Genomic DNA, 53,522 nt, shown 5'->3' with positions numbered 1-53,522 from the left:
ACCGAAGCCGGGGTGCGCGGGCCGGGGCCGGGGCGGGGTGAGGTGACTTCGCGCCAAGCGATCAGGCGGAACCACAGCCCCGTCGCGGCGGAGCGACCGAAGCCGGGGTGCGCGGGCCGGGGCCGGGGCGGGGTGAGGTGACTTCGCGCCAAGCGATCAGGCGGAACCACAGCCCCGTCGCGGCGGAGCGGCAGGCCCAGGGTGCGCGCGGGCCGGGGTCGGGTGCGCATGGCCGGAGCCGGGATGCGCAGGGCCGGGGTGCGCGTGGCCAGGCCCGGGGTCCGCGAGCCGGAGCCGGGGGCCGGTGCGGGGTGAGTTCGCGCCGGCCGCTCGGGCTGGAAGCATTGGCCGGCCCCGGTTCCGCGGGTTCGGTGCGCGATTCGTTCGTGAGCGCGCGAGTTGCCGCCAAGCCGACCGAGGCGGAGGGCCGAACCAGCCCCAGGCCACTTCGCGCCGCGGCGGGGGGTGCCAGCCACGGCGCAGGGCCGCGTCCCTACTCGCGCTCGAAGCCGTAAGCGCGCTCCACCCGGGCCACCTCGATGTGGTACCCCGCGTACCACTGCTCCCGTCCCCGGCGCTGAGCCTCCAAATGCTCCGGGTGCTGCTTCCACGCCGCAATCGACTCGGCGTCGCGGTAGTACAGCACCGTCAGCTCGCGGCCTTCCGGGTCCGTGCGGGACTCGCGGCCGAGGTAGCCCGGGTGGGCTCGGCCCAGCTCGCCCATGCGGGCGTCCGTCTCCGGGTAACCGTCCAACTTGGCCGGGTCCAGCTCGCTCGTGATGATCACCGCGTAGTACGGCGGCTCGGGTCTGGTGAACGACACCGTCGGAGCCTAGGGTCGCGATCCCCGGCGCCCCAACCGGTTTTCTCAGCGCAGCGCGTCGCGCAACGTCCGGGCCACGCGGGCCATCAGGACCTCCGCCTCCGGCTGGAGGACCGCCGGCACCCTCGACTCCGTCAGGGCCACCACCGCGAACACCCCTCCGTCCGCGTGCTCGACAACGCCCATCTCGTGCCTCAGGTTCAGCAGCGTTCCCGTTTTCGACGACCAGCGGGCCGCGTCGGAGGCGAAGTCGGGGGTCAAGCGGTGGCGGATCATGTTGTTCGCCATCAGCTCGCGGACGCCCGCCGCCACCGAGGGGTCGATCTTCGACGGCCGCCACAGCGCCTCCAGCAACGAAACCAGCGCCCGGGCCGAGGCCGAATTCGCGCGGGTGACGTCGAGCTGCGGGAGGCGGTGGCCCTGGCCCGCCGTCGACGCGCCGATCGCCAGTGCGTGGGCCAGGTGTGCCTCGCCCTCTTCGAAGCGCTCGGCCGGCGTCTCCACCAGGTCGCGCATCACGTGGCGCACCGCGATCCCGGGCAGGCCCCACTCCCCCAGCATCCGCGTGACCTCCGCCGGCGGCGTCAGTCCGAACAGGACGTCCGCGGCCGTCCCGTCGCTCAGGGACGTGCTCAGGTACACCAGGTCACCGACCGCCACGCGGGCCGGGTGGCGGAAGCGGGTCAAGCCGATCGGGCCCGGGGTCGTGACGCCGCCGGGCGGGACCTCCAGCTGGGTGGCCGCGTCGAGCTCGCCGCGGCGGATGCGGTCGAGGGTGGCCGCCGCCAGCGGGACCTTGACCAGGGAGGCGATCGGGTACTCGCGGTCGGGGTCGAGGCCGATTTCGGCACCCGTGCGCAGGTCGCGGACCAGGAACGAGCCGCGCAGGCCGCCGTCGGCCAGGGCCGTGCGCAGGTCGCGGAGCAGGGCCGCGGTCACCGGGTCGCTCCGAGGCACTGGCCGACCGCCGCACGCAACGTCGTCCGGAGCCGGTCCGCGTCCTCGGACAGCGGTGCTGCGACGTCGAAGCCGCGCGCGAGGTCCAGCTCGCCGATCGGGCGCCAGGTCAGGCCCAGGTCCTCCGCTTGGGCCGGCGAGCACAACAGCAGGTCCTGCGACGCGAACACCTCCGCGGCCGCCGACGTCAGCGCCTCGGCCACCGCCACCTGAGCCGGGGACAGCCCCACCGCGTCCCGCACCCGCAGCACCCGGTCCCGGACGTGCGGGACGTCGTCCTCCGGCTGGATCCAGACGCGCCGCCGCACGCCCGCCGCCCGGCCCGGCCGCAGCGTCTCCAGGTGCACGACCCGGCTCGGCATCGCCCCGACCCCCGCCACGCCCAGCGGCACCGACCAGACGGCTTCCTCGGCCGGGACGGCGGTGAGCGCGGCCCGCACCTCGCTCGTCCGGACGAGCGCGGCCCGCTCCCCCGGCCCGGCCTCGCGGAACTCCAGGTGGATCTCCAGGGCCCTGGCTTCGGCGGCGAGAGCGGCGAGCTCCCGCACCCCGCACGTCGCCGGCACGGCCACCCGCACCGGCCGCAGCCGGGCGCGCTGCGCGTCGTGTTCCATCTCCTCGGCCAGCTGCACGAGCCGCCGCGCGGAGGGCAGCACGTCCCAGCCGAACGGCGTCAGCCGCGCCCGGCGGGTCGAGCGGTCGAAGAGCCGCTCCCCGAAATGCCGTTCGAGCGCGGCGATGCGCCGGCTCGCGACCGGCTGCGGGATCCGCGCGAGGGCCGCGCCCGCCGTGAAACTCCCCGTCTCGCTCACGCTCACGAACGCCCTGCAGCCGCCGACCAGGTCCACGACCACACCTTATGCCAGATCGGCATCGAACCGCGCACTTCCGTCTTGGACAGCATTGACGATCGTCGCGAGACTGCGAGGACGATCAAGAAACCGGAAGGATGTCTTCGTGCCGTTCCCCCGAGCCCGGCAGGCCGCGCTCGCCGCCCTGCTCCTCGTTCCGCTGACCGCCTGCACCGCGGAACCGCCGAAAACACCGAACGCGCCGGAAGCGACGCCGACCCAAGCCACGACACAGCCCGCGGCACCGCAACCGGACTTCGCCCCGCTCGAACGCAGCTTCGACGCCCGCCTCGGCGTGTACGCCCTCGACACCGGCTCCGGCCGCGAGATCGCCCACCGCGCCGACGAGCGCTTCGGCTACGCCTCGACGCACAAGGCGTTCTCCGCCGCCGCAGTGCTCCAGCGCACCAGCATGGCCGACCTCGCGAAGGTGCTGACCTACCGCCGGGCCGACCTGCAGGAGAACTCCCCGGTCACCGAAAAGCACGTCGACACCGGCATTCCGCTGCGCGACGCGATCGACGCGGCGTTGCGCTACAGCGACAACACCGCCGCCAACCTGCTGTTCCAGCAGCTCGGCGGGCCGCCGGGACTCGCCGCCGCGCTGCGCGCGATCGGCGACACGACGACCCACGTCGACCGGACCGAACCCGCGCTCAACGACCTCGCCCCGGGCGACGTCCGCGACACCAGCACCCCGCGCGCGATGGCCGGCAGCCTGCGCACCTTCGCCCTCGGCGACGCGCTGCCGCCGGAGAAGCGGGCCCTGTACACGGACATGATGCGCGCCAACCAGACCGGCGCGACGGTGATCCGGGCGGGCACGCCGGCCGGCTGGGCCGTCGCCGACAAGACCGGCACCGGCGAATACGCCACGCGCAACGACATCGCGGTCGTCTGGCCGCCGGGGCGGGCGCCGATCGTCCTGGCGATCATGTCCAGCCGCCAGGCCGAGGACGCCGACCACGACGACCGGTTCATCGCGCAGGCGGCGAAGCTGACGCTCGACGCCCTGAAGGCGAACTAACCGAAGAGCCGCAGCACTTCCGAGGAGACGTCGTCGAGCCACACCGCCCGCTGCGCGGCGTCGGCGTCGGCCACCACCCGCAGCACCAGCCGCCGCACCTCCGGCTCCCCGAGGTAGGGCGCGAGGCAGCGCCGCCAGATCGCGTCCAGGGGGTCGCCGAACAGCGTCCGCTCGCGCTCCTCCGGGGTGTCGGAGGTGTTGACCACCAGCAGCCGCCGCAGGGACAGCAGCGACTCGGGTGCACCGCCTGCGTCGTCGAGGCGGTAGGCCACGCCGGGGACGAGGATCCGGTCGAGCCAGCCGCCGAGGATCGCGGGCGGCTTGCCCCACCAGTTGGGGTGGATCGCGACGAGCCCGCCGGCCTCGGCGAGTTCCGAGCGGTGCCGCCGCACCAGCGGGTCCGGTTCGGCCGCGAGGAACTCCTCCGCCCGGGACCCGCTGGTGTAGGCCTCTTCCGCGGTCAGGACCGGGTCGAAGCCTTCGGCGTACAGGTCGTGGAACCACACCGGCACCCCGGCCCGCTCCAGCGCGTCGACCACTCGTGCGGCGAGTGCGTGGTTGAAGCTGCCCGGCCGGGGATGGGCCAGCAGGACCACCACCGGCTTCGCGTCGATCACCATGATCGCGCCATCCTGCCATGGCGCACCGCGGGTTCCGCGGAGAGTTCAGCCCGCGTTGGCCAGCAAGCCCGGCCCGGCCGGCGCGCTGCTCACCAGGCACCGGTGGCACGGCATCCCTCGCAGCCCGTCCAGCACCTCGGCTTCCCCGGGGAAGATCGACTCCCCGCACAACGCCGTCAGCTGCTCGGGCACCGGGCCGGACGGAACGGGGATCAGGTGACAGACGCGTCTGCTCTCGCCGACGACGCCTCGGCGTAGCCGCACCAGTGCGAGCATCCCACCGTTATCACCCATGTGAGCACGGTAAGCGACGAACGGCGCAACGGCTTCGTGCCGTCGGCCCAACGATCTTGGGCACCGGTGGTCCCGGACACCAAAGTCACGCCGGGGACAGCACCGCCGAGCCCAGGCGGCGGCACAGGGCCAGCGCCAGCTCGACGTCCAGCCGCGACTCGCCGAGGCCGCGGGGCAGCAGCTCCTGGGCCTTGCGGACGCGGTACTGCACCGAATTCTTGTGCATGGTCAGTTCCGCGGCCGCCGCCGTGTAGCTGCCGCCCGTGCTCAGGAACACCTGGAGCGTCTCGCGCAGGCGGCCGCAGTTCTCGTCGTCGGCGGCCAGCGGGCCGAGGCTGCTCGCGACCCACAGGCGGGCGGCGTTCAGGTCGCTCGTCATCAGCGCCACCGTGCCGACCTCGCGGAAGGTCAGCACGCGGTCGCAGTGCTCCCCCGCCGCCAGCGCCAGCGCGTGCACCCGGCGGGCCTGCTGGTGGGTGTCGCGGAAACCGGCGACCCCGGTGCCGGGATCGCCGACGGTCACCCGGACCCCGGCTTCGGCGAGCGCCGCGTCGAGGTGCTCGCGGCCGACCGTCGCGCCCGGGGCGAGCGGGAGCCACACCCAGGCGCTGGCCTCGTCCCGCGGGACGAACAGCGGACGGCCTTGCCCGCCGACGCGCTCGGACACCGCGCCCGCGACCGATTCCAGCAACGACAGCGCGTCGTCGACCAGGGCCGCCGACGCGTGCCAGACGATCATGCCCACGTGCGTGCCGCGCAGGCGGTAGCCGATCAGCGCCTCGGCCGCGTCGACGTCGGGCGGGCCGCCGTTGCCGTCGAGCAGGTCCGCCACCTTCGCGGCCCGCGCGGCACTGCGGTTGAGCAGCCAGCGGTCGCGTTCGTCCTGGTAGACGGCGACGAGGTGGCGGACGACCCGGGTGATGAACTCGTAGGCGACCCGCAGCAGCCGGCGCATCATGGCCCCGAGCAGGGCCGCGTCGTCGACGAGCCGGGTGCACTCCTGGAACCCGAAGTCGAGCATCGCGGCCTGCCCGAGGTCGTAGGCGCGGATCAGGTCGAACACCGGCGTGCCGCGCTGGGCCAGCCGCCGCGCGTACTCGATCGCCGCGGCCGGCGGCTCGACACCCGCCGGGTCGATGCCGTGCCGGAAGATCTGCAGCGCCGTTTCGATGTTCTGGTACACGCTCGACGACAGCAGGCTCACCATGCGCTCGTCGTCGTTGACCAGGTGCGGCAGGTCGGCGGCGTACAGCTGGACCAGCTCGCCGGTCAGTTCGCCCGCGCGGTCGGCGAGGGTGGCGGCGATCTGCCGGATGCGGTCCGAGACGACTTCTTCGTCCACCATGGAGCCACCTTAGGGGGTGGCGCTTCAAACTAGCCGAGGAACTCGTCGATCAAGTCGAACGTCCGGTCCGGAGCCTGCAGCGCCGGCTGGTGCCCGGCGCCCGCCACCACCTCGAACCGCGCGTCGGCGAACCCCGCCGCATACGCCTTGCCGAACGCCGGCGGGACGACGACGTCGTCTTCGCCCCAGATCAGCAGGGCCGGGACGCGGACCCGCGCGAGCCGGCGCAGCAGCTTCGGATCGGCGAGGCCCGGGCCGGCGTAGGCCCGCATCGCGGCCAGATCGGCCGGGTCCGGTCCGGGCGCGCCGGGCGGCGGCTGCGGCAGGCGCACCGGGTGCCCCTCGATCTCCGGGCCGATCGCGTCGAGCAGGACGAGCCGGCCGAGGCGCCGGCCACGGTCCCGCACGGCCAGTTCGGCCGCGACCCAGCCGCCGAACGAACTGCCCACCACGACGACGTCCTCGAGGCCTTCGTCGTCCAGGAGGTCGAGGTAGGCCAGGGCGAGGTCGTCGACGCCGGTGAACGCGTCCGGCCGCGGGGTGCCCGACCAGCCCGGGTGCGTGGGCGCCAGCACCCGGGCGCGCAGCGCGAAGTGCTCGACGATCGGGGTGACGCTGCGTGGTCCGGCGCCGCCGTGGAGGACGAGCACGGCACGGTCGCCGCCGCCGGTGTCGACGAGGTCGAATTCCATGGGTTTTCCTTCCGTCAGTGTTGTGCGGCGAAGCGCGTCATCTGCTCGACCATCGCGTCGGGCGCGCCGGCGGCGAAGCAGGCTTCGAGGTTGTCCGCCGAAGCCCGCGCGGCTTCTTCGGCGCGGGGGAACAGCGCGGCTTCGTAGGCCGAGAGAGCGCTTTCGACGTCGTCGTGACCGGCCAGCGCGAGGGCCAGCTCGGTGGCGTCCAGCATGGCGAGGTTCGCGCCCTCGCCGGCGAACGGCGACATGACGTGCGCGGCGTCGCCGAGCAGGGTCACGCCCGGCACCCGTGACCAGCGGTGGCCGACCGGCAGGGCGTGGATCGGCCGCGGGATCAGGGGTTCTTCGCTGTCCGCGACCAGGGCCCGCAGCTCCGGGGCGAAGTCGGCGAAGACGTCGAGGAGCCGGCTCCGGTCGGCGAACCCGGCGGCGTCCTCGGCCCGGACCGCGGCGTACACCCGGATGCGACCGCCGCCGGTGCGCTGGGCGATCAGCCCCTTCCCTTCGGCGAGCGCGAACATCGAGCCCGGCCCGACCAGCGCCGCCACGGCCGGGTGCCGATCGTCCACATCGGACAAGCGGGCTTCCACGAAGGACAGTCCGGAATGGTGGGGCACGGCATCCGAAAGCACCGGCCGAACCTTTGACCAGGCGCCGTCCGCGCCGACCACCAGGTCCGCTTCGACGACCTCGCCGGTGGCCAGGGTGAGCCGCCCCGGCGACACCGCGGCCACCTTGGCACCCCAGCGGACGACGCCGTCGGGCAGCGACCCGGCCAGGATCCGCTTGAGCTCGCCGCGATCGACCTCCGGCCGCGTCCCGTCGCCACCGGTTTCCTCGAACCGGACCGTGCCGTGCCGGTCGAGGATGCGCAGTGCCTCGCCCTCCTCGCGGACGACGGCGCGGAACTCCGCCGTCAGCCCGGCCTCGGCCAGCGCCCGCTGACCGGATTCCTCGTGCAGGTCGAGGGTGCCGCCCTGGTCGCGGGCGGCCGGTGCCGCTTCGAGTTCGTAGACGGCCGAAGGGATTTCTCGCATGTGCAGGATCCGGGCCAGCGTGAGGCCGCCGAGGCCGCCGCCGGCGATCGCGATCGACGGCGTCATCGGGCCTCCCCGGAGCCGGGGCGCGGGGTGGCGAGCGCGCCGTTCAGCAGCGCGTCGAACGCCCACCTCGCGCGGGCGGGGCCGGGGCCGGACACCAGGTCGGTGGCCAGCGCGGCGATGTGCGGGTGCGTCCCCGGCGAGACGCCGGCCAGGGACTCGGTCATCACCTCGTGTTCGCGGGCGGCGCCGGGCCGCTCCCGGCGGCTGCCGTGTTCGACGGCCGTCGCGGTGGCGGTGAGCAGCAGGACGTCGACCGCCCAGGCGGCCTGCCCCGGCGCCATGCCGCCCTCGTCGAGCAGGGCCAGCACCGCCTCGACGAGGGCCAGGTAGTGCGGGCCGCTCAGCCGGGTCACCAGCGCGACCCGGGCCAGGCTCGGGTGCGCGAACAGCACCGACCGGTAGGAGTCCAGCACCGCCCACAGGCGTTCGCGCCAGTCCCCTTCGCCGGCCAGGGCGACCTCGGCGAGCAGCTCGTCGAGCACCGCGGCGTGCAGCTCCTCGGTGTCCTTCACGTAGACGTAGAGCGAGGCGGCACCGGTGTCGAGCTCCTTGGCGAGCCGGCGCATGGTGACGCGCTCGACGCCTTCGGCGCGCATGACCGCGACGGCGGCCGCCACGATCCCCTCGCGCGTCAACGCGGGCTTCGCCGGACGCTCCCGGCGATTGTACGTGCTTCCCGGTGTCATGCCGCCACTGTAGCGAACATGTTCGTTGCGAGCACGTTCGCGACGAACATGTTCGTAGTGATCTACATCACGGCAATCAACACATCATTCGGGTGTGTGGAATGCGACATTCGGATCCACCATTTTGTTAAGTCGTCCGTTAAGTGCCACATCGAAAGACTCGAAAATAATCGCGAAAGCGGGAGCGCGATTATTTTCGCGGTCCAGACCACTGGGGAAAGATCACCCGTACGGCGGCTTCTCCTTGCGCCGCAACGATGCCGGACGAGCGACGCCAGCGGTGTACGGTTTTCGAAACTGCCTTACACGACATTTGGCGCTTGTGGCAACTCTCCACGACCGGTATATCTGGGTGACCTGAATTCGCACACGGCCGCCTCGCACAGCCGGCCGGTTCGATGCCGCCCTTCCCCACTCCCCGGAGGCACCACCATGCACCGCCTGGACCCGGCCCGCGATCATGTCATCGGGCTCTACCGCATCGTCATCGGCTTCCTGTTCGCCTGCCACGGCCTCAAGTCGCTCTTCGGCCTGTTCGGGGCGAAGTCCACCATCGCCGTCGGCACCTGGCCCGGCTGGTGGGCCGCGGTGATCCAGCTCGTGTGCGGCGTGCTCGTCTGCGTCGGCCTCGGCACGCGGGTCGCCGCCGTACTCGGTTCCGGCTCGATGGCTTACGCGTACTTCGTCGTCCACCTGCCGACCGGCCTGTTCCCGATCCAGAACGGCGGCGAAGCGGCCGCGCTGTTCTGCTGGTCGCTGCTGCTCGTCGCGTTCGTCGGCGCGGGCCGCTTCGCGCTGGACAACCTGACCGTCCGGCAGCGGTCTTCCGAGCCGGCCCGGGCCGGCGCCGCGGTCTAGGAGGAGCGCGAGATCCCGACGCCGCTGCGCGCGTCGGGACCGTACTTCGCCAGCTCCGCCGCGAGGTCGAGCCGCCCGATCGACGCGCCCTTCGCGCGGTCCTCTTCGGTCAGCAGCTCGCGCGGGATGATCCAGACGACCTCGAACTCCAGCCCGCTGGGATCCTTGGCGTACAGGGACTTCGTGGTTCCGTGGTCGGACGAGCCGACCAGCGCGCCCGCTTCGGCGAGCCGGGCGGCGAGCCGCTCGAGGTCGCCGAGCGTGTCGACCTCCCACGCCAGGTGGTACAGCCCGACCGAGGTCCGCCCGGCCCCGGAGTCCGCGGCGTCCGGGCCGATCTCGAAGAGCCCGAGGTCGTGGTCGTTGGCCGAGCCGGGCGCCCGCAGGAACGCCGCGCCCCGGTGCGCGTCCCCGCCGTCGATGTACCCGAAGCCGAGCACGTCCCGGTAGAACGCCACGCTCGCGGCCAGGTCGCGGACATAGAGCACGGCGTGGTTCAGGCGGAAGATCGACATCGGGGCTCCGTGCTGCGTGCAGATCGGTTGAAGTTTCAACTTAATGTTAAGCGCGTGTTCAGCACCGGTCAACCCGCCGGCGTGGACGCTGCCGGCTCACGCTCCCCTGGACCCACTCTCGGTAGGTCCGGCGACCGACCGGGCGACAAACCTTCGACACCGCATCGAGGCCCTGGTCAGGGCCACCGGCGGTTCGTAGGGTAGGTCCACCGCAGGACACCGTGTCAGCCGTCCCGCGGGCGGTGATGCCCCCGGATCCGACCTTTCCCCGAAGCCAAGTCCCGGGGCATCACCGTATCGATCCGACGTTCCGGCGCACCCCTTCGACGCCAGATACCTTAGTTCTAAGCTATGATTCTTAGCGCTAAGCAATCTCTCGAAGGAGTCTCATGCGCATCACCGTCTTCGGCGCCACCGGCGCCGTCGGCCGCCGGGTCGTCGCCGAAGCCCTCGCCCGCGGCCACGAGGTCACCGCCGTCGTGCGCGACCCGCGCCGCGCCGCGGATCTGCCACCGCAAGCCACCGTGCGCACCGGCGACGCCGCGAACCCGGACGACGTCGCCCCCCTCGCCCGCGGCCACGACCTCGTGATCACCGCCACCCGTCCGGCACCGGGCCGCGAACCCGAACTCGTCGAAACCACCCGGAGCCTGCTGAAGGGACTGACCGGAACCGGCGTGCGGCTCCTCGCCGTCGGCGGCGCGGCCAGCTTGCGCACCCCCGGCGGCACGACCGTGCTCGACGCGCCGGACTTCCCCGCCGAGCTGCGGCCGATCGCCTCGGCCCGTCAAGGCCAGCACGACGTCTACCGCGCCGACACCGGTGTCGACTGGACCTACCTCAGCCCGCCCCTGCTCCTGGAACCCGGCGAACGCACCGGCCACTACCGCCTCGGCCGGGACGACCTGCTCGTCGACGCCGAGGGCCGCTCGGCGATTTCGATGGAAGACTTCGCGATCGCCCTCCTGGACGAGGCGGAAAGCCCCCGCCACCAGCGGACCCGCTTCACCGTCGCCTCGTGACGCATTTACATACATACAACATGTATGTAACCATGGTCGCATGACGAAGCGCAGCGAAGCACTGGGTCAGGAGCACCGTGTCCGGCTGCCCGCCGGCGAGGTGCGGTACTTCGAGCGGGGTGCCGGCACCCCGGTGGTGTTCGTGCACGGGGTGCTGACGAACGCCGAGCTGTGGCGGAAGGTCGTGCCCGACGTCGCCGCGGCCGGGTTCCGGTGCCTGGCGCCGGATCTGCCGCTCGGCGCGCACGACCTGCCGATGCGTGCGGACGCCGACCTCTCCCCCGCCGGCAACGCCGACGTCATCGCCGACTTCCTCGACGCACTCGACCTGCGGGACGTCACGCTCGTCGCGAACGACACCGGTGGCGCGCTGACGCAGATCCTGCTCGGCCGGCGTCCCGAGCGGGTCGGCCGGGTCGTGCTCACGCCGTCGGACTGCTTCGAGTGCTTCTTCCCGCCGATCTTCAAGGCGCTGCCGCCGCTCGCCCGGATCCCCGGATCGATGGCGGTGCTCGGGCAGCTGTTGCGGTTCCGGGCGCTGCACCCGCTGCCGGTCCTCTTCGGCTGGGTCGTCAAGCGGCCGCTCCCGGACGCCGTCGCGCAGGCCTACCTCTCGCCGCTGCGCAAGTCCGCCGGGGTCCGGCGTGACCTGCGGAAACTGCTACGGGAGGTACATCCGCGGCACACCCTGGCCGCCGCGGAGAAGCTGCGGAGCTTCGACCGGCCCGTGCTGCTCGCGTGGGCACCGGAGGACAAGCTGTTCCCGATCCGGCTGGCCCACCGGCTCGCACAGCTGCTGCCGGACGCGAAACTCGTGGAGGTGCCGGACTCCTACACCTTCCTGTCCGAGGACCAGCCGGCGGTGCTGGCCCGCCACGTCGTCGAGTTCGCGGGCGCCATGGCAGATTAGGCGGGTGCGACGTACCCAGCAGGACCGTTCCGCCGGCACGAAGGCCGCCCTGGTCGCCGCCGCGCGCGAACTGTTCGCCGCCCGCGGCTACCAGGCCGTGCCGGCCGACGAGATCACCCGCGCCGCCGGGGTCACCCGCGGCGCGCTGTACCACCACTACGCCGACAAGCAGGGCCTGTTCCGGGCCGTCGTCGAGGACCTGGAACGCGAGCTGACCGAGGAGGTGCGGGCCGCGTTCGCCGCCGGCACCGACCCCCTTTCCGGCATGCTGCAGGGCCTCGGCGTGTTCCTCGACGCGTGCCTGCGCGAGGAGGTCCGCCGCATCTCGCTCACCGACGCCCCCGCCGTGCTCGGCTGGGACGTCTGGCGCGAGATCGAGGCGGAGTACGGTCTCGGCCTGATCGTCGCCGTGCTGGAGCAGGCCAGGGCGGACGGGCTGATCGTCGAACTGCCCGTCCGCGCCCTGGCCCAGCTGGTGCTCAGCGCGGTGATGGAAGCGGCGCGGATGATCGCCGCGGCCGACGACCCGGCCCGCACCCGCGCCGAGGTGCAGCAGGTCCTCGGCGGCTGGCTCGGCAGCCTGGTGCGGACCTAACGCGTCCGGTAGGTGCTGAGGATCGCCGGCCCGACCCGGGTGGTCGAGACCAGATCGAAGTCCACGGCGTCGGCGAAGAGCCGCCGGCCCGTTCCGGCGACGCTCGGGAAGACGAGCAGGCGGTACTCGTCGACGAGGCCGTGGCGGGCGAGCTCGTGGGCGATCCCGATCGAGCCGATGACGACGACGTCCCGTTCTTCCCGCGCGACCGCTTCGGTGAGCTCTCCTTGCAGGAGCACGGAGTTCTGCCACGCGGACACGTCGTGGAGGGTCCGCGAGGCGACCAGTTTGGCGGCGGCGTTGAGCCGGTCGGGGAACTCGCCCGAGCGGCCGGGCCAGAGCTTCGCGAACTGCTCCCACGTGGCTCGCCCGAACAGCAGGACGCCGGTGTCCAGCAGGGACCCGAGCCGGAACTTGTCCCCCGCCACGGCTTCCGGGCCGTGGCGGAACGCCCATCCGCCGGCGGGGGTGCCGCCGCTGCCGTCGGGGTCCTCGACGACGCCGTCCAGGGTGGTGAACTCGACGACGATCACGCTCATGACTGCTCCCGGTGTCTCCCTCGCCGCGCCCCGGTGGCGCGGCCGCACCGGTACCTACCGGCGGCGGCCGCCGGATTCATCGGCCGCCGCCGGGAAGTTTTCCTACGCCGTCACCAGCGACAGGCCGTAGGTCTGGAGGATCTCGTTGACCGGCTGGAACCAGGTCTCCCCACCGGAGCCGCAGTTGCCCCAGCCGCCGGAGGTGACGCCCTGGGCCTGGTCACCGGTGATGAACGAGCCACCGGAGTCGCCGGGCTCGGCGCAGACGTTGGTGCGCGTCATCTGGTAGACGGCGCCCTGGGCGTAGTTGACCGTCTCGTTCTGGCCCAGCACCGTGCCGCAGTGCCAGTGCGTGGTCGAGCCCGAGCGGCACACCGACGTGCCGACGGGCGCGACCCAGGACCCGCGGACGAGCGCGTCGCTCACCGTGCCCCAGCCGAGCACGACCGGCGCGGTCCACCAGCCGCCGCCGATCCGGATGAACGAATAGTCGTTGCCCGGGAAGGACGAGCCGGCGAAGGTGCCCATCCACGAGCCGTCCCAGCCGACGACCGAGCTGCCGGTGCCGCCGCAGTGCCCGGCGCTGACGAACCCGCCCTGCACGGAGAAGCCGATCGAGCAGCGGGTGTTGCCGTTGATGTAGTAGGGGTCGCCGCCGACGGTGCCGGCTGAGAAGGGCTGCGCGGCCGGCGCGGTCTGCACGGTGACCGGGCCGGCGGCGCGGGCCTTCGCGAGGAAGGCGTCGACGTCGGCGCCGTGCGCACCCGGCTGCAGGGTGACCACGACGCTGCCGGCGCGGGGATCGACCCGCCAGCCGCCGACGGCGGCCGGGGCGGGCTTCGCCTTGGCCGACGCGTCGATCGCGGCCTTGGCGGCGTCGAGTTTCGCCGCGCTGGTCGTGGCCGCGACGGGCTCGGCCCCGGCCTGCCGGACGGCGGCGGCCGCGGCCGGGTCGGTCACGCCGACCACCAGCTTGCCCCGCGCGGGGTCGAACCACGCCCCGCCGAACGCGGCGCCGGCGGCCTGCTGGGCACCGGGCAGCACCCGGGAGGCGGTCATTTCCTGGGTGAGCCGGGCCGACGCCTGGGCGGCGGTGAGCCCGAGATCCCGCTGCATGGCGGCGATCAGCCCGGGCGAGGCCTGGGCAACGGCGGGGGTGAGGGCGGTCAGGGACGCGGTGAGGACGGCGGCGGCGCTGCCGAGGGTCAGGGCGATTCTTCGACGCATGGGAACTCCTCCAAGGCCGGGGGAAAGAAACACACCGTCCGACGAGTGTGCGGGTGACGTCCGCGCCGGGTCCAGATTTGTCCGGTCTTCTGTCCGATTTCCCGGCTTCTCGTCCACTGTGGATAGTTCAAGTTGCTTGCCCGGCAGGGGTTTCTCCGCGCATGCCGGAGAGGCGGACCGGCTCTCGGGCCGCCCGCGTCGGTGTCACCACCCTTCTTCGCGGCGTTGCGGAGTGGTCTGAACCAAGTAGAACACGTTTCCACGACGGCGAGCCCGGACGGGAGTCTGCCGGGCACCGGACGTGCCCGGCCGTCCCCCCGGCCACCTACGGCCCCGAATCGGAGAACTCCGGGCACGACGCCGCCCAGCCACCGATTTTCCGGCGGCCGGGCGGTTCCGTGCCCGGAATCAGATTTCGTCGACCTGGTAGGCGATCACCCGGGCGGGCACGAGAAGCGCACCGGAGCACTCCGCGACCGCGGGACCGAATCCGTACGGCACCGGAAGACCGGCGACCAGCCAGAACGCGCTGCCGTTCGAGCAGTGCGCGAGGACGCGGTATCCGTAGCCCTCACCGGGAAAGCAGCTGACGGAGACACCCTGCCCGACCAGGGTCCCGTAACGCTCGCCGAAGCAGCCGGGTGGCGCGAAATCACCGGTCGCCGCGGCCGCCGGCACGACCGACAGACCGAGCAGGGAAAACACCGCGATCGCAAAAACCGCGCATTTCCTTAGCATGACCACTCCTCCAACGCCGAGAACCCGACGTGCCGAGCGTAGAAGTGCGCGAGAATTACCGGCAATTCATCGGGCCAGTGAATCGGCACGCAGCGGAAAGTCACAGCGCTGCTCCATCCGGGCTAGCCCGCGCCCCTGGACGGATGGCGGATTCCCCGCCGCGGCCCGCGGATCCGCTCGCAGCCCGGCACCACCCCGGGCGCAGCGTCCGAACAGGACGGTCAGTGCGCGAAGGCGTTCAGGAACCGGTCCCGGAAGGAGTCCATCTTCCAGATCGGTGCCTGCGCGCCCGGGTGCAGGCCGTCCTGCCAGCCCCAGCCGGCGATCCGGTCGAGCACCTTCGGGTCCTTCGCCACGATCGTGATCGGCACGTCGTGGACCGCGCCCTGCGGGGTGACCACCGGCGGCTGGTGGTCGCCGAGGAACACCAGCACCGTGTTCTCGTCGCCGTACTGCTTGACGAACGAGACGACCGTCTTCAGCGAGTAGTCCGTCGCGTCGCGGTAGGCCTCGCGGATCTTCTCCGGGTCCTTCCAGACCGATTCCGGCGCTTCGCCCGCCGCGGGCTGGGGATTGAAGATCGAGCCGTCGCCGACCTGGTTCCAGTCGACCAGCCAGGGCCGGGGCGACCAAGGTGCGTGGCTGGATACGAGGTCGACCTCCGCCATCACCGGCCGCTGCGGCGTCGCGTTCGCCAGCTCCTTGCGCTGCAGCATCGAGAGCGAGAACTGGTCCGGCATGGTCGCGTAGGCGAAGCCCGGGCCGTGGTACCCGATCGAACGGGCGTCGTAGTAGGCGTCCGGGTGGTAGAACTTCTGGCCTTCCGGCCAGTCCTTCGTGTGCGCGGGCACGTCCCAGACCGTCCGCCAGCCCGCCCGCTGGAACGCCCCGCCGAGGGTCAGCCGGTCGCTGGCGAGGAGGTCGTTGTACCGCTGCTGGTTGTCGATCCACATCCCCGACTGCACCGTCGAGTGCGCGAGCCAGCTGCCGCCGCCGAACGTCGAGGACGACAGGAACGCGCTCTTCGCGCCGATGCCGGCCGCGCGCAGCTCGGCCGTGCCCGCGTCGAGCGTCGGGCCGATCTTCGCGCCGATGACCGGGTCGTCGAGTGCGATCCGGCCGTAGCTCTCCACGAAGGTCAGCACGACGTTCTTGCCGCGCAGCCCGGTCAGCAGCTGCGGGCCCGGCGTGGAGCGGAACGCGTCTTCGGCGGCGACTTCCCCGAACGGCCGCTGGTCCCGCAGGTCGGCGCCCACCTGGCGCAGGTCGCCGTAGGCCAGCGCGGCGGCGCTCTGCGCGGCCACCGGCTGCCCCGGCGCGATCTCGACGCCGAACACCGACGAGACGATCCAGACCACGGACAGGACGGCCACGACCCGGGTGGCGCCGGTCCGCCGTCCGGCGGCGACGCGGCTCAGCCGCAGCATCGCCAGCACCATCAGCACCACGACGGCCACCGCGAGCAGGCCGGCGCCGATCAGCGCGGCGATCGTGGCCGCGTCCCCGATCTGGCCGGCCAGGAACTCGACGCCGGCGTGGAAGAAGCTCCAGTCGTAGACCGGGTCGAACGGCTTCTCCAGCGTCGCGTAGAAGCCGGTGTCGAGGGCCTTCATCAGGGTCAGCAGCCCGAGGCCCAGCCCGGCGAGCACGGCGGCGACGCGGCGCGCCCGCGGCGGCAGGACCAGCAGGACCGCCCCGATGACGAGCCCCTCGACGGGCACGCGCACCAGCGCGGCGGCGGAGAACGAGCTGAGGTCGTCCGGGGCGAGCAGCCCGAACAGCACGAGCAGCGCGGCCAGCACGGTGAGGGTCCGGCTCGCGACGACGTGCCGCCGCCGTCCGGGCCGGGGCAGCCCGAAGTCGGGCAGGGCCACCCCCGGGACCGGGGTGCGGCGGCGGACGCGCCGCACCAGCGGCAAACCGATGTTTCCAACCATGGCGAGCCTCACGTCGTGGTGCACGGTGATCGCCGGCCCGTGCGGCCGGGCGGCGATCGTCACCCCCGATATACGGGCCGCGGCGGCGCGCGGTTCACGCACCCCGGGTCCGCCCGCACCGCCGGCGGGTCGGAGTCCGCCATCGCGGGAGGATCCGGACGATCGGCCGCCGCTACCCGCCGCCGGCCTTCCCAAACCCCCGCGGACCGGCTTTCACCCGCACAAACACCCGAAATCCCCGGCACAGGGGAACGAGCGTTGCGAGCCCGCTCGGCCAGTGTTCTCCTCGGGAGGTCCGAAGATCCACTCCGAAGGAGGCCCACGATGAACCTGTTCGACAAGGCGAAGGAAGCGCTCGGGAAACACCCGGACCAGGCCGACCAGGGTGTCGACAAGGCCGCCGAGGCCGCCAAGGGGCGGTTCGGCCAGCACGCCGACAAGATCGACCAGGGCTCGGAGAAGGCGAAGGAGTTCCTGCACAAGCAGGGCGGCGGGCAGCAGGACGCACCGCCCCAGTGAGCCGCCGCGGGTGAATCCCAGCCGTCCGGGGGAAGCACGCTTCGCCGCCCCCGCGGCTGGGTACCACCGGCTCCGTGGTCGCCACCTACCTCGTCCCCGTCCGGACCGCCCTGCTCCTGTTCCCGCTCGTCGCGCTCGCCGTGATGCTGCCGGCCGCCTTCGTCAGCTACCGCCGCCGCGGCCGCGCCGGCGGGTGGCCGACGTTCGTCTTCTACACGTTCCTCTTCTACCTGCTGGCGATCGCCACGCAGACGGTGCTGCCGCTGCCCGCCGACCCGGCGTACTGCGCGGGCCACACCTACGCGAGTTCCCCGCAGCTGCGGCCCTTCTACTTCGTCGAGGTGGTCTCCCAGCGGGCCCGCGGCCACTGGAGCCCCGGCGCGCTGCTGCACAACCCGGCGGTCTGGACCACCGCGCTCAACGTCGTGATGCTGGCCCCGCTCGGCTTCTACGTCCGCTACGCCCAGCGGATGCGGCTGCTGCCGGCCACCCTGATCGGCTTCGGCGTGTCGCTGTTCTTCGAGCTGACGCAGCTGACCGGCCTCTGGTTCGTCTACCCGTGCCCGTACCGGCTCTTCAGCGTCGACGACCTGATCCTCAACACCGCGGGCGTCGTCGCGGGCTGGCTGCTGGCCGGCCCGCTCGGGCGGCTCCTCCCGTCGCCGGAACCCGAGCACGACCGGCGCCGCTACGCCGCCCGGGTCACCTTCACCCGGCGGCTGTTCGCGCTGGCCACCGACCTGCTCGGGTTCGGCGCGCTGCTCGGGTTCCTCTTCGGCCTGCTGACGCTGTTCGGCGAGGACCTGCGCCACCGCGACACGCCGGTGGTCATCCTCGCCCTCGTGTGGTTCGTCGTGCTGCCCGCCGTGACCGGGTCCACCCCCGGCAAGCGCGCGGTGCTGCTGCGGGTGACCCGCCGCGGCGGCCGGCGGGCCGGACCGGTCGCCCTGCTGGTCCGCAACGGCGTGCTGCTCTCGCCGCTGTGGCTGACCTGGCTGCTGCTGGACCTGGACCGCTGGGACCTGGCCGGCCACCCCGAGCAGCTGCTCCTGCCGGTCGCGCTGGCCGCGTCGGTGTTCGTCGTCGGCGTCTGGACGCCGCTGGCGGTGCTGCTCGACCCCGAGCACCGGGCGCCCTACGAGCGGCTGACCCGCACCGTGAACACCGCCGTCGTGCCGCCGGCGGAGGCGGAACCGGAGCCGGCGCCCGCGCCGCCGGAGAAAGTCCTTAAAGGACAGTAAGGGGACACCGGCCTGCCCACGGTCGACAGCGCTGGTAGATTGCGTCCGGAACGGGTTGAGCCGCCAGCCCGTGTCCCGATCCCCATCCAGGAGCTTGTGATGACCACCGACGCAGCGCGGCCCCGGCAGCGGCATTCGGGTGACGGCTGGTCACTCGAAGCACACGACTCCGGGGGTACCGGGGTCTACACCCTGCGCGGTGAGTTCGACTTCGCGGCCTCGGCGAAGCTGGCCGAGCTGCTCCCCGCCGACCCCGGCCCCGAGCGGGTCGTCGTGGACATGGCCGAGGTCGCGTACTGCGACTCCAGCTGCCTGCAGGTCCTGTTGCGGCTGGCCCGCGGCCTGCGTGCGGCGGGCGGCCGGTTCGCCGTCGTGTCGGCCTCCCCGGCCGTGACCCGGCCCATCAGCCTGCTCGGCCTCGGCGACGTCATGCCCGTGTACCCGGCTCTCGAGTCGGTCGAAGCTTCCTGGGGTGCGGCATGACGACCTCGGACACCCGTGTCGGCGGGCCCGGTTCCGGGCATGAAGAAGGGGAGGGCCTCCCCGCGGGGGCCGGCACGGCGAAGGAGGCGGACGTGAAACTCCGATCGATCCGGCACGAACTCGGCATCTCCCCCGAGCTGTCCGAACTGGCGCGGGTCCGCCACTGGGTCCGGACGGTCCTGCGCGGCTTCCCGGCGCACTTCGTCGGCACCGCGGTGATGGTGGTGGACGAGCTGACGTCGAACGCGCTGCGCCACGGCCGCGCGCCCTACCACGTCCGCCTGCTGCCCGGCGCCGCCAAGCTGCGGATCGAGGTCGACGACAGCGGGGGCGAGAGTGCCCGCCGCCGGACGCCGTCCGACCACGGCGGCCGCGGGCTCCTGCTGGTCGAGCGCTGCGCGGCGGCCTGGGGCCAGCTGCGCCGGCCCAGCGGCAAGACGCTGTGGGCTGAGCTGGCCACCGACCCGGATCCGGCGAGCGCCCGTGGCTGATCCGGCGCACACCGCGCCCGCCGTCGCGATCGACGGCGCCGGGGGCTGGGCGGGCGCACCGGCCGCGGCCGTGGTGCTCGACCGGTCCGGGACGATCCGCGCCCTCAACGACGCCGCCCACCTGCTGTTCCCCGCCGCCGCACCCGGCGGTTCGGCGGCCGGGACGGTCGCCGGATGGCTCGTCGAAGCCCATGACCGCGGCGCGGACGAGGTCGTCCGCGGCGAAGTGGGCGACCAGGCGTTCGCCGCGCACCCGGTCCCGCACGGCGAGGCCGTGACCTGGTGGCTGGTCGACGAGACCGACGTCCACTCGGCGCGCGAGGCGCTGGCCCGCGAGCAGGAGCGGACCACGTTCCTCAGCGAGGCCTCCGCCGCGCTGCTGGGCTCGCTCAACCTGGACCGCTGCATGGAGGTCGCCGCCCAGCTCGCCGCCGAGCACCTGGCCGACGCCGCACTCGTCCTGGCGCCCGCCGCGGGGACGAGCTTCCCCGCCGTCACCTGCGTGCGCGGTGGCCGGCCGGTCCGGTCCCGGCTCGCCATCGACCCGGACGACCTGCCCGGCCTCGGCGAAGCGCTGCAGGGCTTCCCGCCGGTGCCGTCGCGCTGGCTCGACCCGGACGCGGCGCCGTCCTGGGTGCTGCCGGAGGGCTTCGGGCCGGTCGGCTCGATCGTCGTGACGCCGCTGCCCGGCCACGGCGTCCCCGCCGGGGCCCTGGTCCTGCTGCGCCGCGGCGACCGGGCGTCGTTCACCGCCCAGGAGGAGCTCTTCGCCCGGCTGTTCGCGGCGCGGGCGGGCGCGGCGATGTCGGCGGCGCGGGTGTTCGCGCTGCAGGCGTCGATCACCGACACGCTCATGCGCGAGCTGCTCCCGCCGACCCTCGAACAGCTCGGCGGCGTCGAGTTCGCCGGCCGCTACCGCCCGGCCCGCGACGGCGAGCGGATCGGCGGCGACTTCTACGACGTCCACTCGGCGGTCACCACCGAGGGCGACGAGTCACTGGCCGTGCTCGGCGACGTCTGCGGCAAGGGCCTCGACGCGGCCGTGCTCACCGGCAAGATCCGCACCACGCTGCGGGCGCTGCTGCCGATGGCCGGCGACCACCACCGGCTGCTCGAACTGCTGAACCGCACGCTCGGCGAGAACGCCGACGCCCGCTACGTCACGCTCGTGCTGGCCTCCGCGCGGCGCGAAGGCGCCACCGTCCGGCTGCGCGTCACGTGTGCGGGGCACCCGCCGCCGCTGATCGTGCGGGCCGACGGCCGGGTCGAGGAAGCCGACAGCCTGGGCAGCCTGATCGGCGTGCTGCCCGAGATCGAGTCGTCGAGCGCGGACATCACGCTGCACCCCGGCGAGACCTGCCTGCTCTACACCGACGGGATCGTCGAGGCGAAGGGCGGCCCGCTCGGGGACGCCATGTTCGGCGAGGAGCGGCTCATGCAGGCCCTGGCCGAGTGCGCGAACATGCCGGCCGACGCCGTCGTCGAGCGCGTGCAGATGCTCGCCTCGCAGTGGATCGGGCGCGGCACCCACGACGACATGGCCGTGCTGGCGATCACCGCGCCGCGCGGGCAGCACCTGGCCGCGGTGGGCGGCCACGGACGCGGGAGGTACACCGCTTGAGCACCGCTACCCGGAGCACCGGGGTGGCCGAGCACGCCGAACGGCTGTGGACCGCCGTCACGGCCGGCGACGAGTACACGGCGGGTGACGTCGTGGTCCGGGCGCTCGGCGACGGGACCGACCCGGAGAGCGTGCTGCTCGACGTGATCGGCGCGGTGCAGCGGCGGGTCGGGCGCGAGTGGGCGGCGAACCGCCTCACCGTCGCCCAGGAGCACGCGGCGACCGCGATCAACGACCGCGTCATCGCCGCCTTCGGCTACGTGCTCAAGCGCCCGGAACCGCACCTCGGCCGGATCACCGTCGCGTGCGTCGACGGGGAGTGGCACGCGATGCCGGCCCGGCTGCTGTCCGAAGTGCTCCGATTGCGCGGGTTCCAGGTCGACTACCTGGGCGCGCAGGTGCCGGCCCCGCACCTGGTGGCCCACCTGCACCGGACCGGCCCGGACGCGGTGGCGCTGTCCGGTTCGCTCGCGCCCCGGCTGCCGACGGCGCACGCGACGATCACGGCGTGCCAGGCGGCGGCGACCCCGGTCATCGCGGGCGGCGCCGCCTTCGGGCCCGACGGCCGGTACGCGCGGCTGCTGGGCGCCGAAGCGTGGGCCCCGGACGCGCGGGCGGCCGCCGACCGGCTGGCCGAGCCGCTCCCCCGGCCGCACGCCGCCCACCAGCCGCTCGACGACCTGCCGCACCTGGCCGACCAGGAGTACACCCTGGTCACGCGCAGCTCGGGCCGGCTGGTTAAGGCGGTGCTGGCCGGGTTGGAGGAGCGGATCCCGGCCATGCGGGCCTACACCGATCTGCAGCGCCAGTACACGGCGGAGGACCTCGCGCACACGGTCGACTACCTGGCGACCGCCCTCTACGTCGGCGACACCGAGCTGTTCACCGGGTACCTGAGCTGGACGGCCGGGATCCTGACCGCGCGGGGCGTCCCGGCGGCCTCGCTCGAACCGGCCCTCGAGCTGCTCGAAGCGGAACTGCGCGACTTCCCGCGGGCCACCGGCATGCTCCGCACCGCACGAACCCACCTGGCGGAGCCGGCCGCCGGATCGGAGCGGTCCGCATGACGTCCGGGCTCACCTGCACCTGGGTGGTGGAGAACGGCGTCGCCCGCGTGGCGATCGACGGCGACCTCGAGTTCGCGACCACCGGCACGCTGCTGCGGCTGGTCACCGACCGGCTGACCGGCCGGCCGGCCGTCCACGAGGTGCGGCTGGACTGCGCCGGGATCGGCTTCTGCGACTCCTCCGGGCTGTCGGAGCTGATGAAGGTGCTCCACGTGACCGCCGACGCCGGCGCCCGGCTACACCTGGACAACCGCCAGCCCGCCCTGGACCGGCTCCTCACCCGCACCGGCACGGCCGCCTACCTCACCGGCGAAGCGGCGATCTCCCGGGCCCGGCGGGATTCCTGAGCCGGTCCTCCTCCCCGGAGCGTGGGCGTCGCCGCAAGCGCCTACGGAGCGGGAATCGCCGGGCACACGGTCCCCCTGGCGGGCAGCTCGAGATCGTCCAGGTAGGCCTCGATCCGGCCGGCCACGCACGGTGACGACAGGAACGCGATGTGCGCGTCGCCCGCGTACTTCAGGAGCACACTCCCCTGGATCTGCGCCGACACCCTGGCGACGTTCCCGTACGGCGACCACGGGTTGCCCTCGGCGCCCACGATCAGGATCGGGGGCGCGTCCCGGACGATCGCCGGCCGGGGCGGGTTCGTGGCCGGGGTGCGGCGGCCGACGCAGCCGCTGAGCGCGTCCCACGCCTGGGATGCGCCGCGGGTGTGCGGGGCCGCCGCGGCCACGATCGGCCGGGCCGCGAGCAGGTCGGCCACCGACGCCGGGTAGTCCTCGCACATGCCGGCCCGCATCGGGTTCCACAGGTCGCGAAAGCCCCACGAGTAGCGGTAGACGAAGGCGAACACCGGGCTCGTGCCGCGGCTCGCCTGCTGGATGGCGGTCGCCAGATCGGCCCACCCCATGCCGCCGCCCGGGAGGGTCAGGTCGCCGATCTCCAGCAGCTGCTCGGTGAGGAACGCCAGGTCGTCACCGCGCACCGCGACCGTCGTCTGCTGCGGCTCCGGCCGGCCCGGCTCCGGCGGCAGGTCGAGCCGGACCGGGTGCCGGTCGGCTTCGCGCAGCAGGGCGTCGTAGACCGCGGGCACGTCCTGTCCGTGCAGGACGCAGCTCGCCGATCGGTGGCACCACGCCACGAACCGCGTGAACTCACGCTCCACTGCGGACGCGTACTCCGCGGCCCGGACGACCACCGGGACGCTGTGGTCGAGCGGGCTGTCCATCGCCATGGCCCGGACGCGGTGCGGGAACAGCCGCGCGTACGCCTGCCCCGGCCCGGCGTAGCCGTAGAAGAAGAAGCTGGCCCGCTCTTCGCCCAGGGCGGCCCGGACGGCGTCGAGGTCCTTGGCCTGGGTGACGGTGTCCAGGTGGCCGGGCAACGGGCCGGCGCAACTCGCCTCGTACGCCCGGTTGTGCCGGACCAGCGCGCCGACCTCGGCCGCCGAGCGCGGGAACACGGTCACGCCGGGGTCGTGCACCGGCCGGCCGCAGTCGATCGCGTCGGACCGGACCGGCGCGGGCAGCCGGCCGGTGAACGGGTGCACCCCGCCGCCGCGGAGGTCCACGCCGATGAGGTCGAAGTCGCGCAGCAGGCCGGGGAACATCGCGAACACCCCGGCGCGGACGTCGGTGAGCAGGAAGTCGAACCCCACGCCCGGCGCCATGAACAGCACGCCCTTGCGGTGCGCCGGGTCCGCCCGGTGCCGGTTGAAGGCCAGGGTGATCTTCGGCCCGCCCGGCCGGTCCCAGTCCAGCGGGACGGCGATCTTCGTGCATTCCGCATCCACGCCGCAGGGCACCCAGTCAGGGCGTTCCGGCGCGGCGGAGGCGGGTTGAACGACGACGGCCACGAGCAGGATGACGAGTGCCGCGATCCTTCCCCACATACTTCCCCCCATGAGATGTTTGGCTACTAAGATTCTTATCATGGGGTGTGGGTGCTGTCGACCGCGATCGCCGCCTTGGGGCTGCCTGGCAGAAGTTTCAGCTGGCTGCCGGCTTGCTCGCCGGTCGGCCCCGGGCAGGCCGGGGACGGGCCGATGGTCCCGCGCCTCCTGCGGATTCGCCGAACCGGACGCGGCCGGGCTCACCACCGGCCCGGCCGTGCCCGCGGCGAGAAGGCCTACTCCTCACGAGCGATCTGCCGGCCCTGGACCTCCTGGCGCGCCAGCTTCGACGGCCACCAGATCCGCCGCCCGACGTCGATGGTCAGCGCCGGGACCAGCAGGGACCGCACCAGCAGCGTGTCCAGCAGGACCCCGAACGCGACGATGAACGCGATCTGCGCCAGGAACAGGATCGGGATCACCGCCAGCGCCGAGAACGTCGCGGCCAGCACGACGCCGGCCGAGGTGATCACCCCGCCCGTCAGCGACAGCCCGCGCAACGTCCCGTCGCGCGTTCCCCGCGTCAGCGCCTCCTCCCGCACCCGGGTCATCAGGAAGATGTTGTAGTCGATCCCCAGCGCCACCAGGAAGACGAAGCCGAACAGCGGCACCACCGGGTCCGCGCCCGGGAAGTCCAGGACGTGGTTGAACACCAGCGCCGACACGCCCATCGTCGCCGCGAACGAAAGGACCACCGTCGCGATCAGCAGCAGCGGGGCCAGCAACGACCGCAGCAGCAGCGCCAGCACCAGGAAGATCACCAGCAGCACGATGGGGATGATCAGCGCCCGGTCGCGCTTCGACGTCTGCTGTGTGTCCAGCTGGATCGCCGTCGGGCCGCCCACCTTGGCGTTCGCCTCCGGGACCGCGTGCACCGCGTCGCGCAGGCGCCCGACCGTCGCGACCGCCGCCTCCGAGTCCGCCGGGTCCGTCAGCACCGACAGGATCTGGACGCGGCCGTTCACCACCTTGGGGCGGCCATCGGGGCCGGGCAACGGGAACGACTGCGCCACTCCGTCTATTGTGGACGCCTTCAGCACCGCGGGCAGCGCGCCGGCGTCGGCGATCGTGATCGCCGGTGCGCCGAGGCCGCCCGGGAAGTGCCGGCCGAGGATCTCCTGCCCGGTCCCGGATTCGACCTGGGTCAGGAAGACGTCCGACTGCGCGGTCCCGGACGCCTTGAGCTGCGGCAGGAACGCCACGCCGACACCGAGCACCAGCGCCGTCACCACCCAGACCGTGCGCGGGCGGCGGCCGACCAGGCGCGCGACCCTCCCCCAGATCCCGGACGTCTCCGGGTGCGGCGAACCCAGCGCCGGCTTGAACGGCCAGAACGCGCCGCGCCCGCACAGGGCCAGCGCGGCCGGCAGGAACGTCGTGGACGCGAGCAGCGCGGCGCCGATGCCGATCGCCGCCACCGGGCCGAGGCCCTTGTTCGAGTTGAGGTCGCTGAACAGCAGGCACAGCACGCCGAGCACGACCGTGCCCGCCGAGGCCGCGATCGGTTCGAGCGTCGCGCGCCAGGCGAGTTTCAGCGCGTCGAACCGGCTCGGCGTGTCGCGCAGCTGCTCGCGGAACCGCGCCACCAGCAGGAGCGCGTAGTCGGTCGCGGCGCCGAAGACGAGGATCGAGAGGATGCCCTGGCTCTGGCCGTTGAGCGCGAGGACGTCGTGCTTCGCCAGCAGGTAGACGACGAGGCTGGCGAGCCCGAGCGCGAACACCGCCGACAGCAGCACCAGGAACGGCAGCAGCGGGCTGCGGTAGACGGCGATCAGGATGAGGGCGACCACGCCGCCGGCGACGAGCAGCAGGATGCCGTCGATGCCGCCGAACGCCTTGACCAGGTCGGCGATCTGCCCGGCCGGGCCGGTGACGAGCACGGTGAGCCCGGCCGGTGCGCCGCCGAGCTGCGCCCGGACCTCCTTGACGACGTCGGCGGGGTTGCCGTCGGCGAAGATCGGCACGGCGAGCTGCGCGGCCTGGTCGTCGCGCGGTGCCTGCTCCGGCCGGCCGAGCGGGCCGGCCACACCGGGTACGCGGCCCAGCTCCTGGGCCTTGGTCTCGAGGAACCGCCGGTCTTCCGCGGTCAGGCCGCTGGTGCGCTCGGCGACGACGGTGGCGGGCAGGACCTGGCGCGGGGTGAACGCCTTCTGCTCGTCGGAGACCTCGGTGGCTTCGGCCGAGCGCGGCAGGAAGGCGGCGTTGTCGTTCTTCGCGACTTCGCTGAGCTTGCCGGCGAACGGGCCGCCGAACCCGCCCAGGCCCAGCCAGGCGATCACCAGGAGGGCCGGGATCAACCAGCGGAGGCGGCGCGGGGAGTCGTTCATGGTCGCTAAGGTCCTTTCGAGCGCGAACACGCCCAATTGTTCAGCAAGCTGAACATTTTGCACGACGACCCGGAGTGACGGTGAGCACAGCCCCCGAACCCGATTTGAGCACATGGCCGACCGGCCGGTTACTCGCCGTGGCCGCACGACTGGTGGAGCAACGCTGGGTTGCCGTGCTCGACGGCATGGGTCTCACCCACGCGGGCCTCATCGCGCTGCACACCCTGCGCGACGGGCCGCTCCCCCAGCGGACGCTGGCCCAGCGCTGCCAGGTGACCGACCAGACGATGAGCCGCACGCTCGACCGGCTGACCAAGGCGGGGTTCGTCAGCCGGGCCGCCGACCCCGCCGACGCCCGCCGCCAGCTCACGCGGCTGACCCCGCGCGGCCGGGAGGTGCACGAGCGGGCCGTGCGCGCCGAACCCGCACTGCTCGGCGGCCTGGGTGACGACGACGCCTTCCGCGCCGGCCTGCTGGACCTCATCACCCGGCTGTCGGCGGGCGATTGAGAGCGCGCGCCGGTGGGTAGATCCTTCTACATGTGGATCGCGGTGAGCACCCCAGTGGCCGTCCTGATCGCTACCGTCCTCATGGAGCGGTTCGAACGCCGGTGCCGGCTGGCGCCGAGCTCCGAGACCGAACCGGCGCCGGCCCGCGGCTGACGCGGAATGGTTGATCCGCGTTCAACGGAAATCCCCGGTCCGGCGGGCACGGCAAAACCCGCTCACCGGTGAGGGGTTCCGGTGAGCGGGCGCCGCGGCAATAACCTCCCGAATTCAGCAGGTCTTCCACGCGAAGTGGTAAATCGTGTCCACGCTCGCGTGTTCGGAATCCATTTCGATGAAACTGCCGCCGGACGACGCACCCGCGTCCGCCCGTAGTTCCGCATTGATGTTCAGGTTGCGGCTCTCGCCGCACGGGGCGAACACCAGCTCGGCCACGTCGGTGGTGTCGGTGGCCCGCCACACGCCGTGGAACGGACCGGGGAAGGTGTGGCGCACCCGGGCGGTCGGGGCCGTCCCGGCGAAGTAGTAGTTGGCTTGCTCGAGCGCGCTCGCCCCGCTCTCGATGTGGGCGAAGCCGCGGTACTCCGCCTCGGCGATCGCATACGTGAACCCTTGCGGCACATGGACGAGCACGTTGATCTGGCAGTTCTTCCTCGCCTCGAGCGCGGACGCGCCGCCGCCCGCCTTCGCGGTGAAGTTCGTGTAGTGCACCGTGAACGAGGTGTTGTCGGACGCGACGTCGGCGGACGCGGTGGCCGTGCCCGCCGGGCAGCCGGAGCCGTTGATCGTCTTGATGTCGAGCGTGATCTTTTCGCTCGGCGCCGACATTGCCGGAGAATCGACGGGAGCGACGAGGGTGGACAGAATCATTGCGCCTACGACCGACATACCGAGCATGACGCTCCTCCAAATGGGCCACGGTGCCGAGGTGGTGATGATGATCGCGCGCGGAGAGGATCGTAGCGCGATCGCAACCTTTTCGACGGCCACTGAACGGAGTAACACGACAGCGGAGAGCACGGGAAATCCATTTCCCGCTATTTCACGTTTCCCGGGGCTCGAAATGCGGGGAATCGAAGGTCAAGAAGACTGGTCCAGACCATCCATGCGTAGGGAGCGGGGCGGGGTGGCGCCGCCGAGCAACGCTTCGGCGTCGAGTGTCACCGCCGTGCTCCCCCCATCCGCGAACCGCCGCGCCACCAGGGCACCCGGGTTCTCGACCGGGTCCGCGCGCCCGGACAGGAACGCCCACTCGTGCTCGTCGGAGCCGAAGTACAGCACCGCGCCGAACACCTCGCGGAACCGCCGCCAGGACGCGCGCAGCGTCTCGTTGCGCCACAGCGTCGGGCAGCCCGCCTGGCACGCCACCACCCCGCCCGGCGCCAGCAGGCGCGCGCAACGGGCGAGGAAATCGGTGCCGTACAAGCGGTTGTGCTGCGCGTCCGGATCGGTGTTCTCGTCCGGCAGGTCGATCACGACCACGTCGTAGGTCTCACCCCGGCGGCCGGCCTCGGCGAGGAAGACCCATCCGTCCACATAGGACACCCGGACCGGCCCGTCCCCGCGCTCGGCCCGCGCCAGCTCCGCCGGGGTGTAGCCGTAGGGCAGGTGCTCGGCGCAGGCGCGGACGGCCTGCTCGTCGATGTCGACGTGATCGACGTGCACCGCGCCCGCGTCGACCGCCAACCGGCTCGCGACCCCCTCGCTCGACCCGATGATCAGCACCCGCCGCACCCGCTCGGCCAGCAGCAGCGCGGGCACCATCAGGGCTTCGTGGTACACCAGCTGGCTCGCCTCGGTGCTCTGGCGCTCGCCGTCGCAGAACAGCGAAACCCCCTGCGCGGTGGTCCCGATCAGCACCTCCTGGTACGGCGTGCGTTCGTGGAACCGCACCTCGCCGACCTCCCAGACGCGGGTGAGGCCGTCGCCGACCGGTTCGTGGATCAGGGGCATCAGCGTTCTCCCCGGTGGAGGACCGACAGGTGGACCGGCGCGGCGTCCAGGGACTTGGCCAGCAGCCGCAGGGCGTGCTCGGGATCGGCGCGGTCCCCGCAGGTGAACACGTCGGCGAAGAGCGACCCGTGCTCCGGGTAGGTGTGGACGGAGGCGTGCGACTCGGCCAGCAGCGCGATCACCGTGGCGCCCTGCGGCGCGAACCGCTGCGCGACGACGTCGAGGACGGTGGCGCCCGCCTCCGTCACCGCGGCCCGCAGCAGCTCGCCGAGGCGGACCGGGTCGTCGAGCAGGGCCGGGTCGACGCCGTGCAGCTCGGCGAGCACGTGCCGCCCGGTGAACCGGCCGACGTCAGGCATCACCCCACCTCCCGAGGCAGTAGGTGCGCAGCGGCTCGATCCCGTTGAACCCGACCGAGGCGTAGCTCGCGGTGTAGGCCCCGGTGCCGGGCACGTCGAGCCGGGCACCGCTGCGCAGCGACAGCGGCAGCCGGTACGGCGTCCGCTGGTAGAGCACGTCGTCGCCGTCGCAGGTCGGCCCGGCGAGCACCACCGGCCCGTCCGGGCCGTCGTGGGCCGCCACCGGTTCGAACCGGTAGGCGATGGCTTCGTTCTCGGCCTCGGCGAGCCCGTTGTAGCGGCCGATGTCGAGGTAGACCCAGCGGCGGGTGTCCCGCTGCGCGACCAGCACGACCTCGGTCCGCAGCAGGCCGGCGTCGGCGACCAGTACCCGGCCGGGCTCGAGCAGCAGCTCCGGCCGGTCCTCCGGGAACGACGTTCCGAGAGCCGTCGCGATAGTCGACGCGTACGCGGCCAGCGGCGGGACGGCGGTGCGGTGGGTGGTCGGGAAGCCGCCGCCGAGGTTGAGCCGGGTCATGGCGACACCGTGCGCCGCGGCCTCGCCGAACAGCTTCGCCGCCGTCGCGATGCCGATCTCCCAGGCGCCGACGTCCGGCTGCTGCGAGCCGACGTGGAAGGCGATGCCCGGCCGCAGCCCGAGCGCGGCCGCGCGCAGCACCAGGTCGAGCGCCTCGGCCGGGGCGCAGCCGAACTTCCGCCCGAACGGCGTCACCGAGTCCGGGGCGTCGAGCACGACCCGGATCGACACCGCCGAGCCCGGCGCGTACCGGCCCAGGTGCTCGACGTCGGCGGGGGCGTCCGAAGTGAACTCCCGGACCCCGCGGTCGAACGCGAAGGCGATGTCCCGCGGTTTCTTGATCGGGTTGCCGTAGGCGATGTCCGCGGGACGGGCGCCGCGGCCGAGGCACAGGTCCAGTTCGGCCGGCCCGGCGACGTCGAAGCCGGCCCCGGCCGCCACCAGCGCGTCGAGCACCGGCGGCGCCGGGTTGGCCTTGACCGCGTACCGGATCAGCGCGCCGGGGAACGCCGCGCCGAACTCCCGCGCCCGCGCCGCGACGACGTCGGTGTCGACGACCAGGCACGGCGTCGGCGGGTCACGCTCCTCGAGGAAGCGGCGGATCCGGGTGTAGTCGGCGCACACGGCCGCCAGTGTCGCAAACGGGCGTCAGGCGAACCGCCACAGGTGGTCCGGGGTCCCGTTGTCGTCCCACTGCGTCGCCTGGGCACCGTCCGCCGTGGACTGCTGGTCGACCGCCAGCACCTTGCCGCTGCGGACGTTGACGAGCTTGGACCAGCCGCCGCCGGCGTCGACGATCCGCCAGTCGTGGTCCGGCGTGCCGTTGTCGCGGTACTGCTGGACGTGGGCGCCGTTGTCGAGGCTCTGGTCGTGCACGGCGAGGACCTTGCCGCTGTTGCGGTTGACGATCCGGACGGTGCCGTCGCCGTTGTCCACGACGGCCCAGAGGTGGTCGGCGGTGCCGTTGTCCGACCACTGCGTCACCTCGGCCATGTCGGCCAGGGACATGTTCGAGACGGCCAGCACCTTGCCGGAGCGCTGGTTCTGCAGCTTCCGCCAGACGGTCGTCGACGCGGCGGGCCGGGTCAGCAGTGCGAGGTAGCCACCGGCGACCGGGCGGGCCTGGAAGCCGCGCTGGGTGGCGTCGGCGACGACGTACCAGTCGCTGAACGGCACGCGCTGGGGCGTGGTGTCGGCGTAGCTGTAGACGCCCTCGACGAGCGTGGTCCGGATGTTCGGCTGGTCGGCGAGCCAGGCCGCGGTCCACAGTTCCCAGTCGGCCTTCGTGTAGTTGTTGCGCGGGTCCAGCAGGACGCCGTGGGCACCGGCGCGGCCCTGGTACCAGGCGGCCTCCTGCGCGGCGACGCCGAGCGGGACCAGGTCGAGGCCGAGCACGCGGTCGGCGAAGCCGTTGTACTTGAGGCTCCAGGTGCCCGGCTGGTCGTAGGCGAGCCGCAGGTGCTGGCCGTCCTCGGCGAGCGTCACCCACTGGCTGACGTAGCTGCGCGAGGTCGACCGGTACCGCTGGGCGTCGGCCGCGTTGCCGGTCGCGGCGGCGATGACGCCCATCGCGCCGACGCCGATGATGCCCTTCAGGGCGAGGTTCGCGCTGTGCGCGATGAAGCCGGTGAAGTCGTCGGTCTGGTTCTGGAAGCCGGGGTCGAGGGTGTTGGCGACCAGGTATTCGGCCCACTGCCGCAGGATCCGGTAGTGGGCGGTCGCGAAGGCGACGGCGTCGGCTTGCGGCAGCCGCTGCACCAGCGCGGCCGCCATGATCAGCAGGTTGGCCGACTCCTCGACCGGCATGCTTTCCTCGTTGCCGTCGTTGTGCCCGGTCGCGTCCGGGTAGTGCGTGCCGAGGTCGTGCTCGGCGAACGGCATCGGCCAGCCGCCGCGCTCGGCGTAGTCGAGCAACGGCTCCAGCAGCAGGCGCAGGTAGGCGGGCGAAAGGTAGAGGTAGGCAGGGAACGCCGGGTAGGTGACGTCCACTGTGGACATGTTGCCGTTGGAGGAGATCTCCTTGAGGAACGCCCAGGGCGCGCCGCCGCGGTCGACCAGTTCGGTGCCGCCGAAGGCCTGGCGCAGGGCGAGCGCGCAGATCCCGGCGTAGTGTTCACCGGTGCTGCCGCCGCCGGCCGCGGCGACGGCGTCGTCGTGCAGCCGCTGGTCGATCGAGGTGGCGGCGGCGAGGGCGGCGGCGTAGTCGTTCGCGAACCAGACCGCCATGTCCGGCCAGGTGCTCCAGTAGTGCGTCCACCAGGGACGCAGTTCGCTGCCGAGGTAGCGCACCGCGGGCGTGCGGACGTGCCCGATCGCGAGGGTGAAGGGCGTGGCCGCGCCGCCGGCGGGGATGGTGCCGAGGTTTTTGTTGAAGGCGAGCACCGGCCAGCGATCGTCGATGGCGCGGGGCTGGGCGGTGTCACTGGTGTTGTTCAGGACGCCTTGGCCCGCCGACGCGGCCCGCACGACGGTGTCCTGCCCGATCTGCCAGGTGGTGCCCGAGGCCGGCGCGGCGAGGACGAGGGAGCCCCAGCTGGCCTGGTCACCGTTTTCCTGGAGCACGCCGGGGTTCGCGGGGGTGCAGCTGAGCAGGGTGTAGCCGCCGGTTTGCTGCTGCGCCCAGGTGACGGCGGTGCCGGTGTTCCCTTGCACCCACTCGGCGGAGGTGTCGAAGTGCAGGTCGACGGCGTGCGCGCGCCCATCGGCGCTGGCGGCCTGGATGGTGACGTAGCCGAAGGGGACGCACTGGCGCTGCAGGTTGGCGGGATCGACGGGGGAGAAGAAGGTGACGGTGAGGTTCACGCCGCCCCCGGTGAGGAGGTAGGTCGAGCGGGTGCCGGTGACCTGCAGGCTGACCTGCGTCATCGGGGTGGGCGCCGGACTGCCGGGCGCGCCGGCGAAGAGGTAGGCGGTGCCGTCGATCCGGGCGATGCCGCAGAGGGCGGTGATGTGGCCGGTCCAGAAGCTGGACCAGGTGCCGGTGAGCGTGTCGGCGGGCTGCCAGGTGGAGAGGTAGGGCGAGCGGACGATCAGCGGGGTGGCGGGCGGCCGGATGGGAGTGAAGGTCCCGGCGGCGGCTGCTTCGGTGGTGGCTGTTGCGTTGTCGGCGGCTGCTGCGGTGGCTGGGGCTGCCGCGGTCGCGGTCGCGGTCGCGGTCGCGGGGAGCCAGAGGGTGGCGGTGATGGCTGCGGTGGTGCCTCCGGCCAGGCGGAGCAGATCGCGGCGGGTGAGGTGGTCGGTTTGTCGGGTTCGGTGCTGATGCTGGCCCTGGTATCGGTCTCGATTTCGGTCTCGGGAGGACATCGGTGACCCCTTCCAACGGCGTGCGAGCCGGGCAGGGACTTTTTTACATCGTTGGTACAACGTTGTAAATCCGCCGAAGGTCGGCGTCGGAGCGCGGTGCGGACCAGTGGAGCCGCAGGTCCACACCGGTTTCCGACCGGCTGGCACTGCGCGGAGCCGGCTCGGGACTCGGCCGCCTTGCGACGGCTTCGGGCGAAGCCGATCATCCGCCGCTACCGTGGGGCTCCTCGCTCTGCCGCGTGATTTCCGGCCGGCCCGCACCGCCCAAGGGCCACGCGCGCTGCCTCAGCCGAATTCCGGCCGATCCGCACCGCACCAGCCCCACCCGAGCCGGCAGCCCGAGCCGCCCACCCCGGCCGGGTGCCGGGATTCCCGGCCGACCCGCACCTCCCGCGCCCGAGCATCGCGACCCCGGCCAACCCGCACCTCCCCCACCCGAGGCCACGCCAGCCAACCCGAGCCGCTCCGAGGGCCCCGCGGCTCCGGCGCACCGCCGCGGCAAGCGGGTCAAGCCGTGCGGCTGGGCCGGTCCGAGGGTGGCCACACGTACGGCAGGTCCGGCGCCACCCCCGGAAACAGCGCGCCGTAGTGGTCCGGGTCCTTCCTCACCAGGGCCGACTGGTGGCTGCGGTGGACCGCTTCGTCGCCCAGCCACGGCGGTACGTCGCCCGCCGCCGTCAGTTCGCTCTGTGTTCGGACCTCCGCCTTGCCCACCGACCGGGTGAACTCCTCCCCCAGCTTCGCCGCGCACGTGTCCGCCGCGCCCAGCTCGCACCACACCGCGCAGACCTCGAGGCCGTAGCGCGTCAACGCTTCCTCGTACCCCGTCCACATCTTCGCCGCCGGGTGGTGGCGCCAGCCGTAGCCGGGGATCACCAGTGCGCGCAGCACCTGGAGGGCCTCCACGCGCTGCTTGCCGAGGCGGCGGCGGTCGAGCGTGCGGGCGCTGGCGGTGAAGTCGGTGCACGGCAGGAACGTCTGCATCCCGGGCGGGTACCCCGCATCCGCCCGCCGAGGCGGGGAGGATCGGCGGCGGCCCCGACCGCGGGGCCGGGGCCGCCGGCGGTCACCGGGGGCGCGCCTTGGCCGCGACGGCCGCTTCGGGTTCGACGCTCACCCGCGGGCGCAGGGGCCGGGCTTCGAGACCCTCGACGTCGATCACCAGGAACCAGTGGGCGTTCGCCGGGATGTGGATCTTGAACATCGGTGCGGTGGCCACCCCGCCGTGCATCCGGTAGTACTGCCGGCGCCGGTAGGCCTGGAAGTTGACCGCGGTCAGGAGCCTGACGTTGGCCATCGCGTCCAGGCGGACGGTGACCACCGCGTCTCTTCGGACCTTCCCCAGGTCGAACACGCTCGCTTCCATTTCGTCCCTCTTCCACGCGTGGTTTTCGGTTCGGATTCGACGGTCGCGGGCAGCGCGGATCGCGCCGCGCGGCACACGACGGGCGGAAGATCGGAACGGACTAGCCGGGCCCGGTGCCCGGTTCGCACGGCCGCCACAGCGGCACGAAATCCCCGTGCGCCCAAGGGGACGCGCGGAAGTGGTGTGGAGCCTGGCCCGCGCTCAGGAAGGCGGGCGGAATGACGGAGCCGGTGCCAGTCGCGACATCGGGAGACGACACGGGCGCGCCGGGGTGAACCGGGGTCTGCCCGGAGCGGTGACCGGCGGCGGCGTGGTGGGCGGTGGTCCTGTGCGGCCGGGGCGAGCTGGGCAGGACACAGGTGCGGCCGGCCGTCTTCACGATGACGGAGACGAGCTGCCGGGCTTGGTTCGGCAGCGGACCGGTCGCCGCCGCTACGGCCAGCGGGGTGATGAGCCGGACGATGGAGCCGACCAGGGGTGCCTCGGTGGCGAGGGGTTTCTCGCCCCTGCCTGCGACGGGGTTCACGACGGGTGGGGTGTCGCCGGTGACCGGCTTGACGACGCTGGTCAGTCCGGTGTCGGAGACGACGGGGTCGACAAGCCCGGTGACGGCCTTGGTCGCCGGCGAGAGGAGCGCCTTCGCGGGGCTCAGGATCGGCTCGGCCGAATGAACGATGGGCGCAACGACGGCGCGGGTCACCGGCGCGACGACGGCGGTGGCGGCTCGGCCCAGGGGTGCGACAAGGGCTCCTGCCGCACGAGTCACCGGCGCGACATCCGCGGCCGCAGCTTCACCCAACGCGCCGACGGCACGCGTCACCGGCGCCGCCACCTGCGAAACCGGCTCCGCAACCGCCCCCACCACACGCGCCGCCGGCGCCGCCACATGCGACACCGGCTCGACAACTGCGGCCGCGGTCTTCGCGACAGGCGAGGCAACCGCGCGAGTCACCGGCTCGGCGGCGCCCACGACTCCCACCGCGGTCGGTCCGGCGGCGCGCGCCACCGGCCGCGCAGCCGCGACGGACCGCGGCGCTACCCGCGAATCCACCGCACTCGCCCGTCCCACGGCAGTCGGCGAAACCCCAGCAGCGACCACCCCGTGGGCCCCCGAAACCACACCCGAAGGCAGGCCCGGCTCGACACCCCGCCCCACAGAGACATCCGCCGCCGAGGCGCTGCCCGACACCAGCCACGAAACCAGCCAGAAGCCCGCCACCGCCGCCGCCAGGACCAGCAACCTGCGGGCGGCGACGGACACCTCGCGAGCCCCGGTCACGTCGGCGAACCTCCACGGTGAGAACAGGCCTGGGACGTACCCTCCAACGCCGCACCCCACACGCCTGCTACGGGCCGTCCGGCGCTTCCACTCGGTCGGCCTAGCACTTCCGGCCCGGCGTGCCCGGCTCGAGACTCCACTCGGGGGAGACCGATCCCCCAGGTGTCCCCCGGAACGTACCCCCGGGGCAATCAGGCTTCCGGTGCCCGCCGCTGCCCCGAAAGCGCCCCCAGGGCGCGGACGCCGTGCTGGAGGCCCTCGCGGAACGTCGCCCGCTGGCCCGGGCTCAGGTCCGCCAGGAGCGCGTTCTCCAGCTCCGTGACCGCCGGCGCGCAGCCCACCAGCAGCTCGCGTCCGGCTTCGGTGAGGCCCGCCAGCAGGACGCGCTTGTTGTCCGCCTTCGGGGTTCGTGCGATCAAGCCGCGCTTCTCCAGCGTCAGCACCATTTCGTGCATCGTCTGCGGACGGAGGAACGACCGGCGGGCCAGCTGGGCCGAGGACAGGGCTCCACTGGCCTCCAGCACGCTCAGCGCCGTGTACTGCAGCGTCGTCAGCCCGAGCGGCCGCAGGGCGTCGTCGAGCAGCGCCCTGATCACCAGCTCGAGCCGTTTGACCAGGTACAGGGTCAACGGCGGGCCGGCGGGCTGCTCCTGGGCCGAGGTCGTCACGGCGCCCATCATGGCACGGCTGCGCCGCTATGCTCCGATCATGGACCTCGGCCGGCAGACCCGCGTGCGGCAGGCGCTCGACTCCTTCTTCGGCCCCGCGGACCCGGCGCCGGAAACCGCCGTCCTCGAACTGTTCCACCGCACCGCGGAAACCGTGCCCGCGTACCGGAAGTTCCTGCGGGAGCACGGGATCGAGCCGCGGGCCATCCGGACCATGGCGGACTTCCGGACGCTGCCCCGCACCGACAAGGCCGGCTACCACCGGAAACACCCGCTGCCCGAGCTCTGCCGCGGTGGCACCTTCGACGGGCTCGACATGATCGCCGTCTCCTCCGGCTCCAGCGGCCACCCCACGATCTGGCCGCGGGCCCTCGAAGACGAGCTGCACGTCGCCCGGCGGTTCGAAACCGTCCTGGTCGACGCCTTCGCGGCCGATCGGCGCCGCACCCTCGCCGTCGTCTGCTTCCCGCTCGGCACCTGGGTCGGCGGCCTGTTCACCACGGCCTGCGTGCGCCACCTCGCCGCCAAGGGCTGCCCTGTCACCGTCGTGGCGCCCGGCAACAACAAGGCCGAGATCCTGCGCGTGCTGCCCGAACTCGCGCCGCACTTCGACCAGGTCGTCCTGCTCGGTTACCCGCCGTTCGTCAAGGACGTCGTCGACACCGGACGCGCCGAGGGCGTCGACTGGCCCTCCTACGCCGTCAAGCTCGTGCTCGCCGGCGAAGTCTTCAGCGAGCAGTGGCGCGAGCTGGTCGCCGGGCGGGCCGGGATCGCCGACCCCGTCCGCGACATCGCGTCGCTCTACGGGACGGCCGACGCGGGCGTGCTCGGCACCGAAACGCCCCTGTCGGCGAGCATCCGCCGGTTCTTCGCCGGCCGCCCGGAGCTGGCCCGCGAGGTCTTCGGTGACGCGCGGCTGCCGACGCTCGTGCAGTACGACCCGGCGAGCCGCTTCTTCGAGGTCCAGGACGGCACGCTGCTGTTCACCGCGGACGGCGGCATCCCGCTCGTCCGCTACCACATCGCCGACGACGGCGGGCTCCTCTCGCACGCCGGGCTGCTGGACTTCTGCGCCCGGCACGGCTTCACCCCGCCACCGGGCCCCGAGCTGCCGTTCGTCTACGTGTTCGGCCGCTCGCTGTTCACGGTGTCGTTCTTCGGTGCCAACGTCTACCCGGAGAACGTCACCGTCGGCCTGGAGCAGCCCGGCATCAGCGACACCGTGACCGGCAAGTTCGTCATCGAGTCGGTCGAGGACGCCGACCGCGACCGCCGGCTGCGCATCACCGTGGAGACCGCACCGGGCACCACCGCCGACGCCGGCCGGATCGCGACGGCCGTGCGGGACCAGCTCGTCCGGTTGAACAGCGAGTTCGCCCACTACGTCCCGGCGGAGCGGCAGCTGCCGGACGTCGTCCTGCGCCCGGCGGGCGACCCCGAGTACTTCCCCGCCGGGGTGAAGCACCGCTACACGCGGCCGGGCTAGGGCCGGGCGAGTTTGCGGAACCGCTCGCGGCGCTCGTCGGCCGACGAGCCGTCGGCGATGTCGTCGTCGAACCACGAGCACAGCGCCGCCCACAGTTCGGCGCAGCTCGCGAAGTCCTCGATCGTGGACTGCTCGGTCAGCTCGGCGATGTCCGCGACCAGGTGGTCCAGGCGGCGGTCGCAGAGCCGGACGTACTCGCGGACGACGATGTTCGCGTCCAGGTTCGTCTTCGCCCGTGGGCCGGCCGCGCCCCGCAGCTGGGCGTGCAGGCTTTCCTCGCAGTACAGCGGGAATCCGGAGATCGAGCCCGGGTAGCCGGACTCCGCCGCCCACTCGCGGAACGCGCAGATCGCCTGGTAGCGCGTGTACCAGTCCTGTTTCCCGGCCGCCAGGCTCGCCAGCTTCCGCCAGGCGTCGCGGTCGGCCGATCGCCAGCGGTCGAGGGTGCGGCCGTCCGGGGGCGGGCCCTCGGCGAGCGCGCGGACGCGCCAGAAGTGCGCCCGGCAGCCCGCGATCTCGGCGACCAACCGGCGGACGTAGCCGACCTGCTCCCAGACGTGGGCGCGTTGCGGCCGCAGCGGCGCCGCCCGGTCCGGGGAGAACGTCACCATCTCGAACACGCGGAACAGCTCGTGGCCGCGCAGGGCGGCGAGGTCCGGGTCCTCCCCCATCACCCAGGAGCGGCGCTCCGGCAGCCGTCCGCTGTGGCTGATCGTCGCCGCGTGGTAGAGCTCGCGGACCGCGCGGCGGGCCACCTCGTCGCGCGATTCGCCGAGCAGACGCGGGTTGCGCGCGCGGTCCCGCAGGTCGCGCTCGCCGCGCGGGCCGACTTCGAGCATCGCCACCGCGTACACGCTCGCCGCGTTGTAGCACTCTTCCCACGACTTGCGGGGCCCCGCGGCTTCGACGGTGGCGTCGAGCCTGCCCGGGTCAGGGGGCCAGCGCCGGTCCGGGCAGACGTCGGCCAGCCGGACGCGGCTGCCGGGGTAGGCGGGCTGGGGTTCGGGCACCGCGCCGGTGACCGGTTCGACGTCCGCCATCGCGCGCCGCAGCACCGACCAGACCAGGGACAGGTCGAGCGCGCGGTTGGTCAGCTGCTGCCAGCTGCGGCGCCAGCGCCGGCCGAACCGCCGGTAGTCCTCGATGAGCCGCTCGATCTCGTACTGCGACAGCGCGCAGAAGTAAGACCGCATCTCCGCCGCGCGCTGGTTGTACTCGGCGAGCTGCTCCGGGGTCGCCTCGCTGACCAGGAGTTCCTCGACCGGCACCTTCAGCACGCGCCGGTGCAGCTCCAGGCGCTTCTCGCGCGGGATCGCGTACGGGCGCGTCCGGACGTCGAGGTCGACGTAGCGGCGGAAGCGCAGCTCGATCGCCGCCCGCAGCTCGGCACGGCGCTGCGCCCGCGCGTCGCCGGGCGTGCCCGCGGTGGTGCGCCGCACCCACCAGGACCCGGCCACGGAGTCGCCGTGGCCGAGGACGAGCGCGTGCCGGTAGCGGGCGATGAGCAGGGCGACGTCGCGGCCGCGGCCGGCGTGGCGGGGCTGGCGCGCGAAGTCGGGGCCGATCCACCAGCGGGCCAGCCGCGGGTGTCCCCGGCTGCACACGGTGATCACGTCGTCGTAGGTGGCGAGCGCGTCGAGGTGCAGGTCGAGCTGTTCCTGCAGGGCGGCGATCTCGAGTCTGATGTAGACGTTCGCCGGGTCGAGGCTGACCGCGCGGTAGTACTCCGCGAGGGCCTCGTCGTAGCGGCGGTAGGCGATGAAGTGGTTGGCGCGCTGGTAGGCGTCGAAGAGCTCGTACGGGATCTTCGCGCCGCGCCAGGCGGACCAGTGGATGTTGGAGCGGACGTACCCGCTGCGCGGGATGACCAGCGCGGCCACCGCGTTCGCCGCGCGGTGCAGCACGCGCGGCCAGTTCGCGTCCTCGATCACCAGCGGGCTCGCGGCGAAGCGCGGGACGCGCACGAGTTCCAGGATGAGCTGGTGGCGGCCGGGGGTGTTGCCGGGCCGGACGGTGCCGGTGACGGTGAACGCGGCGGGCGGCTGGGCGAGCCGGATCACCTTGGTGACGGCCTTCCACCAGCCCTCCGCGGCGTCACCGGCGTGCTCGACGATCTGGAGGAAGTCGTACGAGCTCCCGGCGCCCGGGACCGGGGTCGGGGTGTAGAGGCGGGAGTCGTTGAGGAACCGCTTGAAGGTGGCGGTCAGCTCGACGGCGGAGTCGATCTCGCGGTCGTGGCTGCCTTCGGGCCGTTCGTCGACGAACACCCGGATGTCGATCTGGTTGGCCCGGTAGGCGGCGGCTTCCAGCCGCGCCTTGCCGATGAAGTACAACGTCAGGACGGCCGACACGAGCACCACGGACGTCTGCAGCACGGTCCAGGTGATCACGGTGGCGACCTTCGGGTCCCGCACGAACGTCCAGGACTGGAAGAACGGCAGGTAGGGCACGACGGCGAAGCCGGCCGCGACGAGTCCCGCCGCCACCGCCGCCAGCCACCACCGGATCCGGTGAGCCGCGGGGAGTTCGGCCTGGTCGAACCCGCCGAGTCGCCGCGCGTGCACCATCAATCACCCCCTCGTGTCAGGTTACTCGCACAGGGGGTCCGTTCTGTTACGGCCCGTTATCCGCGAGCTCGGCGATCACCTGGGCGTGACACGGTTCGGGAACGCACCAGCACCCGAGGCGGCGACCACGCAGCCCGGGCAGCAGCTCCAGCAGGTCCGGCCGGGACAGCAGGTACTCGCGGTACCGGGCGACGACGTCCTCGCGCGTGCCGTCCGGGCCGGGCCGGAACGGGCTGGCCAGCTTCGACGCCTCGAGGTGCCAGCCGCCGCGGTGCATCGCCCGCCCGACGTAGACGACGTCGGCGTAGTCCGGGTCGTCCCGGTGTCCCTTCAGGTTGACGACCGTGGTCGGCATCCGGCCTCCTTCACCCGTCTGGTCCATTGTCCACCGGTTCGCCGCCCATCCGGTTGCGGCCCGATGGTTCGCCTAGTGCAGATGCACTATGCTGATGGCTCACGGTTGAGCCGTCAGCCGCTGCCGGACGTTCCGCGCCCGGGCCGGCAGGCTGCCCCGTCCGGCATCCCCGTCCCGCAACGTCCGGTCCGCTCCCGCTGCCCGACGAAAGGGTGCCGCGATGGTTCCGGAACCACGCTCGGCCGACCACCGGCTCACCGACGCCGACTGGCTTCACGCCGGTGGCCACATGTCCCTGCGCGTGCGCTCCCCCGGCGCCGGCACCCTGCTCGTCGAGGTGACCGGCGAAGTCGACCTGAGCACCGCGCGCCGCCTCGACGAAGTCCTGCAGGACCGGGTCCGCGGTGACCTCGGCGACCTCGTCATCGACCTGGCCGGGGTCACGTTCTTCTCGGTCGCCGGGCTCAACTCGCTGCTGCGCGCCCAGCTGCTCGCCGACTCCGCCGGCGCCCGCCTCACCGTGGACGCCGGGCGTTCGCGGGCGGTGCGGCGGCTGTTCACGCTGCTGCCGACCGACTTCGACTGCGTCGCCAACGTCCGGCCGGTGCCCTGACCGCTCACCCCGCCGCCTGACCGCCCAGCCGCCGGACGGCTTCGACGATCGCCGTGTTCGGCGCGCCCTTCACCAGGTACTCGGTGACGCCAGCCGCGGCCAGCCCGGCGATGGAGGCCCGGTCGGCGTAGGCGGAGAAGGCCAGGATGGCGGTGTCCGGGCTGCGCCGGACGATCTCGCGGGCCGCCCGGGCCCCGCCGCCGCCCGGCATCCGGACGTCGAGGACGGCGACCGCGGGCCGGTGCCGCTCGGCGAGCAGGATCGCCTCGTCGGCGTCGCCGGCCACCGCGACCACGGCGATGCCGTCCTCGGCGTCCAGGACTTCCTTGAGGACGTCCCGGATCAGCACGTCGTCGTCGGAGATCAGCACGCGCAGCTCGGTCACGGTTCGAGCTCCGTCGCGTCGGGCAGCAGGGGCAGCCAGAACTCGATGACGGTGCCCTCGCCGGGCGTGCTGTCCACCGAGAGCCAGCCGTGCGCGGCTTCGGCGCGTTCGTGCATCTCGACCAGCCCGAAGTGGCCCGCGCCGGCATCGCCGCCGGCCGTGCCGACGCCGTCGTCGGTGATCCGCACCAGGGTGCCGTTGTCCACTGTGGACAGCGTGACGCCGACCCGGGTGGCGCGCGCGTGCTTGCGGACGTTGCTGAGCGCCTCCTGGCAGATCCGGTACACGGTGATCGCCGCTTCGGGCGACGGCTCGGCGGTGAGCTCGTCGCGCACCTCGTGCGCCAATCCCCAGCGGCCCGCGACCTCGTCGGTGTAGGCCGAGACCGCCTCCACCAGGCCGTGCCGGTCGAGTTCCGGCGGCCGCAGCCGCGAGACCAGGCCCCGCAGCCGCGCGATCGCGGCGGCGACCGACTCGTCGAGGCCGCCGACGGCGCTCGCGTGCGGTTCCGGCAGCCGGGAGGCCAGCAGCTGCAGGCGCATACCGACGGCCACCATGGACTGGATCGACTCGTCGTGGACGTCCCAGGCGATCCGGCGCCGCTCCACCTCCTGCGCCTCGACGAGGTGTCCGACCAGCCGGCGGCGTTCACGCAGGGCCTGCTCGGCGTTGCGGCGTTCGGTCATGTCGCGGGTGACCTTCCCGAACCCGTGCAGCCGGCCGTGCTCGTCGTACAACGCCGTGATCACCACGTTCGCCCAGAAGCGGGTGCCGTCCTTGCGCACCCGCCACCCCTCGTCCTCCAGTCGCCCTTCCTCGACGGCGGCCTCCAGTTCCCAGGCCGGTTTCCCGGCGGCCACGTCCTCGGCCGGGTAGAACACCGAGAAGTGCTGCCCGATGATCTCCTCGGCCGCGTACCCCTTGATCCGCTCGGCGCCGGCGTTCCAGCTGGAGATGTGCCCCCCGGTGTCCAGCATGAAGATGCCGTAGTCCTGGACGCTCTGGACGAGCAGGCGGAACCGTTCTTCGCTCTCCCGCAGCGCCAGCTCGGCCGCGCGGCGCTCGGTCAAGTCCCGGATGACCTTCCCGAACCCGTGCAGCCGCCCCTGCTCGTCGTACAACGCCGTGATCACCACGTTCGCCCAGAACCGGGTGCCGTCTTCGCGCACCCGCCACCCCTCGTCCTCCAGCCGCCCCTCGGCGACGGCGACCTCCAGCTCCCGGGCGGGCTTGACCGCCGCGACGTCCTCGGGCGGGTGGAAGACCGAGAAGTGCCGCCCGGCGATCTCCTCCGCCGCGTACCCGGTGATGCGCTCCGCCCCCGCGTTCCACGTCGAGATCCGGCCCTCGGTGTCGAGCATGAAGATCCCGTAGTCCAGCACTCCCTGCACCAGGAGGCGGAACCGGTCGTCGTCCATGCGGCAACTCTGCCGGATGACCGCCCGCCCGGCACGGCCACGAACCCGGTTCAGCCCGCGAGTTCGGCCGCCGAGGCGGGCAGGACGCACCAGACCACCTTCCCGCGGCCGTGGCGTTCGGTTCCCCGCACCGAGGACAGGCGGTCGACCAGGACGAGCCCCCAGCCGCCGTCGGCTCCCGCCGGGCGCCGGACCGGCGGTGCCGGGCTGTCGTCGAAGACCTCGATGCGGACGTCCGCGCCGTCCACGCTCAGCCGCAGGACCGGGTCGCCGACGCCGTGGCGCAGCGCGTTCGTCGCGAGCTCGGTGACGACGAGCAGCGCGTCGTCGACCGCGCGGCCGTCGGTCCAGGCCAACAGGGCGAGCCGGGTGAACCGGCGGGCGAGCGCGAGCCCGGGGGCCGAGCCGGTCAGCACGCACTCCGCGGTGAGCGGGGCAGGGATGGTCACCCGGTAAGCCTCGCGAAGCGGCCCGGGCGGCGCGAGATGCAAAAGCCCTCCCGCGGCTGGTGCAGCTGCATCAGCCGATGAGGCCCTCTCGGCGGGCCACCGCGACCGCTTCGAGCTTCGAGCGCGCGCCGAGCTTCTCCAGCACCCGCTGGACGTGGTTGCGCGTGGTGTTGCGGGAGACGCCCAGCCGCCGCCCGATCTCGTCGGTGGTCGCGCCTTCGGCGAGCAGGTCGAGGGTTTCGCGTTCCCGCGCGGTCAGCGCCGCGCCGCCGCCGCGGCCGCGGCCGGTGAGCCGGTCGAAGACGCCGGGCAGCAGCTCCGGGTCGAAGACGACCCCGCCGGCGGCGACGTCCCGCACGGCGGATTCGAGCACGCCGAGCTGGGAGGACTTCAGCAGCAGCCCCGCACCGCCCGCCTTGGCGACCTGCACGGCGATCGCGGGCGTCGCGTCGCCGGTCAGCACCAGCACCCGCGCCCCGCCCGAGCCGAGCTGCGCGAGGACGCCGAGGGCGTCGCCGTCGGCGAGCCGCCGGTCCAGCACCACGACGTCGGGGGCGTGCTCGGCGACGTCGGCCACCGCCTCCGCCCGGGACCGCGCCCGGCCGACCACGGTGATCCCGTCGGCGCGGTCGAGGGCCTGCTGGAGGGCCTCGGCGACCATGTCGTGGTCCTCCACGAGCAGGACACGGACTGGTCGGGGCTCCTCGGCGCTGCTCACGGTGGTCCCTCACTCCGGTTACGGCTGTGACAACCGGGGCTTCGCCCCGAGCCGGGGGCTTCGCCACCCGGGCCCCCGAAAGCGGTGTGCCCACCCATCCTAGGCGGCCGAGCGCGGGATCGCCGCCGGTCACCAGGCCGGGGAGCTCGGCCGCAGCAGGCCTTCGGGACCGGTGACCGGCAGCCAGTCGACGAGCTCCTCGTGGTGCCCGGCCGCCCGGAACACCGGCGGCCGGAACGACCCGGCGGGCGACCCGGCGACCCGCAGCACCTCGAGGAACCGGGCGACCACGCGCGGCGCGGGCAGCACCTCGGGGCCGCCGAGGTAGGCGAGCGGTTTCGCCGCCCCGCCGCCCGCGGGCTCGACGACCGCCGACCAGCCGTGCACCTCGTCCCAGATCAGGGCGAGGTCGTGCCCCGGCAGGTCGGGGAGCGTGCGGTCGAGGGCGACGTACCCGGAGGCGGGCTCGTCGAGGTCGAGCGAACACGATTCGAAGCCGACGCCGACCGCCCGGGCGACCCGGGCGAGGTAGGCACGCAGCCCCCGGGCGAAGTGGTATTCGATGTCCCGGCCGAAGCCGATGAGCGTGTTCATGGTTCCGCCTCCCGCGCCCGCTGCAGGCCCGGGATACCCGATCAGGCGGGTGATCACACTTTCGCGCTCACTCTTCAATCGCGCCGCCCACGGCCCGGAGATGGGCGCGGAAAGTCAACGCCGGATTCGTTTCCCGCGCCGCAAGAAAGTCACCGAACCGCACCTGCTGCCGCAACGGTTCGCCGCCGCGGATGCGGTCGGCCTGGCGCCGTTCGGTGTCGCGGATTCCTTCGGCGAGGGTGAACAATTCACCCGCACGGGCGAGCGGGACGAAAAGGACCCCGTCGTCGTCGCCGAGCACGAGGTCGGCCGGCCCGATCCGCCACGTGCCGACGATCGCTTCGGCCAGCCCGCCGTCGATGCGGGGCCCCAGGCTGAGCGGGCCGGTGGGCAGCGAGCCGAGGCTGAACACCGGCAGCCCGATGGCGCGGATGTCCGCGGTGTCGCGGTGCAGGCCCCAGATCACCACCCCGGACAGCCCGGCGGCGCGCGCCTCGAGCACCACGAGGTCCCCGACGCAGCTTTCGTCGAGCCGTCCGCCGTTGTCGACCACCAGGACGCCGCCGCCGGGGGCGTCCTCGAACGCCTCGAGGAAGACGTCGACGCTGCCGACGTGCCGGGCCGGAACGGCCGGCCCGAACAGCCGGCTGCCCGGCACCACGGCTCGGGTCGGGGCCGGTGCGCACCGCACCGGGAGCCCGGCGCGGATGCACGCGTCGGCGAGGTGGGCGGTGGTCAGCGTCGCGAAGCGCTGCCTGAGTCCATCGTGGTCCATGCGCCGAATCTAGCCAGCGGTCTCCTCGGTCAGCCACGCCAGGTATTCGGCGCTGCCCCCGGTGATCGGCGTGGCGACGACCTCCGGCAGGTCGTAGCCGTGCAGCTGCCGGAGGCGTTCGGTGAGCGCGGGCACCCGTTCGGCGGTGGTCTTGATTTCCACCCGCCACTCCTGATCGGTCTGCACGGCTCCCTCCCACCGGTAGACGCTGGTGATCGGGCCGACGATCTGGGCGCACGCCCCGAGCCGGGCGGCCACCGCCTCGGTGGCCAGCTCGCGGGCCGCGGTTTCCGAGTCCGTCGTGGACGTCACGATCACGTGTTCTGCCGCCATACCGGCGAGATTACCGGGGACCGTTCACCCGGAATTCGAGACAGCGCCACCGCACGGGCGCCAGGATAAGCCGCGCCCCGTTGCCGACGTGAGGACTCCAGGATGCGCCGTCTGCCCGCACTGGCCACCGCCGCACTCACCGCCGCCACTCTTTTGCTCCCCGCCACGGCCCACGCCGCGAGCCCGCCGTTCCCCGCGTCGGTCTTCCGCGCGACCCACAACAGCTACTCGGGCAACGTCGACGGCGCCAAGAACTCCCTCGCCTACCAGCTCGACCACGGCGTGCGGTTCCTCGAACTCGACGTGCACGACAACGGCTACGCCACTTCGCACGACTACGCCGTCGGGCACGACTCGCCCGGCAACCTCGTGGACCACAGCGGCGGCAACCCGGCGTCGAACAACCTCCGCGACTGGCTGGCCGTGGTGAACACCTGGTCCGCGCAGCACCCGGCCGCCGCACCGATCGTCGTCATGCTCGACCTCAAGGACGACCTGACCGACAACCCCTCGTTCGCCGCGGGGAACCTGACCGCGCTGAACCAGGAGCTCGAATCGGTGTTCGGCACGCGGCTGCTGCGGGCGCAGGACTACCCGGCGGCGCAGCCGGACGTCGACGCGCTGCGCGGGCGCGTGCTCCCGCTGCTGTCCGGCGACGGCGGCTCCCGCACCGAGTACCAGCGCGACGTCGGCTACCACCCGGCCGTCGCCCTCAACGGCCGCGGCCAGGTCGTCGAGGTGCACGACTCCGGGGCCGGCGCGCTCTGGTACTGGACCGGGACCTACGGCGCCGACGGGCGGGTCACCTGGCTGCGGCACGGCAAGTACGACAGCGGGCAGACGCCGGCCGTCGCGCTCAACGACAACGGCGACCTCGTCGAGGTCCACCAGTCGCAGGGCGCGACCACGCTCTGGTCCCACGTCGGCAAGCTCGGCGCGGACGGTGAGATCACCTGGCAGGCCAGCCACCAGTACGACAACGGCGTCCTCCCGACAGTCGCCTTCACCGACGGGACGCACCTGCGGGAGATCCACAAGAGCCAGAGCAACAGCCAGAACTGGGCCTGGGACGGTGTGCTCGCGGGCACCGCGGTGGCGTGGACCGGCAACGCCAAGACGTCCGACGCGCGGTTCGCCAAGGCGACGTCGAGCAGCGCCGGCCGCACGGTGTCGGTGTGGACCGGCGCGGACGGCCCGACCTCGGCGCAGACGCTGCGCGCCGACACCGGCCGCGTCGCCGGTGACCGGATCCGCTACCGCCAGGTCGCCTTCGACGAGTTCCAGAAGGGCGACAGCGCCGAGCTGCAGCAGGGTGCGCTGTTCTACGGCGCGCCCGCGACGGAGTCGGCGTTCATCACCTCGGCCCGGCAGGCGGGCAAGCTGGTCCGTGGCTGGGACTTCGACGCCGCGGGCCAGGCCACCACTCCCCTGGCGAACTACCCGGCGACCAACCACCCGTACGACGCTTGGTACCAGACGCTGCTGACGAACAACGGCGCCGTCGAGTAGGCCACCGTCAGCGCTTCGCCAGGGACCGGTAAGCGGCCCTGGCGAAGCTCGGCGGCATGAAGAACCTCACCGTCCTGATCTCCGGCGCGAGCGTCGCCGGCCCCGCGCTGGCCTGGTGGCTGACCCGCTTCGGCTGCACCGTGACCGTCGTCGAACGCGCCCCGGCGCTGCGGCCCGGCGGCCAGGCCGTCGACTTCAAGGGCGCCACCCACCGCGCCGTGCTCGACCGCATGGGCCTCCTCGACGAGGTCCTGCGCCGCCAGACCGGCGGGCAGGACCAGACGATCGTCGACGCGACCGGCAAGCCGCGGGCCGTGATCCCCGGCGAGTTCACCGGCGGCGACATCGAGATCCGCCGCGGCGAGCTGTCGGAAATCCTGTACACCCACACGGACTGCGAATACCTCTTCGGCGACACCGTCACGTCGCTGACCGAGACCACCGGCGGCGTCGACGTCACCTTCGCCCGGGCGGAGCCGCGCCGGTTCGACCTGGTCGTCGGCGCCGACGGCATCCATTCGAACGTCCGGCGGCTCGCGTTCGGCCCGGAGCGCGGCTACGTGCAGTACCTCGGTTACCACTACGCGCTGGCCGAGCTCGGCGAGGAGCTCGGCGGCGGCGACGCGCAGATGTACAACGAGCCGGGCCGGATGGCCACGGTCGGCGGCCCGAAGGCGTCGGCGTTCTTCGTGTTCGCCTCCCCCCCAGCTCGACTACGACCGCACCGACACCGACCAGCAGCGGGAGCTGCTGATGGACGCCTACCGGGGCGCGGGCTGGCGGGTGCCGGAGCTGATGGCCCGGATCCCGCAGGCCCGCGAGTTCTACCTGGACTCGCTCAGCCGGGTGACGATCGACGGCTACACCCGCGGCCGGGTCGTGCTGCTCGGCGACGCGGCGTACGGCAACACCCTGGGCGGCTTCGGCACCGGCCTGGCGGTCGTCGGCGCCTACGTGCTGGCCGGCGAGCTGCGCGCCGCCGACGGTGACCACCGGGTCGCGTTCGCCCGCTACGAGGAGCTGATGCGGGACTACGCGAAGGTCTCGCAGCGCGGCAGCGCCGGCCCGTTCCTGGCGCCGCCGTCGCCGCTGCGGATCAAGCTGCGGGACTGGACCTTCAAGTCCCGCTTCCTCCTGGGCCTGATGCTCAAGGCGACCGACAAGTTCGCCACGGACATCGAGCTGCCGGACTACGCCTCGGGGTCGTAGGCCAGGTTGGGGCGGAGCCACTGCTCGACCTCGGCGACCTCGACCGCCTTGCGGCGGGCGTAGTCCTCGACCTGGTCGCGGCCGAGGCGGCCGACGGTGAAGTAGCGGGAGTCCGGGTGGGCGAAGATCAGCCCGGACACGCTCGCCGCCGGGGTCATCGCGAACGACTCCGTCAGGGCCATCCCCAGCCCGTCCGCTTCCAGCAGCTCGAACAGCTCGCGCTTCTGGCTGTGGTCGGGGCTGGCCGGGTAGCCGAGCGCCGGGCGGATGCCGCGGAAGCGCTCCGCGTGCAGGTCCTCCAGCTTCGGCTGCGCGTCCGGCTCGAACCAGTCGCGGCGGGCGCGCAGGTGGATGTGCTCGGCGAACGCCTCGGCGAGGCGGTCGGCCAGCGCCTTGACCATGATCGCGCGGTAGTCGTCCTGCTCGGCCTCGTAACGCGCGGCCAGCGCCTCGGCGCCGTGGATCGCCACCGCGAAGCCACCGAGGTGGTCGCCGATCGGGGCGATGTAGTCGGCCAGGCAGCGGTTCGCGCGGTCCTCGGGCTTGGCCGTCTGCTGCCGCAGCATCGGGAACTTGACGTGCGCGTAGTCGCCCTCGAGCAGGATGTCGTCGCCCTCGCTGTGCGCCGGCCAGAACGCGTACGCGCCCTTCGCTGTGAAGCTGCCTTCGGCGATGATCTGGTCCAGCAGCGTGTTCGCGTCGTCGAACAGCTCGCGCGCGACCGGCTGCTCGAGGATGGCCGGGTACTTGCCCTTGAGTTCCCAGGCCAGGAACAGGAACTGCCAGTCGACCATCTCGCGCAGTTCGGCGATGCTCGGCTCGACCACGCGCAGGCCGGTGAACGCCGGGGTCGGCAGGCCGTCGAAAGCCACCTTCTCGGGGTTCGCGCGGGCCTGCTCCAGGGTGAGCATCGGGCGGCGCTGCTTGCTCGCGTGCTGCTCGCGCAGCACTTCCTGGTCGGCCCGGTTCTTCGCGGTCAGCGCGATCGAGCGGTCCGGGTCGAGCAGGTCGGAGACGACGCCGACCACGCGCGAGGCGTCGAGGACGTGCACCGTCGCGTTGTCGTAGGCCGGGGCGATCTTCACCGCGGTGTGCTGCTTGGACGTCGTCGCGCCGCCGATGAGCAGCGGCATCTTCAGCCCGCGCCGCTGCATCTCGGTGGCCACGGCGACCATCTCGTCCAGCGACGGCGTGATCAGCCCGGACAGCCCGACGGCGTCGGCGCCTTCGGTGACCGCGGTGTCGAGGATCTTGCCCGCCGGCACCATCACGCCGAGGTCGATCACCTCGTAGTTGTTGCAGCCGAGGACGACGCCGACGATGTTCTTGCCGATGTCGTGGACGTCGCCCTTGACCGTGGCGAGCACGATCTTGCCCTGGCCACCGCTGGAGGCGAGCCGGCCTTCCCGGCGCGCCTGCTCCTTCTCCGCCTCCATGAACGGCTCGAGGTAGGCGACCGACCGCTTCATCACGCGCGCGCTCTTGACCACCTGCGGCAGGAACATCTTGCCGGAGCCGAACAGGTCGCCGACGATCTTCATGCCGTCCATCAGCGGGCCCTCGATGACGTCGAGGGGCCGGGGCAGCTGCTGCCGCGCCTCTTCGGTGTCTTCCTCGATGTAGTCGACGATGCCGTGGACCAGGGCGTGGGACAGGCGGGCGCCGACCGGGCCTTCGCGCCAGGAGAGGTCGACGACGCGCTTGGTGCCGCTGCCCTTGACGTTCTCGGCGAAGGCGACGAGCCGGTCGGTGGCGTCTTCGCGGCGGTCGAAGAGCACGTCCTCGACCAGTTCCAGGAGGTCCTTGGGGATGTCCTCGTAGACGGCGAGCTGGCCGGCGTTGACGATGCCCATGTCCAGGCCGACCTGCATGGCGTGGAAGAGGAACGCCGAGTGCATCGCCTCGCGGACGACGTCGTTGCCGCGGAAGGAGAACGACAGGTTCGAGATGCCGCCGGAGATGTGGACGCCGGGACAGCGTTCCTTGATCCGGGGCAGCGCGTCGATGAACGCCTTCGCGTAGCCGTTGTGCTCGGCGATGCCGGTGGCGACCGCGAGGACGTTCGGGTCGAAGATGATGTCCTCGCCCGCGAAGCCGGCTTCCTTGGTGAGCAGGTCGTACGCGCGGGCGCAGATCTCCACCTTGCGGTCGGCGGTGTCGGCCTGGCCCTGCTCGTCGAAGGCCATCACGACGACGCCGGCGCCGTAGTCGCGGATCGTGCGGGCCTGGGCCAGGAACGGCTCCTCGCCCTCCTTGAGGCTGATCGAGTTGACCACGCCTTTGCCCTGCAGGCAGCGCAGGCCGGCTTCGAGCACGCTCCACTTGGAGCTGTCGACCATCACCGGGATCCGGGCCACCTCGGGCTCGGTGGCGATGAGGTTGAGGAACGTCGTCATCGCCTGCTCGGATTCGAGCAGGTCGGCGTCCATGTTGACGTCGAGCAGGTTGGCGCCGCCGCGGACCTGTTCGAGGGCGACGTCGACCGCGCCCTGGTGGTCGCCGGATTCGATGAGCCGCCGGAACCGCTTGGAGCCGGTGACGTTGGTGCGCTCGCCGATCATCACGAACCCGGTGTCGGCGCCGATGCCGAACGGTTCGAGGCCGCTGAAACGCGTGTGGGTGCGCGGCGCCGGGATCACCCGCGGGCCGATGCTCTTCGCCGCTTCGGCGATCTTCGCGATGTGCGCCGGGGTCGTGCCGCAACAGCCGCCGACCAGGTTGACCAGGCCGTCGCGGGCGAACCCGCCGAGCAGCCCGGCGGTCTGCTCGGGCGTCTCGTCGTAGCCGCCGAACGCGTTCGGCAGGCCGGCGTTCGGGTGGCAGGCGACGTAGGTGTCGGCGAGCCGTGAGAGTTCCTCGACGTGCGGGCGCGCCTCCTGGGCGCCGAGCGCGCAGTTGACGCCGACGACCAGCGGTTTCGCGTGTTCGATCGAGCTCCAGAACGCCTCGACGGTCTGCCCCGACAGCGTCCGCCCGCTCAGGTCGACGATGGTGACCGAGATCCACAGCGGCAGGTGCGGCGCGACCTCGCGCGCGGCGGCGACCGCGGCCTTGCAGTTCAGCGTGTCGAAGATCGTCTCGATGAGCAGCACGTCGACGCCGCCTTCGGCGAGCCCGGCGATCTGCTCGGCGTAGGTGGCCTTGACCTGCTCGAACGTGACCGCCCGGTACGCCGGGTCGTCGACCTTCGGCGACAGGCTGAGGGTGACGTTGAGCGGGCCGATCGAGCCCGCGACGAACCGGCCGCCCGCTTCGTCGGCCGCCTGGCGGGCCAGTTGCGCGCCGCGGACGTTCATCTCGTGGACGTAGGCCTGCATCCCGTAGTCGGCCTGGCCGATGCCGGTGGCGGTGAAGGTGTTGGTCGTGGTGATGTCCGCGCCCGCGGCCAGGTATTGGCGGTGGACGTCGAGGATGACGTCCGGGCGGGTGAGGTTCAGCAGGTCGGGGTCGCCGGTGACGTCGTGGGTGTGCTCGCCGAAGCGGTCGCCGCGGTAGTCGGCCGGGGTGAGCCCGGCGCCCTGCAGCATGGTGCCCCAGGCACCGTCGAGGACCGCCACACGGCTGCTCAGCAGCTCACGCAGCCGGCTGGTGGGATCTTGACTCATCGGCGCCCTCCCTCGTCCGGGAGGCGCCCTTGGTGCGGTGGAGCGGGTCGAGCGTGGCGGACCCCGCGGTCCGTTGCAGCGCCTCTCGGCCCGTAACCGAGGATAGTGGATCCGGCACCCGGCTGGCCATCCCACCCGCCCGGGCGTCCACGATCTGGGACACCGGCCGCGACCGTCCACAATAGAACAATGCGTTCACCCTGCACCTCCACCCCCCATGCTCCCCGTGGCGGCGGCCGTGCTCACCTCGTGGACTGCCCACCTTGAAAACTGAAACACGTTCTAATACGCTCCGCGGGTGGACTACGGAATCGTGCTGTTCACCAGCGACCGGGGGATCACCCCGGCGGCCGCGGCGCGCGCCGCGGAAGCCGCGGGGTTCTCGACCTTCTACGTCCCCGAGCACACCCACATCCCGGTGAAGCGCGAGTCACCGCACCCGCGCACCGGCGACGCGTCGCTGCCCGACGACCGCTACAGCCGGACGCTCGACCCGTGGGTCGCGCTGGCGACGGCGGCCTCGGTCACGTCGCGCATCCGGTTGTCCACGGCGGTGGCGCTGCCGGTCGAGAGCGACCCGATCACGCTCGCCAAGACGATCGCCAGCCTCGACCACCTCTCCGGCGGCCGCGTCACGCTCGGCGCCGGGTTCGGCTGGAACGTCGACGAGCTGACCGACCACGGCGTGCCCGGGAACCGCCGCCGCACCGCGCTGCGCGAGTACCTCGAGGCGATGAGTGCACTGTGGACGCAGGAGGAGGCCGCCTACGACGGGGAGTTCGTCTCCTTCGGGCCGAGCTGGGCGTGGCCGAAACCGGTCCAGGCGCACATCCCGGTGCTGCTCGGCGCGGGCCCGACCGAGAAGACGTTCCGCTGGATCGCCCGCCACGCCGACGGCTGGCTCACCACGCCGGCCGACTCCGACCTCGACGGGCACGTGGCCCTGCTGAAGGAGATCTGGCACGCCGAAGGCCGGGAAGGCGCTCCGCGGATCTGCGCGCTCGGCGAGCGGCCGGACCCGGAACGCCTGGCACACCTGGATTCCCTCGGCGTCACCGAGACGATCTTCGGCCTCCCCGACCGCTCGCCGGAGGAAGTCGAGGCGTGGATCGGCCGGCTGGCCGGGAAGCTCGGGCTGCGGGTCGTGAGTGGTAAAGCGGGTTAGAACCCGCT

The 53,522-nt window shown here is 72.7% G+C and carries 52 protein-coding genes and 1 pseudogene; 18 read left to right on the top strand and 35 right to left on the bottom strand.

What is annotated here, in order from left to right:
* Positions 1 to 493 precede the first annotated feature (493 nt).
* Genes ACWEF6_RS29810 through ACWEF6_RS29800 form a run of 3 tightly spaced genes read right to left on the bottom strand, consistent with a single transcriptional unit; the run spans position 494 to position 2,628 of the window.
* The gene (locus tag ACWEF6_RS29810) at positions 494 to 823 is read right to left on the bottom strand and encodes an antibiotic biosynthesis monooxygenase family protein (RefSeq protein ID WP_449685969.1); all 330 of its coding nucleotides are present in this window, start codon (positions 821 to 823) and stop codon (positions 494 to 496) included.
* Positions 824 to 868: 45 nt separating this feature from the next.
* On the bottom strand, positions 869 to 1,762 hold the full coding sequence (locus ACWEF6_RS29805; protein WP_449685968.1) for a serine hydrolase: 894 nt from the start codon (positions 1,760 to 1,762) through the stop codon (positions 869 to 871).
* Positions 1,759 to 2,628, bottom strand: a complete 870-nt coding sequence (locus ACWEF6_RS29800) for a LysR family transcriptional regulator (protein WP_449685967.1) — start codon at positions 2,626 to 2,628, stop codon at positions 1,759 to 1,761. The genes ACWEF6_RS29805 and ACWEF6_RS29800 overlap by 4 nt, the downstream gene beginning before the upstream one ends.
* A gap of 109 nt (positions 2,629 to 2,737) precedes the next feature.
* Between ACWEF6_RS29800 and bla the strand changes: the two genes are divergently transcribed.
* Positions 2,738 to 3,658: a class A beta-lactamase gene (bla, locus tag ACWEF6_RS29795; protein WP_449685966.1), complete on the top strand. Its 921-nt coding sequence runs from the start codon at positions 2,738 to 2,740 to the stop codon at positions 3,656 to 3,658.
* Here the strand turns inward: bla and ACWEF6_RS29790 are convergent.
* The 6 genes from ACWEF6_RS29790 to ACWEF6_RS29765 form a co-directional block, all read right to left on the bottom strand.
* Entirely contained in the window at positions 3,655 to 4,278 is a 624-nt protein-coding gene (locus ACWEF6_RS29790) for an NAD(P)H-dependent oxidoreductase (RefSeq protein ID WP_449685965.1), read from the bottom strand. The genes bla and ACWEF6_RS29790 overlap by 4 nt on opposite strands.
* Before the next feature lie 45 nt (positions 4,279 to 4,323).
* Complete coding sequence (locus tag ACWEF6_RS29785; protein WP_449685964.1) at positions 4,324 to 4,572, bottom strand: hypothetical protein; 249 nt, start codon at positions 4,570 to 4,572, stop codon at positions 4,324 to 4,326.
* A gap of 85 nt (positions 4,573 to 4,657) precedes the next feature.
* Positions 4,658 to 5,917: a PucR family transcriptional regulator gene (locus tag ACWEF6_RS29780; protein ID WP_449685963.1), complete on the bottom strand. Its 1,260-nt coding sequence runs from the start codon at positions 5,915 to 5,917 to the stop codon at positions 4,658 to 4,660.
* A gap of 29 nt (positions 5,918 to 5,946) precedes the next feature.
* On the bottom strand, positions 5,947 to 6,609 hold the full coding sequence (locus tag ACWEF6_RS29775) for an alpha/beta fold hydrolase (protein ID WP_449685962.1): 663 nt from the start codon (positions 6,607 to 6,609) through the stop codon (positions 5,947 to 5,949).
* A gap of 14 nt (positions 6,610 to 6,623) precedes the next feature.
* Complete coding sequence (locus ACWEF6_RS29770) at positions 6,624 to 7,715, bottom strand: FAD-dependent oxidoreductase (protein ID WP_449685961.1); 1,092 nt, start codon at positions 7,713 to 7,715, stop codon at positions 6,624 to 6,626.
* A complete protein-coding gene (locus ACWEF6_RS29765) occupies positions 7,712 to 8,401 on the bottom strand; it encodes a TetR/AcrR family transcriptional regulator C-terminal domain-containing protein (protein WP_449685960.1) in 690 nt (229 codons plus the stop codon). The genes ACWEF6_RS29770 and ACWEF6_RS29765 overlap by 4 nt, the downstream gene beginning before the upstream one ends.
* 432 nt (positions 8,402 to 8,833) lie before the next feature.
* Between ACWEF6_RS29765 and ACWEF6_RS29760 the strand changes: the two genes are divergently transcribed.
* Positions 8,834 to 9,259 (top strand): DoxX family protein, encoded by a 426-nt coding sequence (locus tag ACWEF6_RS29760; protein ID WP_449685959.1) that lies wholly within the window; start codon positions 8,834 to 8,836, stop codon positions 9,257 to 9,259.
* Here ACWEF6_RS29760 and ACWEF6_RS29755 read toward each other — a convergent pair.
* Positions 9,256 to 9,774 (bottom strand): VOC family protein, encoded by a 519-nt coding sequence (locus tag ACWEF6_RS29755; protein WP_449685958.1) that lies wholly within the window; start codon positions 9,772 to 9,774, stop codon positions 9,256 to 9,258. The two genes, ACWEF6_RS29760 and ACWEF6_RS29755, sit on opposite strands and share 4 nt — an antisense overlap.
* 389 nt (positions 9,775 to 10,163) lie before the next feature.
* Here ACWEF6_RS29755 and ACWEF6_RS29750 point away from each other — a divergent pair, with 389 nt between their 5' ends.
* The 3 genes from ACWEF6_RS29750 to ACWEF6_RS29740 are packed head-to-tail and all read left to right on the top strand — an operon-like array spanning position 10,164 to position 12,301.
* Positions 10,164 to 10,796: an NAD(P)-dependent oxidoreductase gene (locus ACWEF6_RS29750; RefSeq protein WP_449685957.1), complete on the top strand. Its 633-nt coding sequence runs from the start codon at positions 10,164 to 10,166 to the stop codon at positions 10,794 to 10,796.
* Between the two features lie 40 nt (positions 10,797 to 10,836).
* On the top strand, positions 10,837 to 11,706 hold the full coding sequence (locus ACWEF6_RS29745; protein WP_449685956.1) for an alpha/beta fold hydrolase: 870 nt from the start codon (positions 10,837 to 10,839) through the stop codon (positions 11,704 to 11,706).
* 4 nt (positions 11,707 to 11,710) lie between these two features.
* Positions 11,711 to 12,301 (top strand): TetR/AcrR family transcriptional regulator, encoded by a 591-nt coding sequence (locus ACWEF6_RS29740; protein ID WP_449685955.1) that lies wholly within the window; start codon positions 11,711 to 11,713, stop codon positions 12,299 to 12,301.
* Here the strand turns inward: ACWEF6_RS29740 and ACWEF6_RS29735 are convergent.
* The 4 genes from ACWEF6_RS29735 to ACWEF6_RS29720 form a co-directional block, all read right to left on the bottom strand.
* Positions 12,298 to 12,840, bottom strand: coding sequence for a dihydrofolate reductase family protein (locus ACWEF6_RS29735; protein WP_449685954.1), 543 nt, complete (start codon positions 12,838 to 12,840; stop codon positions 12,298 to 12,300). The genes ACWEF6_RS29740 and ACWEF6_RS29735 overlap by 4 nt on opposite strands.
* 102 nt (positions 12,841 to 12,942) lie before the next feature.
* Positions 12,943 to 14,067: a S1 family peptidase gene (locus ACWEF6_RS29730; protein ID WP_449685953.1), complete on the bottom strand. Its 1,125-nt coding sequence runs from the start codon at positions 14,065 to 14,067 to the stop codon at positions 12,943 to 12,945.
* A 408-nt stretch (positions 14,068 to 14,475) separates the two neighbouring features.
* Entirely contained in the window at positions 14,476 to 14,805 is a 330-nt protein-coding gene (locus ACWEF6_RS29725; protein WP_449685952.1) for a hypothetical protein, read from the bottom strand.
* A 221-nt stretch (positions 14,806 to 15,026) separates the two neighbouring features.
* Positions 15,027 to 16,742 (bottom strand): sulfatase-like hydrolase/transferase, encoded by a 1,716-nt coding sequence (locus ACWEF6_RS29720; RefSeq protein WP_449685951.1) that lies wholly within the window; start codon positions 16,740 to 16,742, stop codon positions 15,027 to 15,029.
* A gap of 324 nt (positions 16,743 to 17,066) precedes the next feature.
* On the opposite strand from ACWEF6_RS29720, the gene ACWEF6_RS29715 reads away from it, so the two are divergent.
* The 7 genes from ACWEF6_RS29715 (at position 17,067) to ACWEF6_RS29685 (ending at position 22,511) form a co-directional block, all read left to right on the top strand.
* Positions 17,067 to 17,261 (top strand): antitoxin, encoded by a 195-nt coding sequence (locus ACWEF6_RS29715; RefSeq protein WP_449685950.1) that lies wholly within the window; start codon positions 17,067 to 17,069, stop codon positions 17,259 to 17,261.
* Positions 17,262 to 17,335: 74 nt separating this feature from the next.
* Positions 17,336 to 18,502: a VanZ family protein gene (locus ACWEF6_RS29710; protein WP_449685949.1), complete on the top strand. Its 1,167-nt coding sequence runs from the start codon at positions 17,336 to 17,338 to the stop codon at positions 18,500 to 18,502.
* Positions 18,503 to 18,601: 99 nt separating this feature from the next.
* Positions 18,602 to 18,985 carry an STAS domain-containing protein gene (locus ACWEF6_RS29705; protein WP_449685948.1) on the top strand — a complete coding sequence of 128 codons (384 nt, stop codon included), beginning with the start codon at positions 18,602 to 18,604 and terminating at the stop codon, positions 18,983 to 18,985.
* Between the two features lie 92 nt (positions 18,986 to 19,077).
* Entirely contained in the window at positions 19,078 to 19,476 is a 399-nt protein-coding gene (locus tag ACWEF6_RS29700) for an ATP-binding protein (protein WP_449685947.1), read from the top strand.
* The gene (locus tag ACWEF6_RS29695; protein WP_449685946.1) at positions 19,469 to 21,097 is read left to right on the top strand and encodes a PP2C family protein-serine/threonine phosphatase; all 1,629 of its coding nucleotides are present in this window, start codon (positions 19,469 to 19,471) and stop codon (positions 21,095 to 21,097) included. The genes ACWEF6_RS29700 and ACWEF6_RS29695 overlap by 8 nt, the downstream gene beginning before the upstream one ends.
* A complete protein-coding gene (locus ACWEF6_RS29690) occupies positions 21,094 to 22,164 on the top strand; it encodes a cobalamin B12-binding domain-containing protein (protein ID WP_449685945.1) in 1,071 nt (356 codons plus the stop codon). The genes ACWEF6_RS29695 and ACWEF6_RS29690 overlap by 4 nt, the downstream gene beginning before the upstream one ends.
* Positions 22,161 to 22,511, top strand: a complete 351-nt coding sequence (locus tag ACWEF6_RS29685) for an STAS domain-containing protein (RefSeq protein ID WP_449685944.1) — start codon at positions 22,161 to 22,163, stop codon at positions 22,509 to 22,511. The genes ACWEF6_RS29690 and ACWEF6_RS29685 overlap by 4 nt, the downstream gene beginning before the upstream one ends.
* Positions 22,512 to 22,552: 41 nt before the next feature.
* Here ACWEF6_RS29685 and ACWEF6_RS29680 read toward each other — a convergent pair whose 3' ends face one another.
* Positions 22,553 to 24,055, bottom strand: a complete 1,503-nt coding sequence (locus tag ACWEF6_RS29680; RefSeq protein ID WP_449685943.1) for an alpha/beta hydrolase — start codon at positions 24,053 to 24,055, stop codon at positions 22,553 to 22,555.
* A 236-nt stretch (positions 24,056 to 24,291) separates the two neighbouring features.
* Entirely contained in the window at positions 24,292 to 26,382 is a 2,091-nt protein-coding gene (locus ACWEF6_RS29675; RefSeq protein ID WP_449685942.1) for an MMPL family transporter, read from the bottom strand.
* 74 nt (positions 26,383 to 26,456) lie between these two features.
* Between ACWEF6_RS29675 and ACWEF6_RS29670 the strand changes: the two genes are divergently transcribed.
* Positions 26,457 to 26,891: a MarR family winged helix-turn-helix transcriptional regulator gene (locus ACWEF6_RS29670; RefSeq protein WP_449685941.1), complete on the top strand. Its 435-nt coding sequence runs from the start codon at positions 26,457 to 26,459 to the stop codon at positions 26,889 to 26,891.
* Between the two features lie 267 nt (positions 26,892 to 27,158).
* On the opposite strand, the gene ACWEF6_RS29665 is transcribed toward ACWEF6_RS29670, so the two are convergent.
* The 9 genes from ACWEF6_RS29665 to ACWEF6_RS29625 form a co-directional block, all read right to left on the bottom strand.
* Positions 27,159 to 27,785, bottom strand: a complete 627-nt coding sequence (locus ACWEF6_RS29665; RefSeq protein ID WP_449685970.1) for a DUF4360 domain-containing protein — start codon at positions 27,783 to 27,785, stop codon at positions 27,159 to 27,161.
* Positions 27,786 to 27,968: 183 nt separating this feature from the next.
* Positions 27,969 to 28,841, bottom strand: a complete 873-nt coding sequence (locus tag ACWEF6_RS29660) for a spermidine synthase (protein ID WP_449685940.1) — start codon at positions 28,839 to 28,841, stop codon at positions 27,969 to 27,971.
* On the bottom strand, positions 28,841 to 29,200 hold the full coding sequence (gene speD / locus ACWEF6_RS29655) for an adenosylmethionine decarboxylase (RefSeq protein WP_449685939.1): 360 nt from the start codon (positions 29,198 to 29,200) through the stop codon (positions 28,841 to 28,843). The genes ACWEF6_RS29660 and speD overlap by 1 nt, the downstream gene beginning before the upstream one ends.
* Positions 29,193 to 30,341, bottom strand: coding sequence for a type III PLP-dependent enzyme (locus tag ACWEF6_RS29650; protein WP_449685938.1), 1,149 nt, complete (start codon positions 30,339 to 30,341; stop codon positions 29,193 to 29,195). The genes speD and ACWEF6_RS29650 overlap by 8 nt, the downstream gene beginning before the upstream one ends.
* A 24-nt stretch (positions 30,342 to 30,365) precedes the next feature.
* Complete coding sequence (locus ACWEF6_RS29645; RefSeq protein WP_449685937.1) at positions 30,366 to 33,020, bottom strand: glutaminase domain-containing protein; 2,655 nt, start codon at positions 33,018 to 33,020, stop codon at positions 30,366 to 30,368.
* Between the two features lie 507 nt (positions 33,021 to 33,527).
* Positions 33,528 to 34,004, bottom strand: a complete 477-nt coding sequence (locus ACWEF6_RS29640; protein WP_449685936.1) for an MSMEG_6728 family protein — start codon at positions 34,002 to 34,004, stop codon at positions 33,528 to 33,530.
* An 82-nt stretch (positions 34,005 to 34,086) separates the two neighbouring features.
* Positions 34,087 to 34,386, bottom strand: coding sequence for a DUF1883 domain-containing protein (locus ACWEF6_RS29635; protein WP_449685935.1), 300 nt, complete (start codon positions 34,384 to 34,386; stop codon positions 34,087 to 34,089).
* 100 nt (positions 34,387 to 34,486) lie between these two features.
* Positions 34,487 to 35,665: a hypothetical protein gene (locus ACWEF6_RS29630; RefSeq protein ID WP_449685934.1), complete on the bottom strand. Its 1,179-nt coding sequence runs from the start codon at positions 35,663 to 35,665 to the stop codon at positions 34,487 to 34,489.
* A gap of 191 nt (positions 35,666 to 35,856) precedes the next feature.
* Positions 35,857 to 36,345: a MarR family winged helix-turn-helix transcriptional regulator gene (locus ACWEF6_RS29625; RefSeq protein ID WP_449685933.1), complete on the bottom strand. Its 489-nt coding sequence runs from the start codon at positions 36,343 to 36,345 to the stop codon at positions 35,857 to 35,859.
* 28 nt (positions 36,346 to 36,373) lie between these two features.
* On the opposite strand from ACWEF6_RS29625, the gene ACWEF6_RS29620 reads away from it, so the two are divergent.
* Positions 36,374 to 37,819 (top strand): phenylacetate--CoA ligase family protein, encoded by a 1,446-nt coding sequence (locus ACWEF6_RS29620; RefSeq protein WP_449685932.1) that lies wholly within the window; start codon positions 36,374 to 36,376, stop codon positions 37,817 to 37,819.
* Here the strand turns inward: ACWEF6_RS29620 and ACWEF6_RS29615 are convergent.
* Together ACWEF6_RS29615 and ACWEF6_RS29610 are read right to left on the bottom strand one after the other, a co-directional pair.
* Complete coding sequence (locus tag ACWEF6_RS29615; RefSeq protein WP_449685931.1) at positions 37,816 to 40,386, bottom strand: hypothetical protein; 2,571 nt, start codon at positions 40,384 to 40,386, stop codon at positions 37,816 to 37,818. The two genes, ACWEF6_RS29620 and ACWEF6_RS29615, sit on opposite strands and share 4 nt — an antisense overlap.
* A 46-nt stretch (positions 40,387 to 40,432) precedes the next feature.
* A complete protein-coding gene (locus tag ACWEF6_RS29610) occupies positions 40,433 to 40,741 on the bottom strand; it encodes a DUF4326 domain-containing protein (RefSeq protein ID WP_449685930.1) in 309 nt (102 codons plus the stop codon).
* Between the two features lie 220 nt (positions 40,742 to 40,961).
* Here ACWEF6_RS29610 and ACWEF6_RS29605 point away from each other — a divergent pair, with 220 nt between their 5' ends.
* Positions 40,962 to 41,354, top strand: coding sequence for an STAS domain-containing protein (locus ACWEF6_RS29605; RefSeq protein WP_449685929.1), 393 nt, complete (start codon positions 40,962 to 40,964; stop codon positions 41,352 to 41,354).
* 4 nt (positions 41,355 to 41,358) lie between these two features.
* On the opposite strand, the gene ACWEF6_RS29600 is transcribed toward ACWEF6_RS29605, so the two are convergent.
* The 7 genes from ACWEF6_RS29600 to cutA all read right to left on the bottom strand — a co-directional run bounded on the left by ACWEF6_RS29600 (position 41,359) and on the right by cutA (position 46,026).
* Positions 41,359 to 41,739: a response regulator gene (locus tag ACWEF6_RS29600; protein WP_310973167.1), complete on the bottom strand. Its 381-nt coding sequence runs from the start codon at positions 41,737 to 41,739 to the stop codon at positions 41,359 to 41,361.
* Complete coding sequence (locus ACWEF6_RS29595) at positions 41,736 to 43,157, bottom strand: PAS domain-containing sensor histidine kinase (RefSeq protein WP_449685928.1); 1,422 nt, start codon at positions 43,155 to 43,157, stop codon at positions 41,736 to 41,738. The genes ACWEF6_RS29600 and ACWEF6_RS29595 overlap by 4 nt, the downstream gene beginning before the upstream one ends.
* Positions 43,158 to 43,207: 50 nt before the next feature.
* Positions 43,208 to 43,606: an ATP-binding protein gene (locus ACWEF6_RS29590; RefSeq protein WP_449685927.1), complete on the bottom strand. Its 399-nt coding sequence runs from the start codon at positions 43,604 to 43,606 to the stop codon at positions 43,208 to 43,210.
* 70 nt (positions 43,607 to 43,676) lie between these two features.
* On the bottom strand, positions 43,677 to 44,324 hold the full coding sequence (locus ACWEF6_RS29585; protein ID WP_449685926.1) for a response regulator transcription factor: 648 nt from the start codon (positions 44,322 to 44,324) through the stop codon (positions 43,677 to 43,679).
* A gap of 129 nt (positions 44,325 to 44,453) precedes the next feature.
* Positions 44,454 to 44,918, bottom strand: a complete 465-nt coding sequence (locus ACWEF6_RS29580; RefSeq protein ID WP_310973171.1) for a DUF6292 family protein — start codon at positions 44,916 to 44,918, stop codon at positions 44,454 to 44,456.
* A gap of 67 nt (positions 44,919 to 44,985) precedes the next feature.
* Positions 44,986 to 45,693, bottom strand: a complete 708-nt coding sequence (locus tag ACWEF6_RS29575) for an RraA family protein (RefSeq protein ID WP_449675644.1) — start codon at positions 45,691 to 45,693, stop codon at positions 44,986 to 44,988.
* 9 nt (positions 45,694 to 45,702) lie between these two features.
* Positions 45,703 to 46,026, bottom strand: a complete 324-nt coding sequence (gene cutA / locus ACWEF6_RS29570; protein ID WP_310973173.1) for a divalent-cation tolerance protein CutA — start codon at positions 46,024 to 46,026, stop codon at positions 45,703 to 45,705.
* Positions 46,027 to 46,128: 102 nt separating this feature from the next.
* Between cutA and ACWEF6_RS29565 the strand changes: the two genes are divergently transcribed.
* Together ACWEF6_RS29565 and ACWEF6_RS29560 are read left to right on the top strand one after the other, a co-directional pair.
* Positions 46,129 to 47,535: a hypothetical protein gene (locus ACWEF6_RS29565; protein WP_449685925.1), complete on the top strand. Its 1,407-nt coding sequence runs from the start codon at positions 46,129 to 46,131 to the stop codon at positions 47,533 to 47,535.
* A 56-nt stretch (positions 47,536 to 47,591) separates the two neighbouring features.
* Positions 47,592 to 48,744, top strand: a pseudogene (locus tag ACWEF6_RS29560) (FAD-dependent monooxygenase).
* Here ACWEF6_RS29560 and metH read toward each other — a convergent pair.
* Positions 48,726 to 52,349, bottom strand: coding sequence for a methionine synthase (gene metH / locus ACWEF6_RS29555; RefSeq protein WP_449685924.1), 3,624 nt, complete (start codon positions 52,347 to 52,349; stop codon positions 48,726 to 48,728). The pseudogene ACWEF6_RS29560 and the gene metH overlap by 19 nt on opposite strands.
* A 298-nt stretch (positions 52,350 to 52,647) precedes the next feature.
* Here metH and ACWEF6_RS29550 point away from each other — a divergent pair, with 298 nt between their 5' ends.
* Complete coding sequence (locus ACWEF6_RS29550) at positions 52,648 to 53,514, top strand: LLM class F420-dependent oxidoreductase (RefSeq protein ID WP_449685923.1); 867 nt, start codon at positions 52,648 to 52,650, stop codon at positions 53,512 to 53,514.
* Positions 53,515 to 53,522 lie beyond the last annotated feature (8 nt).

The organism is Amycolatopsis sp. NPDC004772 (assembly GCF_053601215.1).
Note: the sequence above shows the minus strand (reverse complement) of the source record. Positions and strands in the feature narration are given on the sequence as shown.

What these genes read in the sequence shown, in the direction of transcription:
- ACWEF6_RS29790 (WP_449685965.1), bottom strand. Translation starts at nt 4,278, where the DNA reads ATGGTGATCGACGCGAAGCCGGTGGTGGTCCTGCTGGCCCATCCCCGG.
- ACWEF6_RS29785 (WP_449685964.1), bottom strand. Translation starts at nt 4,572, where the DNA reads ATGGGTGATAACGGTGGGATGCTCGCACTGGTGCGGCTACGCCGAGGC.
- ACWEF6_RS29780 (WP_449685963.1), bottom strand. Translation starts at nt 5,917, where the DNA reads ATGGTGGACGAAGAAGTCGTCTCGGACCGCATCCGGCAGATCGCCGCC.
- ACWEF6_RS29775 (WP_449685962.1), bottom strand. Translation starts at nt 6,609, where the DNA reads ATGGAATTCGACCTCGTCGACACCGGCGGCGGCGACCGTGCCGTGCTC.
- ACWEF6_RS29770 (WP_449685961.1), bottom strand. Translation starts at nt 7,715, where the DNA reads ATGACGCCGTCGATCGCGATCGCCGGCGGCGGCCTCGGCGGCCTCACG.
- ACWEF6_RS29765 (WP_449685960.1), bottom strand. Translation starts at nt 8,401, where the DNA reads ATGACACCGGGAAGCACGTACAATCGCCGGGAGCGTCCGGCGAAGCCC.
- ACWEF6_RS29760 (WP_449685959.1), top strand. Translation starts at nt 8,834, where the DNA reads ATGCACCGCCTGGACCCGGCCCGCGATCATGTCATCGGGCTCTACCGC.
- ACWEF6_RS29755 (WP_449685958.1), bottom strand. Translation starts at nt 9,774, where the DNA reads ATGTCGATCTTCCGCCTGAACCACGCCGTGCTCTATGTCCGCGACCTG.
- ACWEF6_RS29750 (WP_449685957.1), top strand. Translation starts at nt 10,164, where the DNA reads ATGCGCATCACCGTCTTCGGCGCCACCGGCGCCGTCGGCCGCCGGGTC.
- ACWEF6_RS29745 (WP_449685956.1), top strand. Translation starts at nt 10,837, where the DNA reads ATGACGAAGCGCAGCGAAGCACTGGGTCAGGAGCACCGTGTCCGGCTG.
- ACWEF6_RS29735 (WP_449685954.1), bottom strand. Translation starts at nt 12,840, where the DNA reads ATGAGCGTGATCGTCGTCGAGTTCACCACCCTGGACGGCGTCGTCGAG.
- ACWEF6_RS29730 (WP_449685953.1), bottom strand. Translation starts at nt 14,067, where the DNA reads ATGCGTCGAAGAATCGCCCTGACCCTCGGCAGCGCCGCCGCCGTCCTC.
- ACWEF6_RS29725 (WP_449685952.1), bottom strand. Translation starts at nt 14,805, where the DNA reads ATGCTAAGGAAATGCGCGGTTTTTGCGATCGCGGTGTTTTCCCTGCTC.
- ACWEF6_RS29720 (WP_449685951.1), bottom strand. Translation starts at nt 16,742, where the DNA reads ATGGTTGGAAACATCGGTTTGCCGCTGGTGCGGCGCGTCCGCCGCCGC.
- ACWEF6_RS29715 (WP_449685950.1), top strand. Translation starts at nt 17,067, where the DNA reads ATGAACCTGTTCGACAAGGCGAAGGAAGCGCTCGGGAAACACCCGGAC.
- ACWEF6_RS29705 (WP_449685948.1), top strand. Translation starts at nt 18,602, where the DNA reads ATGACCACCGACGCAGCGCGGCCCCGGCAGCGGCATTCGGGTGACGGC.
- ACWEF6_RS29685 (WP_449685944.1), top strand. Translation starts at nt 22,161, where the DNA reads ATGACGTCCGGGCTCACCTGCACCTGGGTGGTGGAGAACGGCGTCGCC.
- ACWEF6_RS29680 (WP_449685943.1), bottom strand. Translation starts at nt 24,055, where the DNA reads ATGTGGGGAAGGATCGCGGCACTCGTCATCCTGCTCGTGGCCGTCGTC.
- ACWEF6_RS29675 (WP_449685942.1), bottom strand. Translation starts at nt 26,382, where the DNA reads ATGAACGACTCCCCGCGCCGCCTCCGCTGGTTGATCCCGGCCCTCCTG.
- ACWEF6_RS29665 (WP_449685970.1), bottom strand. Translation starts at nt 27,785, where the DNA reads ATGCTCGGTATGTCGGTCGTAGGCGCAATGATTCTGTCCACCCTCGTC.
- ACWEF6_RS29660 (WP_449685940.1), bottom strand. Translation starts at nt 28,841, where the DNA reads ATGCCCCTGATCCACGAACCGGTCGGCGACGGCCTCACCCGCGTCTGG.
- speD (WP_449685939.1), bottom strand. Translation starts at nt 29,200, where the DNA reads ATGCCTGACGTCGGCCGGTTCACCGGGCGGCACGTGCTCGCCGAGCTG.
- ACWEF6_RS29645 (WP_449685937.1), bottom strand. Translation starts at nt 33,020, where the DNA reads ATGTCCTCCCGAGACCGAAATCGAGACCGATACCAGGGCCAGCATCAG.
- ACWEF6_RS29640 (WP_449685936.1), bottom strand. Translation starts at nt 34,004, where the DNA reads ATGCAGACGTTCCTGCCGTGCACCGACTTCACCGCCAGCGCCCGCACG.
- ACWEF6_RS29635 (WP_449685935.1), bottom strand. Translation starts at nt 34,386, where the DNA reads ATGGAAGCGAGCGTGTTCGACCTGGGGAAGGTCCGAAGAGACGCGGTG.
- ACWEF6_RS29625 (WP_449685933.1), bottom strand. Translation starts at nt 36,345, where the DNA reads ATGATGGGCGCCGTGACGACCTCGGCCCAGGAGCAGCCCGCCGGCCCG.
- ACWEF6_RS29620 (WP_449685932.1), top strand. Translation starts at nt 36,374, where the DNA reads ATGGACCTCGGCCGGCAGACCCGCGTGCGGCAGGCGCTCGACTCCTTC.
- ACWEF6_RS29615 (WP_449685931.1), bottom strand. Translation starts at nt 40,386, where the DNA reads ATGGTGCACGCGCGGCGACTCGGCGGGTTCGACCAGGCCGAACTCCCC.
- ACWEF6_RS29610 (WP_449685930.1), bottom strand. Translation starts at nt 40,741, where the DNA reads ATGCCGACCACGGTCGTCAACCTGAAGGGACACCGGGACGACCCGGAC.
- ACWEF6_RS29605 (WP_449685929.1), top strand. Translation starts at nt 40,962, where the DNA reads ATGGTTCCGGAACCACGCTCGGCCGACCACCGGCTCACCGACGCCGAC.
- ACWEF6_RS29595 (WP_449685928.1), bottom strand. Translation starts at nt 43,157, where the DNA reads ATGGACGACGACCGGTTCCGCCTCCTGGTGCAGGGAGTGCTGGACTAC.
- ACWEF6_RS29580 (WP_310973171.1), bottom strand. Translation starts at nt 44,918, where the DNA reads ATGAACACGCTCATCGGCTTCGGCCGGGACATCGAATACCACTTCGCC.
- ACWEF6_RS29575 (WP_449675644.1), bottom strand. Translation starts at nt 45,693, where the DNA reads ATGGACCACGATGGACTCAGGCAGCGCTTCGCGACGCTGACCACCGCC.
- cutA (WP_310973173.1), bottom strand. Translation starts at nt 46,026, where the DNA reads ATGGCGGCAGAACACGTGATCGTGACGTCCACGACGGACTCGGAAACC.
- ACWEF6_RS29565 (WP_449685925.1), top strand. Translation starts at nt 46,129, where the DNA reads ATGCGCCGTCTGCCCGCACTGGCCACCGCCGCACTCACCGCCGCCACT.
- metH (WP_449685924.1), bottom strand. Translation starts at nt 52,349, where the DNA reads ATGAGTCAAGATCCCACCAGCCGGCTGCGTGAGCTGCTGAGCAGCCGT.